The 57671-nt window shown below is 28.1% G+C and carries 55 protein-coding genes and 1 tRNA gene (1 of these 56 running past the window's edge); 15 read left to right on the top strand and 41 right to left on the bottom strand.

Annotated elements, in window-relative coordinates:
- The 4 genes from Q0H31_RS01895 to Q0H31_RS01880 all read left to right on the top strand — a co-directional run.
- Positions 1–868, top strand: the 3' portion of a protein-coding gene (locus Q0H31_RS01895; protein ID WP_295295418.1) for an alcohol acetyltransferase. Its footprint begins 254 nt before the window's first position; only the last 868 of its 1122 coding nucleotides appear in the window; its start codon lies off the left edge, out of view; the stop codon is at positions 866–868.
- Positions 869–872: 4 nt separating this feature from the next.
- Entirely contained in the window at positions 873–1529 is a 657-nt protein-coding gene (locus tag Q0H31_RS01890; RefSeq protein WP_288550631.1) for a DUF6320 domain-containing protein, read from the top strand.
- Positions 1530–1558: 29 nt separating this feature from the next.
- Positions 1559–2440, top strand: a complete 882-nt coding sequence (locus tag Q0H31_RS01885; RefSeq protein WP_013244209.1) for an alpha/beta hydrolase — start codon at positions 1559–1561, stop codon at positions 2438–2440.
- Between the two features lie 484 nt (positions 2441–2924).
- Positions 2925–4916 carry an ATP-dependent helicase gene (locus Q0H31_RS01880; protein ID WP_295295413.1) on the top strand — a complete coding sequence of 664 codons (1992 nt, stop codon included), beginning with the start codon at positions 2925–2927 and terminating at the stop codon, positions 4914–4916.
- Positions 4917–5352: 436 nt separating this feature from the next.
- On the opposite strand, the gene Q0H31_RS01875 is transcribed toward Q0H31_RS01880, so the two are convergent.
- The 4 genes from Q0H31_RS01875 to Q0H31_RS01860 form a co-directional block, all read right to left on the bottom strand.
- The gene (locus Q0H31_RS01875) at positions 5353–5865 is read right to left on the bottom strand and encodes a PaaI family thioesterase (protein WP_295295411.1); all 513 of its coding nucleotides are present in this window, start codon (positions 5863–5865) and stop codon (positions 5353–5355) included.
- 218 nt (positions 5866–6083) lie between these two features.
- Complete coding sequence (feoB, locus tag Q0H31_RS01870; protein WP_295295409.1) at positions 6084–8576, bottom strand: ferrous iron transport protein B; 2493 nt, start codon at positions 8574–8576, stop codon at positions 6084–6086.
- A 111-nt stretch (positions 8577–8687) separates the two neighbouring features.
- Entirely contained in the window at positions 8688–8975 is a 288-nt protein-coding gene (locus tag Q0H31_RS01865; RefSeq protein ID WP_295295408.1) for a DUF6506 family protein, read from the bottom strand.
- Positions 8976–9337: 362 nt separating this feature from the next.
- Positions 9338–10033, bottom strand: a complete 696-nt coding sequence (locus Q0H31_RS01860; protein WP_295295406.1) for a tetratricopeptide repeat protein — start codon at positions 10031–10033, stop codon at positions 9338–9340.
- A 945-nt stretch (positions 10034–10978) separates the two neighbouring features.
- On the opposite strand from Q0H31_RS01860, the gene Q0H31_RS01855 reads away from it, so the two are divergent.
- Positions 10979–12397, top strand: a complete 1419-nt coding sequence (locus Q0H31_RS01855) for a BspA family leucine-rich repeat surface protein (RefSeq protein WP_295295404.1) — start codon at positions 10979–10981, stop codon at positions 12395–12397.
- A complete protein-coding gene (locus tag Q0H31_RS01850; RefSeq protein WP_295295402.1) occupies positions 12384–14126 on the top strand; it encodes a BspA family leucine-rich repeat surface protein in 1743 nt (580 codons plus the stop codon). Before Q0H31_RS01855 ends, Q0H31_RS01850 begins: the two co-directional genes overlap by 14 nt.
- A gap of 455 nt (positions 14127–14581) precedes the next feature.
- Here Q0H31_RS01850 and pyrF read toward each other — a convergent pair whose 3' ends face one another.
- The 5 genes from pyrF to Q0H31_RS01825 all read right to left on the bottom strand — a co-directional run bounded on the left by pyrF (position 14582) and on the right by Q0H31_RS01825 (position 19415).
- Entirely contained in the window at positions 14582–15937 is a 1356-nt protein-coding gene (gene pyrF / locus Q0H31_RS01845; protein ID WP_295295401.1) for an orotidine-5'-phosphate decarboxylase, read from the bottom strand.
- Positions 15934–16851, bottom strand: a complete 918-nt coding sequence (locus tag Q0H31_RS01840; protein ID WP_295295400.1) for a dihydroorotate dehydrogenase — start codon at positions 16849–16851, stop codon at positions 15934–15936. The genes pyrF and Q0H31_RS01840 overlap by 4 nt, the downstream gene beginning before the upstream one ends.
- Positions 16844–17614, bottom strand: a complete 771-nt coding sequence (locus tag Q0H31_RS01835; RefSeq protein ID WP_295295398.1) for a dihydroorotate dehydrogenase electron transfer subunit — start codon at positions 17612–17614, stop codon at positions 16844–16846. The genes Q0H31_RS01840 and Q0H31_RS01835 overlap by 8 nt, the downstream gene beginning before the upstream one ends.
- Positions 17615–17638: 24 nt before the next feature.
- Positions 17639–18460, bottom strand: a complete 822-nt coding sequence (locus tag Q0H31_RS01830) for a DinB family protein (protein WP_295295396.1) — start codon at positions 18458–18460, stop codon at positions 17639–17641.
- A 235-nt stretch (positions 18461–18695) separates the two neighbouring features.
- A complete protein-coding gene (locus Q0H31_RS01825) occupies positions 18696–19415 on the bottom strand; it encodes an SDR family oxidoreductase (protein WP_295295394.1) in 720 nt (239 codons plus the stop codon).
- A gap of 125 nt (positions 19416–19540) precedes the next feature.
- On the opposite strand from Q0H31_RS01825, the gene Q0H31_RS01820 reads away from it, so the two are divergent.
- Positions 19541–19888 carry a helix-turn-helix domain-containing protein gene (locus Q0H31_RS01820; RefSeq protein ID WP_295295393.1) on the top strand — a complete coding sequence of 116 codons (348 nt, stop codon included), beginning with the start codon at positions 19541–19543 and terminating at the stop codon, positions 19886–19888.
- Here Q0H31_RS01820 and Q0H31_RS01815 read toward each other — a convergent pair.
- From Q0H31_RS01815 to Q0H31_RS01785, 7 genes are all read right to left on the bottom strand, one after another.
- Entirely contained in the window at positions 19883–20686 is an 804-nt protein-coding gene (locus Q0H31_RS01815; RefSeq protein ID WP_295295392.1) for a Cof-type HAD-IIB family hydrolase, read from the bottom strand. The genes Q0H31_RS01820 and Q0H31_RS01815 overlap by 6 nt on opposite strands.
- 104 nt (positions 20687–20790) lie before the next feature.
- On the bottom strand, positions 20791–24546 hold the full coding sequence (locus tag Q0H31_RS01810; protein WP_295295391.1) for a phosphoribosylformylglycinamidine synthase: 3756 nt from the start codon (positions 24544–24546) through the stop codon (positions 20791–20793).
- 90 nt (positions 24547–24636) lie between these two features.
- Complete coding sequence (locus tag Q0H31_RS01805) at positions 24637–25650, bottom strand: AAA family ATPase (RefSeq protein WP_295295390.1); 1014 nt, start codon at positions 25648–25650, stop codon at positions 24637–24639.
- Between the two features lie 19 nt (positions 25651–25669).
- Positions 25670–26368, bottom strand: coding sequence for a nicotinamide riboside transporter PnuC (gene pnuC / locus Q0H31_RS01800; RefSeq protein ID WP_295295389.1), 699 nt, complete (start codon positions 26366–26368; stop codon positions 25670–25672).
- Between the two features lie 180 nt (positions 26369–26548).
- On the bottom strand, positions 26549–27157 hold the full coding sequence (gene pcp, locus Q0H31_RS01795) for a pyroglutamyl-peptidase I (RefSeq protein WP_295295388.1): 609 nt from the start codon (positions 27155–27157) through the stop codon (positions 26549–26551).
- Between the two features lie 63 nt (positions 27158–27220).
- Positions 27221–28138 (bottom strand): DUF979 domain-containing protein, encoded by a 918-nt coding sequence (locus tag Q0H31_RS01790; protein ID WP_295295387.1) that lies wholly within the window; start codon positions 28136–28138, stop codon positions 27221–27223.
- A 29-nt stretch (positions 28139–28167) separates the two neighbouring features.
- The gene (locus tag Q0H31_RS01785; protein WP_295295385.1) at positions 28168–28851 is read right to left on the bottom strand and encodes a DUF969 domain-containing protein; all 684 of its coding nucleotides are present in this window, start codon (positions 28849–28851) and stop codon (positions 28168–28170) included.
- Between the two features lie 170 nt (positions 28852–29021).
- Here Q0H31_RS01785 and Q0H31_RS01780 point away from each other — a divergent pair, with 170 nt between their 5' ends.
- From Q0H31_RS01780 to purE, 3 genes are all read left to right on the top strand, one after another.
- Positions 29022–29405 (top strand): VOC family protein, encoded by a 384-nt coding sequence (locus Q0H31_RS01780; RefSeq protein WP_295295383.1) that lies wholly within the window; start codon positions 29022–29024, stop codon positions 29403–29405.
- A 22-nt stretch (positions 29406–29427) separates the two neighbouring features.
- Positions 29428–30177 carry an SDR family oxidoreductase gene (locus tag Q0H31_RS01775; protein ID WP_295295382.1) on the top strand — a complete coding sequence of 250 codons (750 nt, stop codon included), beginning with the start codon at positions 29428–29430 and terminating at the stop codon, positions 30175–30177.
- A gap of 432 nt (positions 30178–30609) precedes the next feature.
- Positions 30610–31092: a 5-(carboxyamino)imidazole ribonucleotide mutase gene (purE, locus tag Q0H31_RS01770; RefSeq protein ID WP_295295380.1), complete on the top strand. Its 483-nt coding sequence runs from the start codon at positions 30610–30612 to the stop codon at positions 31090–31092.
- A gap of 83 nt (positions 31093–31175) precedes the next feature.
- Here purE and Q0H31_RS01765 read toward each other — a convergent pair whose 3' ends face one another.
- Together Q0H31_RS01765 and Q0H31_RS01760 are read right to left on the bottom strand one after the other, a co-directional pair.
- Positions 31176–32855: a hypothetical protein gene (locus tag Q0H31_RS01765; RefSeq protein WP_295295378.1), complete on the bottom strand. Its 1680-nt coding sequence runs from the start codon at positions 32853–32855 to the stop codon at positions 31176–31178.
- Positions 32856–32878: 23 nt separating this feature from the next.
- Positions 32879–33499, bottom strand: a complete 621-nt coding sequence (locus Q0H31_RS01760) for a hypothetical protein (RefSeq protein ID WP_295295376.1) — start codon at positions 33497–33499, stop codon at positions 32879–32881.
- A gap of 280 nt (positions 33500–33779) precedes the next feature.
- On the opposite strand from Q0H31_RS01760, the gene Q0H31_RS01755 reads away from it, so the two are divergent.
- The 5 genes from Q0H31_RS01755 to purN all read left to right on the top strand — a co-directional run bounded on the left by Q0H31_RS01755 (position 33780) and on the right by purN (position 37799).
- A tRNA-Thr gene (locus Q0H31_RS01755) sits at positions 33780–33852 on the top strand.
- A 92-nt stretch (positions 33853–33944) separates the two neighbouring features.
- On the top strand, positions 33945–34982 hold the full coding sequence (locus Q0H31_RS01750; protein ID WP_295295374.1) for an N-acetylneuraminate synthase family protein: 1038 nt from the start codon (positions 33945–33947) through the stop codon (positions 34980–34982).
- A 126-nt stretch (positions 34983–35108) separates the two neighbouring features.
- Complete coding sequence (locus Q0H31_RS01745; RefSeq protein ID WP_295295373.1) at positions 35109–36002, top strand: hypothetical protein; 894 nt, start codon at positions 35109–35111, stop codon at positions 36000–36002.
- 232 nt (positions 36003–36234) lie between these two features.
- On the top strand, positions 36235–37245 hold the full coding sequence (gene purM, locus Q0H31_RS01740) for a phosphoribosylformylglycinamidine cyclo-ligase (RefSeq protein WP_295295371.1): 1011 nt from the start codon (positions 36235–36237) through the stop codon (positions 37243–37245).
- The gene (gene purN / locus Q0H31_RS01735) at positions 37233–37799 is read left to right on the top strand and encodes a phosphoribosylglycinamide formyltransferase (protein WP_295295369.1); all 567 of its coding nucleotides are present in this window, start codon (positions 37233–37235) and stop codon (positions 37797–37799) included. Before purM ends, purN begins: the two co-directional genes overlap by 13 nt.
- Positions 37800–38249: 450 nt before the next feature.
- On the opposite strand, the gene Q0H31_RS01730 is transcribed toward purN, so the two are convergent.
- From Q0H31_RS01730 to Q0H31_RS01620, 23 genes are all read right to left on the bottom strand, one after another.
- Positions 38250–39248, bottom strand: a complete 999-nt coding sequence (locus Q0H31_RS01730; RefSeq protein ID WP_295295367.1) for an Ldh family oxidoreductase — start codon at positions 39246–39248, stop codon at positions 38250–38252.
- 80 nt (positions 39249–39328) lie between these two features.
- Positions 39329–39559 (bottom strand): hypothetical protein, encoded by a 231-nt coding sequence (locus Q0H31_RS01725; RefSeq protein WP_295295366.1) that lies wholly within the window; start codon positions 39557–39559, stop codon positions 39329–39331.
- 35 nt (positions 39560–39594) lie between these two features.
- Positions 39595–39954, bottom strand: a complete 360-nt coding sequence (locus tag Q0H31_RS01720) for a hypothetical protein (protein WP_295295365.1) — start codon at positions 39952–39954, stop codon at positions 39595–39597.
- A gap of 726 nt (positions 39955–40680) precedes the next feature.
- Positions 40681–41712, bottom strand: coding sequence for an ABC transporter permease (locus Q0H31_RS01715; RefSeq protein ID WP_101504149.1), 1032 nt, complete (start codon positions 41710–41712; stop codon positions 40681–40683).
- A gap of 14 nt (positions 41713–41726) precedes the next feature.
- The gene (locus Q0H31_RS01710; RefSeq protein ID WP_219620202.1) at positions 41727–42716 is read right to left on the bottom strand and encodes an ABC transporter permease; all 990 of its coding nucleotides are present in this window, start codon (positions 42714–42716) and stop codon (positions 41727–41729) included.
- 46 nt (positions 42717–42762) lie between these two features.
- On the bottom strand, positions 42763–44265 hold the full coding sequence (locus tag Q0H31_RS01705) for a sugar ABC transporter ATP-binding protein (protein WP_101504151.1): 1503 nt from the start codon (positions 44263–44265) through the stop codon (positions 42763–42765).
- A 44-nt stretch (positions 44266–44309) separates the two neighbouring features.
- A complete protein-coding gene (locus Q0H31_RS01700) occupies positions 44310–45329 on the bottom strand; it encodes an autoinducer 2 ABC transporter substrate-binding protein (protein ID WP_295295362.1) in 1020 nt (339 codons plus the stop codon).
- Between the two features lie 44 nt (positions 45330–45373).
- Positions 45374–45844 carry a VOC family protein gene (locus tag Q0H31_RS01695; protein WP_101504153.1) on the bottom strand — a complete coding sequence of 157 codons (471 nt, stop codon included), beginning with the start codon at positions 45842–45844 and terminating at the stop codon, positions 45374–45376.
- Positions 45845–45875: 31 nt separating this feature from the next.
- On the bottom strand, positions 45876–46445 hold the full coding sequence (locus Q0H31_RS01690) for a hypothetical protein (RefSeq protein WP_295295360.1): 570 nt from the start codon (positions 46443–46445) through the stop codon (positions 45876–45878).
- Between the two features lie 171 nt (positions 46446–46616).
- Positions 46617–47825: an ROK family transcriptional regulator gene (locus Q0H31_RS01685; protein ID WP_295295359.1), complete on the bottom strand. Its 1209-nt coding sequence runs from the start codon at positions 47823–47825 to the stop codon at positions 46617–46619.
- Between the two features lie 257 nt (positions 47826–48082).
- A complete protein-coding gene (locus Q0H31_RS01680; RefSeq protein ID WP_295295358.1) occupies positions 48083–49453 on the bottom strand; it encodes a phage tail protein in 1371 nt (456 codons plus the stop codon).
- Positions 49454–49489: 36 nt separating this feature from the next.
- On the bottom strand, positions 49490–49759 hold the full coding sequence (locus tag Q0H31_RS01675) for a hypothetical protein (protein ID WP_295295356.1): 270 nt from the start codon (positions 49757–49759) through the stop codon (positions 49490–49492).
- Complete coding sequence (locus tag Q0H31_RS01670; RefSeq protein WP_295295354.1) at positions 49737–50300, bottom strand: phage capsid protein; 564 nt, start codon at positions 50298–50300, stop codon at positions 49737–49739. Before Q0H31_RS01670 ends, Q0H31_RS01675 begins: the two co-directional genes overlap by 23 nt.
- Positions 50301–50344: 44 nt before the next feature.
- A complete protein-coding gene (locus Q0H31_RS01665; RefSeq protein ID WP_295295353.1) occupies positions 50345–50722 on the bottom strand; it encodes a hypothetical protein in 378 nt (125 codons plus the stop codon).
- A 335-nt stretch (positions 50723–51057) separates the two neighbouring features.
- The gene (locus tag Q0H31_RS01660) at positions 51058–51357 is read right to left on the bottom strand and encodes a hypothetical protein (RefSeq protein ID WP_295295351.1); all 300 of its coding nucleotides are present in this window, start codon (positions 51355–51357) and stop codon (positions 51058–51060) included.
- Positions 51358–51464: 107 nt separating this feature from the next.
- A complete protein-coding gene (locus Q0H31_RS01655; protein ID WP_295295350.1) occupies positions 51465–52514 on the bottom strand; it encodes a phage capsid protein in 1050 nt (349 codons plus the stop codon).
- Between the two features lie 22 nt (positions 52515–52536).
- Positions 52537–52899, bottom strand: coding sequence for a phage capsid protein (locus tag Q0H31_RS01650; RefSeq protein WP_295295348.1), 363 nt, complete (start codon positions 52897–52899; stop codon positions 52537–52539).
- A 226-nt stretch (positions 52900–53125) separates the two neighbouring features.
- On the bottom strand, positions 53126–54016 hold the full coding sequence (locus Q0H31_RS01645; protein ID WP_295295346.1) for a phage capsid protein: 891 nt from the start codon (positions 54014–54016) through the stop codon (positions 53126–53128).
- 173 nt (positions 54017–54189) lie between these two features.
- Positions 54190–55401 (bottom strand): phage capsid protein, encoded by a 1212-nt coding sequence (locus Q0H31_RS01640; RefSeq protein WP_295295344.1) that lies wholly within the window; start codon positions 55399–55401, stop codon positions 54190–54192.
- A 642-nt stretch (positions 55402–56043) separates the two neighbouring features.
- Entirely contained in the window at positions 56044–56373 is a 330-nt protein-coding gene (locus Q0H31_RS01635; protein WP_288550303.1) for a hypothetical protein, read from the bottom strand.
- Entirely contained in the window at positions 56342–56554 is a 213-nt protein-coding gene (locus Q0H31_RS01630) for a hypothetical protein (protein WP_295295341.1), read from the bottom strand. Before Q0H31_RS01630 ends, Q0H31_RS01635 begins: the two co-directional genes overlap by 32 nt.
- 5 nt (positions 56555–56559) lie before the next feature.
- Positions 56560–57024: a hypothetical protein gene (locus tag Q0H31_RS01625; protein ID WP_295295340.1), complete on the bottom strand. Its 465-nt coding sequence runs from the start codon at positions 57022–57024 to the stop codon at positions 56560–56562.
- Positions 57025–57035: 11 nt separating this feature from the next.
- The gene (locus tag Q0H31_RS01620; protein ID WP_295295339.1) at positions 57036–57611 is read right to left on the bottom strand and encodes a glycoside hydrolase family 19 protein; all 576 of its coding nucleotides are present in this window, start codon (positions 57609–57611) and stop codon (positions 57036–57038) included.
- Positions 57612–57671: the final 60 nt, after the last annotated feature.

Here is a 57671-nt window from a genome sequence, read left to right as displayed (position 1 = left end):
AACATTATCAGGAAAACAAATTAACGACCCTAATGAAGATGTATTTAAAGACAGCATACATACAACTCGCGACTATGATGACAGTTTTAAAATGCACACACAAAATAAAAAGACAACAACAAAAGAAAAGAAAATTAAAAATGTTTATTTAATAAAAGGCAAACCATTAAAAATATACGGAAACAATGTTGTTCATGGAATTGTTAGTGTGGAAAATATTAAAAAAGAAAGCAAAAAATATAATGTTACTATCACAGCATATATTGTTTCGCTTTTAGCATATTCTATATATGAAGCTAAAATAAAAAATAGATTAGACGGTAAAAATATAGTGGTATGCATTCCTGTTAATTTAAGAACAATATTTCCATCAATATCTTTAAAAAACTTTTTTGGTGTAATTAATATAAAAATAAATACTTCTAATGAACTAACCTTTAATGATATTATAAAAATAGTTTCTAATGAAATGAAAGAAAAACTTCAAAAAGAAAAATTAGAAAACTTTATCTATCAAAACACAAAATTAGAAAACAATGTGTTAACAAAATTTATTCCATTATTTATAAAAAACTTTGTGGTGAATTTAGATTTTGAGCTATTTGAAGATAAATTAAAAACTCTCACATTATCAAACTTTGGAAATATTATTCTTCCACAAGACATGAAAGAATATATTAATCATTTTGAGGCTGTGGTTTATAATACAATAAATAGTCCATTAAATGTAGGCTTATGCAGTTTTGATGATAAATTATCTATTACATTCAATAGAACAATTATAGAAACAGATATTATAAAACACTTCTTTCAAAATATTTCAAAAGTTACAAAAACAGAAATTTATTCTAATGATTTTGGAGTGTAAAAAAATGCCTTATTGCAATAATTGTAAATTAGAAATAAAAGCAAACAAATGCCCATTATGTTTTAGTGAAGTAGAAAATAAAAATACATATAATGAAGAGTATCCTTCATATGATTGGTATTATAAAAAAATAAAAAAAGTTAATGCTAAAAAGATAGTTTCTTTAGTTGCTGTAAGTGCTATCATCATTATAATGCTTGTTAATATATCAACTTCTTCAAAATATAATTGGGCTATGATATCTATAGTGTCTGTTGCCTCTGCATATTTTACCTATATATGTTTTACAGCTTCAATATTTTATTTGAGGCAAAAATTATTAATAGAGTTTTTGATACTTCTTCCTTTAGTGATAATAATAGATATATTCAGCGGTTTTTATAAATGGTCTTTTAATTATGTGATGCCTTTTTTATCTCTTGGATTAAATGTTTCTATGCTCATAATAGCAATTATAGACCATAAATATTTTAATGAATATGTTTCTTATATAATTTCTGCTGCTTTTATATCTATATTAATGATTATTTTACCTCTATTTAATTTTCTATATTGGAGTAGTTTGGCTGCTTTTGGGTCTGGTATAATTGTTATTCTTACTATGATTATACTATTTAGAAATGAGTTTATTTTATCTTTGAAAAAAATTTTTAATGCATAAAAAAATATTATAAATATTAGGAGTTTTTTATGAATAATAAAATAAAAAAGACAAAAAAAAATAAAAACTTAATAAAAGAATATTTATCATATCCTGTAATGGCTATTAATTTTATTAAGGCAGATAAAAAAATTAAGCCAACTAAATTTAAATACGACAAGAACAAAAGACAATATATTTTATATTTCCCAGCACAATTAAAAGAAAATGAAAAGCCAAAAAAACAATTAATAGTATATATACATGGAGGCGGTTGGAGAGAGGGAAGTGCTGATTTATATAGATTCGTTGGAAGAAGATTTGCTAAAGAAGGTTTTAATGCAATATTATTAGGTTATAGATTAAGCAAAAAAGCTAAATACCCAGCTCAAATAGAAGATGTATTTAATGGATTTAATAAGGCACTTTCTATATTAAAAGAAAAAAATATAGATTATTCTGATATAGTTGTTGTAGGCTCATCTGCAGGTGCTCATTTGGGAGCTTTACTTGTTTATAATAAAGATATGCAAAAAAAGTATAATGTTGATATAAATAATTTTAAAGGATATATTTCATTAGGAGGTCCAACAGATTTAAATGTATGCACCAATGAAATTATCACACCTATGCTCAATCAGCTTTTTGAATGGAATTATAACAGAGATTTGGCAAACCCTTATAACTATATAGATGGAAGCGAAAAAAATAAAGTGTTATGCATACACTCAGGATTAGACCCTATTTGCGATGTACAAAACTCAATCAATTTTTCAAACAAAGTTAATAGCTTTAATGATGGCTTGGCTAAATGTATTGTATTTGAAAACAAAGAGATTTATCATAACAATTTAGTTAATGGAATATTTTTTGAGACTATGGACAGCAACAATATAATGGACGAAGTTTTTAAGTGGATTGAAACATTGTAATATATAAAATTATATTTTATCAATATTTATTTAATTTATAGTTCTTTTCCGCCTTACGCGGTACGGACTTCGTCAAAGTTTTTACCCTCCGGGTACGCTTTGCGAAAAGTGCAAGTGTTTTAGCTTTATAAATGTCATATTTTTATATATAAGGAATATGTATTAAATATAACGTAATACCTAAATCTGAGCTAAAAAATGCAGTTCTTCGCGAAGCGTATCCAAAGGATATAAGGTTCTTTTATACCAATACCGAAGGTACTTCCTTCGGTCGCACCAAGTAGGTGCCTATCGGCAAAAAAAGTGGGGGTGCTATCCTAAGGGCACGCTTCGCAGGGGCAAAGCCACCACAAACAATAAAATTTAAAAACCTAATAAATTTTAATATATACTATTTTCTAATCAATAAGCACTATGCTTGTATATATTTCGTTATAATATATAATAAATTTCCAACTTATAAATAAAGGTTTTTTTATTTTTTATGGCATTAATGTTAAATGAAGAGCAAAAAAAAGCTGTAGAGCATATTAACGGCCCCATGCTGGCATTGGCTGGAGCAGGAAGCGGTAAGACTAGAGTAATTACAGAGAGAATTGCATACTTAATAAAAAATGGAATAGAGCCTAATAATATACTTGCTGTTACTTTTACAAATAAAGCTGCTAATGAAATGCGTGAGAGAATAACTGCTTTGCTTAAAGAAAAACCTAAACAATTAGTAATTAGCTCTTTTCATTCTTTTTGCGTGAGGGTGCTTAAGCTTGATATAGACAGACTCGGATACAAAAAAAACTTTAGTATATACTCTTCTTCAGACAGCAGAACTCTTATAAGAAATATTTTAAGAGAGGTTAAAGTAAATACTCTTAATTATGATGAAAACCTTTTTGCTTGGTATATAGACAGATACAAAAATAATTTAATAAAGCCAAATGAAGTAGTGCCTCATGATGATTTGGAGAAGATTGCTAAAAGAGTTTATGAGGTTTATCAGAATTATTTGAAAGGCTATAATGCTGTTGATTTTAATGACCTTATTAATTTAACTATTGATTTATATATTCATTTTCCTGATGTGTTGGATAAGTATCAAGAGAGATTTAAATATATTATGGTTGATGAATATCAAGACACCAACTTAGCACAGTATAAACTCACAAGTCTTTTAGCTTCAAAATATAAAAATATAGTTGTTGTGGGTGATGATGACCAAAGTATATACGCTTTTAGAGGGGCTGATGTATCAAATATACTTTCTTTTGAAAACGAATATCCAGAAGCTAAAATAATCACATTAAACAAAAATTATAGAAGCACTAAAGCGATACTTGAAGCGGCACATGCTGTAATAAGCAATAATACACAAAGAAAGGCAAAAGAGGTTGTTGCTGTTAATGATGAAGGTATACCACCTGTTATTATGCCTTGCGAAGATGAAAGAGATGAAGCACAGTTTATAGCAGAGAATATTACACAAACTGCAATAAGCAAAAATTTAAACTACGAAAGTTTTGCTATACTTTTTAGAATGAACTCTCAGTCGCGTATTTTTGAAGAGGCTTTGAGGTTTAGAGGCATTCCATATACTGTAGTTGGTGCTTTTCAGTTTTATGAAAGAAAAGAGATTAAAGATATACTTGCTTATTTAAACTTGTTTGTTAATCCTGAAGATGAGGTTTCTCTTTTAAGAGTTATTAATATACCAAAAAGAGGAATTGGTGCCGTTGCAATTAATAATCTCAATGAAATAAGCATAAAAAACGGCGTGTCATTATATCAAACATTGCTTGACTATGAGAATATAGATGATATACCTCCAAAGGCAAAAACAGGCATAAAAGATTTCTTGGATATTATTCATCATTATAATGAAGTCTTTACAGTTGATAAAAACACATTAGAAAAACCAAAACTCTATGAAAACATTAATAAGTTTTTAGACACAATTGCATATCATAATGAAGTATTAAACTCAAGCGATACAAAAGAGCAGGGAAGCAAAAAGATAGAAAACATTGAATCTCTAATGAATGGTATAGCTGAATATGAGAAAGGAAATAAAAACGCCACTCTAAAAAATTATTTGGACAGAATACTTTTAATGAGCATAGAGGAAAATAATGAAGAAGAGAAAAAGAAAGGCGTAATGCTTATGAGTATACATGCTGCAAAGGGTTTAGAGTTTCCTTATGTTTATATATGCGGTATGGAAGACGGCATACTTCCGCATCATAAAAGTTCATCAGATAGAGAGATAGAAGAAGAGAGAAGACTTTGTTATGTTGCTATGACAAGAGCAAAAAAGCACCTCACATTAACATACTGCATGAAAAGAAAAAAGCAGGGAAGAGATGTGGAATGCACTCCGTCAATATTTTTGGAGGAAATGAGAAAAGGCCTCCCAGAAGATATGGCAATGGACGAAGAAGAGTTTTTCTCAAACCTCAAAGCAACATTGAAGAGAGATTCTTAAGCAATTTTATTATGTATTAAAGATTTTTAAGTATTTTGTTAAATACCATTATACTAATTAATAATTTATATTACATATAAATTATTATGGGTTACTATCATTTTTTACTTGTACTTTTTGCAACTTTTTGCTACGGGAAAAAGTTGAATAAAACCTTAAATTACAAAATTAATTTTTTTATTGTTATCGGGGGCTAGCCCCCGAACCCCTACTTCTTTTGTTGCCACAAAGAAGCAAAAAGGCTGCATTTTATCATCAATATCTTTTAATATAATCTAGTATTATTATTTGCACTTTTCACGAAGCGTACCCGAAGGGTAAAAACTTTTACGAAGTCCACACCGTGTAATACGAGAAAAAGAACAATATAAAAAATTATAAAATTATTAATATATCACAACAAACTTCTACACGTTTTATAATAATATAATTTAATTTATGGTATTGCTATAGTTTTAGGGTCTGTTTCCTTTTTCTCCACATACCAATCTTCTTCATTGTTTGGGTCCATTTCTGCTATCTGCTCTAAACTCATGCATATATAATTGCCTTTTGCTGTTACTGCTACTGTATCATCATTAAGAAGTATGTAGCCTTCTCCTTCATATATTCTGCCATTGCCGTAAGTTATTTTTCCAATTATTCTAATCTCTTCATTGATAGGTACAGGCTTTTTATATTTTGTTGTAAGTGTTGTTGTTACGCCCCATTTATCTTCCCCGGTGTATGGCATCATTGCTCTTCCTATAGTTTCATCTAATATAGCAGCAAGTATCCCGCCATGCACTCTTCCGGGGTATCCTTGATGATGGTCTTTAAAAGTTACCAAAGCACAAAGCGATTTATCTTCAAGCTCAAAAAACTCTGCCTTCAAACTTAAATCATTTTTAAATCCGCACACTAAACACATTCTTGAATTATTTTGTTTATTTAATACTTTTAATTCCATAAAAATCCCCCTTGGGCATAAATATAATTAAACATTATACATTAAAAACATAATTAACAATATACTAAACTAATTATGTTTTATCAATTTTTTATTATTTAAAAATATGATTAATATTTAATTAGAAACTCAATAAAATTATTATATAAAAATACAGATACCCAAGAATTAAACTCAGATATCTGTAATTCTAATAAAAATAGGTTATATTATGAAGTCTAGATAATTCCAGCTATTCTTCCAGCAATTTGGTAGAATGCGAAACTAACTATCCAAGCCACCGCTAAAGTATAAACAATTAAGAAAGGTATCCAAGCCTTCCCTATTTCAGAGCCTATAACTGCTATTGATGCAAAACAAGGGAAGTATAATAATACAAATAATAACAGAGCATAAGCTACTATTGGATTAAATACAGGGTCATTTCTTAATGCCTCTATTAAAGTAACTTCATCTTCTTCTATAGATTTTATCTGTGCTATTGTTGAAACAAATACTTCTTTTGCAGCTCCTCCTGCTATTAATGCAATGCTTATTCTCCAGTCAAAACCCAAAGGCTTCATTATAGGCTCTACAAATGTTCCCAACTTACCGGCAAAACTATGTCTTAAACCTTCAGAAGCTACAAGCCTATCATATTCAGCATTTAAAGCCTCTTCATCATTCACATCTATATTCTCTGATATTAATACAGTTTTTGCTCTATCCATTAACTCAGCAGATTCTTCTTCTGTAGGGTTATACTGAGGGAAAGTCATCAATGCCCATATTAAAACAGAAGCAGCAAATACATAAGTACCAGCTTTTTTTATGTACATCCAACCTCTATCAAACATATGTCTTAAAACAGTTTTTACACGAGGCACTCTATACGGAGGAAGCTCCATAACAAAAGGAGTTTCATCGCCTTTGAAAAATAATTTTCTTAATATAAATGCCACAATAAAAGCCATTACTACACCAATTATATATATGCTAAACATTACAGTAGGAGCCATTTTTGGAGAGAAGAAAGCTGCTGTAAATAATACATAAACAGGTATTCTCGCACCGCAGCTCATGAATGTAGTTATAAGTACAGTTACAATTCTGTCTTTTTTGTTTCTCAAAGTTCTTGCAGCCATAGTTGCAGGTATAGTACAGCCAAAACCTAAAAACATAGGTATAAATGATTGCCCATGAAGCCCAAACTTATGCATAACCTTATCCATTAAAAATGCAGCCCTTGCCATATAACCGCAGTCCTCAAGGAAAGATATTCCAACAAATAATATCAATACTAATGGGAAGAATGAAAGCACTGCACCAACGCCGCCTATCACACCATCAACCACTACAGACTGTAATAAGCTTCCTTCAGGTAAAAGATTGGACACAAAAGATGCTAATGCACCAATGCCCATCTCAATCCAGCCTTGAGGATATGCTCCGAGTGTGAAAGTAACTTTAAATATAAGCCATAATACCCCTAAAAATATTGGTATGCCAAGCCATTTGTTTAAAAATACTACATCGGCAGCATCTGTAAAATTAAATGCCTGTATATCATCTCTTTTTATAACTTCTTTTAAAGCACCTCTAATATATGAATACCTTTTATCTGCCATAATAGAGTCAGTTTTTGAGTTTTCTTTAGTCTCTAATCTTATAATTTCTTTGTTTATAGTCTCTATTACTTCTCCGCCGTTATTACATTCGCGTCTTACAGAGTGTATTGCTCTTTCATCTTTCTCTAATGCCTTTATAGCAAGCCATCTCTTATGAATGTCTGATATATCCCCATGCATAGAATCAACTATATTTTTTATAGATTCCTCAACATCAGCACCATATTCTAAAGCAGCTTCTCTATGCAATTTATTTCCAGATTCATAAATTTTTTCTATCTTGTCTAATATTAAAAGTACACTCTCATGTTTGTTTCCATGAACTTTCATTACAGGAAGTCTAAACAATTCTTCTAATTTAGCTTCATCTATATTTATGCCCTCATTTTCTGCATGCTCATACATATTAAGCACGCATAAAATAGGTATACCCAATTCTACTAACTGTAAAGTAAGATAAAGATTTCTCTCTAAATTTGTAGAGTCTATAACATTTATAATAAAATCAGGTTTTTCATTGAGAAGCACATCGCAAGCCACAACCTCATCTTGAGAATAAGCACTCAAACTATAAACCCCGGGTAAGTCTATCAAATCATAGGTGTATCCGTTGTATAGCATAGAGTGTTCTCTTTTTTCAACCGTTACACCGGGGTAGTTAGCAACCTTATAATTGGCACCAGTTAAAGCATTAAATATTGTTGTTTTACCGCAGTTAGGGTTTCCAGCAATTGCTACTTTTAATTTTGTGTTGTTTGAAGGAACTTTTAATTTTTTACTGATTTCTTCTTTGTCTTCTAAAAATAAATCACAGGTATTGTTTTTTTTCTCTTTTTTTACTTTGCCTGTTTTTATGTCAGCCATTTTCTTAATTTCAACATCTGCCTTAGAAACTTCAATTCCATTTGCCTCAGATTTTCTTAAAGATATTTCATAGTCCATAATATGAACTTGAATAGGGTCTCCAAGAGGTGCTTTTCTTACAATCCAGCCTTTAGCACCAGCAGTGAAACCCATCTCTATAATTCTCTGTCTTATCTCGCCCTGTGTTTCCACATTATCTACAACAAAACCTTCTTCTATGTCAAATTCTGTTAGTTTCATAAATAACTCCTTTAGTTAATTTTAATAATCTAATAAAGTGTTAGTATATTCTAACACATACAAAGAAATTGTCAATATAAGTTTGTATAAAAAGTATTAATAAATGAAAATTTAATGAGAAAAAAGCTTCTTATAAATATCGTCTTGCTCTTTTAGATGCACTACAAAACCAACTGCTATTTTGTTTTCAGTAGCCTCTATTATTTTTTTAGCCCCCTCTTCTCTAAAGCCTCCGCAAAGCTCTATGCAGTCAATTCCTTCTTTTTGAAGGTTTTTAGCTGTTTCAATAGCTTCTTCTATATTTGATATACCAATTATTTGAGATACTCCATTATGTATTGAAGCTTTATCTTTGCTGCTATCAAAAATCTTATCCATTATTAAATAAGCGAATTTCATTTTTATAAAACTCCGATATTATAATTTTATTATTTTAAAGGATATAAGATTAATAAATAAATTCAAGATTTAAAAAGCTTTTTTAAAATGTTCAACGCACGTTAAACTGATTTTTATATATTATTTAAATGATATTATCATCAAATTATTTATATTTAATTTTTAAACCGTGCGGTAAAGCGGTAAAAAATTTAAAAGATGCTTGGGTGGGATACAAAAATAATAATATAAACAAAAAAGAAAAATAATGCAAAAACAGCAGATAACACAGAAAGATTTGAGGGTGGGGAAATGTAATTAAATTTTATAATAAAAAATAAGTATGTAGTTATAAAATAGACACAACAATGAAATTCTTAATTTTATTTCAAGCCATATTTATCTTGAATCTCTTTTATATTTTCTCTAGCAGTATCATAGTTAGGGTCTAATTCCAAAGCCTTTTTATAATCTTTTAAAGCTTCATTGTACTCTCCTAAATTTTCTTTAGATACTCCTCTGTTATTATAAAAAGCTCCATTATTAGGGTTTAACTCTATAGCCTTATCATAGTCTTTAATAGCTTCTTCATATTTACCTAAAACATCTTTAACACTTCCTCTATTATAATAAGCATCACTATCATTAGGGTTTAATTCTATTACTTTATTAAAATCTTTAATAGCTTCTTCATATTGATCTAAATAATATTTAGCAAGTCCTCTGTTATTATAAGCATCACTATAATCAGAGTCTAACTCTATAGCTTTATCATAGTCTTTAATAGCTTCTTCATATTCACCTAAATAATCTTTAGCAAGCCCTCTGTTATTATAAGCATAAGTATAATTATGGTCTAACTCTATAGCTTTATTATAGTCTTTAATAGCTTCTTCATATTCACCTAAATCAGCTTTAACACTGCCTCTGTTATAATAAGCAGCACTATAATTATGGTCTAACTCTATAGCCTTATTATAATATACTATGGCTTCTTTATATTTTCCTTCAAGACAAAAAATATTTGCCTTATCAAAATAATATTTTGAATCCCTACTAGAATCATTAACAACTGACATAAAATTTCCTAATATAAATTTATTGAAATCATTATAATATAAAAAAAATTTAATACTATAATAATTAGCATAAAATATTACGCACGGTTAACTAAGCTCTCTATATAATAAAGATTAAAATTATAAATCTATCTATTTTAAATGTTATTTTGCGTGTGGTATGTGAATTTTAAATTTAAAAAACGCTTGGGTGGGGCACAAAAATAAGAGTATTAAACAAAAAATAAAATTAATAAAAAAAATAGCAGATAATGCAAAAATACTTGAGGGTGGGAAGTGTAATTTAAGTTTTAAAACTTTATTTACATACCCCGCCCTTTATTCTTTACAGTTTTTCCTGTAATGGGAGTTCTAATTATATTTATTGTTTAATTAGAAATTTTAGCACCCGCCCAATATTTTTTTAAATTTAAAACTTTACTCTACGCACAGCAAAAAAGAAAACCTATGCAAAAACATCAGATAACATAAAAAGCCTTGAGGGTGTGGAGTGTAATTTAAATTTTGAATATATAAAATAATATCTATATTTTGTATATACATAAAAAGTTATACTTTATTAAATGCAGTTCTTTTGGTTCTTTTATACCAATACCGAAGGCACTTCCTACGGTCGTACCGAGTAGGTCCTATCGGCAAAAGAACTGGGGTGCTGCACGGTGTGTACTTCGTTAAGGGCAAAGCCCTGCAAATACCTTAATATAAATAAATTATTTTTTATATTAGAATATGTTAAAAAATTTTATTGTTCTTCTTCCCGCAGCTCGCTGTGCGGACTTCGCAAAAGTTGCAAAAAGACAAATATTATAATTGAAATACCATACAATAATTAAACTTTATCATTGTATTAAAAATTTTATACAAAATTTATTTGTTATATAGTTTTAAAATTTAAAAATATATAAAAAAATATAGAATCATAAAAAACAGTAAGGAAACATAATAATGAAATACAAGCCTCAAACAAAAGATGAATTGATGGATTTGATAGAAAAAAAGACAAAATTTAATAAAATAGATACAAGCCTAATAACAGATATGTCAGGCTTATTTAAAGATTCTATGCTAAGAAATTTCAGCGGTATTGAAACTTGGGACACTTCTAATGTTAAAGATATGAGTTTTATGTTTTTCAGTGCTAAAAGCTTTAATCATGATATATCTAATTGGAATGTATCCAAAGTTAAGAATATGAGTAATATGTTCTGCCTTGCGGAGAAATTTAATCAGCTTTTAGATAAATGGGATGTTTCAAATGTTGAGGATATGTCTAGAATGTTTTATAATTGTAAAAAATTCAATCAGCCTTTAAATGATTGGAATGTATCTAAAGTCATTAATATGAAATGTATGTTTTGCGGTTGTAAACTTTTTAATCAGCCATTAAATAATTGGGACGTTTCTAATGTAAAAGATATGGAGTTTATGTTTTCTAAAGCTGAAAGTTTTAATCAGTCTTTGGACAAATGGAATACTTCTAATGTTCTTAGTATGATGTGTATGTTTTCTGCAGCTGTAAATTTCAATCAAACTTTAAATAATTGGGACACTTCTAATGTTGAAAATATGCAGAGTATGTTTGCAGGGGCTTATAATTTTAATCAGCCTCTTAATAATTGGAATGTAAGTAAAACAGAAAAAATGATTGGTATGTTTGAGGGAGCTAAAAGCTTTAATCAGGATATCAATAATTGGAATGTTTCAAACGTAAAAAATATGAGTAGTATGTTTTGCGGTGCTGAAAGTTTTAATCAGCCATTAGACAAATGGGATACCTCAAATGTAGTAAATATGAAATTTATGTTTTATAACGCTAAAAACTTTAATCAAAATATAAATACTTGGAATGTAGGTAATGTTATTAAAATGTATAGTATGTTTGAAAATGCTTATAATTTTAATCAACCGCTTGATAAATGGGATACTTCTAATGTTTTATATATGATCCGTATGTTTTTTAATGCTAAGAATTTTAATCAAGATATTGGAAACTGGAATGTTTTTAGTGCAATTAGTATGTCATATATGTTTAGCGGTGCTGAAAGTTTTAATCAGTCAATAGAAAATTGGACTATTAATAAATCTTGTTATATTAAAGATATTTTTTCAAGTTCTTATAATGATATAAAATCAATATTGAAAATTTATTTTATTGCTAAAGGTAATTATAAAAAACAATTGCTTTCTATGCTTGAAAACTGCGATATAAAAGAAGTGTATAAAGAAGTTTTGAAATATAATAAATTAAAAGATTTTATAAAGAAATTAGAAAATATTTATTATGAAGAATTAAAGGAATTGATTGAAAATAAAGAAAATATTTTAAAGGAATATAAAAAAGGACTAAACAATGAAAAAATATAAACCTCAGACAAAGGATGAATTAAAAGAATTAGTAAAAGATGAAAATATATATTTAGGCGATATTGATACAAGTTTAATTAATGATATGAGCAATATTTTTCATGAAAGTTCAAGGAAAAATTTTAAAGGCATAGAATGTTGGGACGTTTCAAATGTAGAAAATATGTCATATATGTTTTTTGATGCTGTTAATTTCAATAGTAATATAAATAATTGGAATGTTTCAAAAGTTACTAATATGTCAGGTATGTTTTCGAGTGCTAAAAAATTTAATCAGCCTTTAGATAAATGGGATGTTTCAAATGTTGAGGATATGTTTAGAATGTTTGATAATTGTAAAAAATTCAATCAGCCTTTGAATGGTTGGAATGTATCTAAAGTCATTAATATGGAATATATGTTTTGCGGTTGTGAACTTTTTAATCAGCCATTAGACAAATGGGATACTTCAAATGTAACAGATATGAGTTTTATGTTTTATAACGCTAAAAACTTTAATCAAAATATAAATACTTGGAATGTAAGTAAAACAGAAAAAATGATTGGTATGTTTGAGAATGCTTATAATTTTAATCAGCCTTTAAATAATTGGGATACTTCTAATGTTTTATATATGAACTATATGTTTTTTAATGCAAAAAGTTTTAATCAGGATATTGGAAGCTGGAATGTTTTTAGTGCAATTTATATGTCATATATGTTTAGCGGTGCTGAAAGTTTTAATAAATCTATAGAAAATTGGATTATTAATGAGGCTTGCTTTACCAATGATATTTTTTCTGGTGCTTCTTCTTTTAAGAATGTTAAATCTATATTAAATATTTATTTTTTATCTAAAGGAAATAATAGAAAAAAACTTTTAGCTATGCTTGAAAACTGCAATATAAAAGAAGTTTATAAAGAAGTTTTGAAATATAATAAATTTAAAGATTTTATAAAGAAACTTGAAAATACTTATTATGATGAATTAAATGAACTAATTGAAAATAAAGGGAGTATTATTTTAGAATATAAAAAATCTAAAAAAATAGAATTAAGGAATAGTGAAAAACATAAATCTAAAAATAAAATAGAATTATTAAAACTAATAAAAGAAAAAGTAAAATATGATAAAATAGATACTAGCTTAATAATTGATATGTCAGGATTATTTCAAAATTCAAAAGTTAAAAAATTTGACGGTATTGAAACTTGGGATACTTCAAATGTTAAAGATATGCATAATATGTTTAAAGGAGCTGTATATTTTAATCATAATATAGAAAATTGGAATGTATCTAATGTGAAATATATGAATTTTATGTTTTCACATTGTATTATTTTTAATAATGATTTAAGTAATTGGAATGTTAGTAATGTAGAAATTATGAGCTTTATGTTTGAAAGTGCATATTCTTTTAATCATGATATTTCTAAATGGAATATAAGCAAATTAAAATATGCAGATGCTATGTTTAGGTATGCAAAAAGTTTTAATCAGCCTTTAAATGATTGGAATATGAGTAATGCTGAATCTATAACCTCAATGTTTCAATGGGCTTCAAATTTCAATCAGCCTTTAGATAAATGGAATATGTCTAATATTAAATATATATCATTTTTATTTGATAACTGTATTAATTTCAATCAGGATTTAGAATCTTGGAAATTAGGAGAAAATGTTAATATGAAATATGCTTTTTCAAATTCGCCTATAGAAAGTAATCCTCCTTCTTGGTATAAAAGTTAAAAATAATTTATAGCGGATTGTAATATACTTTATAAATTGTATATACTAACAATTTTTAAGTTTGTCAATTTTTTTGTTGTTCTTTTTCCCGCAGCTCGCTGTGCGGACTTCGTCAAAAGAACCAAAAAGTGCAAGTGTTTTAGCTTTGTATATTTAGAATATATAAAATAATATCTATATTTTATATACATAATAAAATATTTTTATATATAAGTATAAATTTTATAAAAAACTAATAGGTGCTTTTGCAACTTTGGCGAAGTCTGCACAGCGACCGAAGGAAGTGCCTGTGGGTGCGAGCCACGGGAAAAGTTGATAAAAAATAAAATTTATTAAGTTTAGAATATTTATTGACGCACGGTTAGCCGATATTAGTTTTTTGTTTTATTGAAATTGTTAATAAAATTTATACTTTAAAATTCGGTTACCGTGCGGTGTTTTTTATAAAATTATTATCAAACATTCCAGTTTTCTGGGTCTTTATTCCACTCTAAAGCTTTCTTTAATTCTTCTTCGCTTATATATTTTTCATCTTTTGCTATTTCCATTAACGAAGAGAAATTAGAAAGAGAAGAGAATTTTATATTTGCTTCCTCAAAGTTCTTCTTAGCCTTTTCAAACTCATAAGAAAATATTGAAATAATTTCAAGACCAATAGCTCCTTCTGCCTTAGCTGCCTCAAATGCTTTTATAGAACTTCCGCCTGTAGAAATTAAATCTTCTATAAGTATTAATCTCTTGCCATTACAATCTGCACCTTCTATCTGTTTTCCTCTGCCATGTTCTTTTTTTTCTGCTCTAATATAACACATAGGTTTATCAAGTTCATATGCTATAAAAGATGCCCAAGGTATGCCAGCTGTTGCAGTGCCGGCTACTATATCAAAATCTTTTAATTTTAATATATTTACAAAAGATTCAACTATCACTTTTCTATATTCAGGGAAACCTATTACATATCTGTTATCGCAATATATAGGACTTTTTATTCCAGATACAAAAGTAAAAGGCTCTTTAACATTAAGTTTAACAGCTTGAGATGAAAGCAAAGCAACAGCAATTTTTTGAGCCTTGCTTTTTTTATTGTTTTCCATGCCCTCAGCAATCTCTTCTACAACCATTCTGCAAGCTTTAACTCTGTCTTCGCTTCTTGTGATAGGACGTCCAACTACAAGATAATCGCATCCGTTTTCTATAGCTTCTTTTGGCGTCATAATCCTTTCTTGGTCATCAACGCTAGCCCATTTAGGACGCACTCCCGGACACACTGTTCTAAATCTTTCCCCGCATTCTTTTTTGATGATAGCAGCCTCTCTCGGCGAGCATACAACTCCGTCAAGTCCAGCCTCTTTTCCTAGTTTCGCCCAATTAACAGCCAAATCTTTTAATGCTATATTTGAAGTGAACATATTCTTTACATCATTTTCTGAAAGACTAGTTAAAACTGTTACACCTATTATTAAGTTTTCTTTGTTTAGTTTTTTTATCTCCTCAACAGTTTTTTCCATCATCTTCTTTCCGCCGCTCGTATGCACATTAAACATAAACACATTCTGTTTAGCAGCAAAAAGTGAAGCCATAGCTGTTGTATTTGGTATATCATGAAATTTCAAATCTAAAAAAACTTTTTTATTTTTATTAGCCAAATACTCTATTATCTCGCCTTTAGTATATAAAAATAATTCAAGCCCCACTTTATAAAATACAGCCTCATCGCCAAGCTCATCTATTAAAGCTACTGCCTCAGACATAGAATTAAAATCTAATGCCACTATAAGTCTGTCTTTTGGATTGTTATCTGCTATCATCATAAATGTGCTACTCCTATTAAATCTTTTATATTGTTTATATTATTTTCTTCAAGATAATTGTTTATTTGTTTTATTATTTCTATAGGGAGTGTTGGATTAGAAAATATACCAGAGCCTATAGAAACTATTGATGCTCCAGCCATTATAAACTCTAAAGCATCTTCATATTTTTGAATGCCTCCCATTCCAACTATAGGTATATTAATAGCCTTGTAAACCTGATAAACCATTCTCAAAGCAATGGGCATTATAGCAGCACCTGAAAGCCCTCCAAAAATATTGCCTAATAATGGTTTTTTTGTTTTTATATCTATCTTCATAGCTAAAAAAGTATTGACTAAAGAAACACTATCCGCACCAGCATACTCTACAGATTTTGCAATACTCACAATATCAGTAACATTCGGAGATAATTTTACTATTAAAGGCTTTTTCGTTAATACTTTTTTTACTTCTTTTGTAGTTTTCTCAGCACTTTCACAGCTTGCCCCAAAAGCCATGCCTCCATTTTTTACATTAGGGCAAGATATATTAAGCTCTATAAAATCAACTCTATCTATCTCATTAGCAATCTCTGCCACTTTAACATACTCTTCTAATGTGCTTCCATTTATATTTAAAATAATAGGTGTTGAGTATTTTATGTTTTTTATAATCTCATCTCTAAAATATTCTATTCCGGGATTTTCTAAGCCTATACAATTAATCATGCCGCTTGGTGTTTCTGCAATGCGAACCCCACTGTTGCCGTCTCTCTTATTTAATGTTATACCCTTTAAGTTTACAGCACCAAGTTCATTAACGTCAAAATAATCATTATATTCTTCACCAAAACCAAAACAGCCAGATGAAGTTATCACTGGGGTTTTTAATTCTTTACCTAAAAAATTAATATTAAGTCTGTTATTATTCATTTTTAATCCATAAATATTTAGCGTCAAATATAGGTCCGTCAGAGCAGGCCTTTTTTAATACTACAGTTTTATTGTCATAACTAACTTCAACATTGCATCCCAAACAAGCATTAACTCCGCAAGCCATTCTCCTCTCAAGAGAAGCATAGCATAATATGTTGTTTGCTAATGCTATTTTTATTATTCCATTCATCATAATCGTAGGGCCGCAAGTGTATATTATATCAAACTTTTCTTTTTTTATTATTTCGTTTGTCTTCTCTACAGCATTACATTTATCACCAACAGAACCGTCATCTGTAACTATATGTAAGCTAATATTATCAGTATTAAATCTCTCCATTATATTGAGGGCGTCTTTATTTGCTGCCCCCATTACAAGAGTGATGTTATTATTATTGTTTACTAATTTTTCTATTAATAGCTTTATAGGAGCAATACCCATTCCGCCTGCCGCTATAAGTACTTTTTTATTATTAATATTGGTATCAAAACCATTACCCAAAGGTCCTTGTATATTAACTTTTTCTTTTAAGTTAGATAAATATTTTGTGCCTTCGCCTTTTACCTGATAATAAAACTCTACCATATCATTAGAAACATAATGAACACTTATAGGTCTTCTTAAATATGTGCTGCTTTTTAGCATAAAAAATTGACCAGCCTTAATATGCTTGAAAGCCTCTTTTGATTTTACTTTGAGAATATATTTATCCTCTGCTATTTTTTTGTTTTCTACTATCTCACAATCTTCTAAAAACATAATCTTATACAACCGCTAATAAAATTAAATTATAGTAATTAAATTAGAATAATCATTTACATACCCCATCATATCAAGCATAGCAGATATTTCTCCTCTATGATGAGTATTATGATTTAATTCATGCATTATTATATGATAGATTGGCTTTTTTACTGTGTCGTCAGCGAAATCTATTTTTATTATTACATTATAATCATCTATACTATTTATTATATCTATTATTATATCATCTAATTTTTTTCTTGTGTCAAATAAAGTGTCTAAATTGGCATCTATTGGTTTATTGAATAAAAAATTATCATTAAGGTATGTTAATATCTCTTCATTTGCTATTATTTTTTTGCTTGAATACTTTCTTAAAATAGAAAAGAAATATATATCTGTTTTTATAATATGAGTGAAAGTATTTATTAATGATTTAAAATAGCTTCTTGTTTCTTTGTATAAATCTGATTCATTAATTTTTTGTATATCTCTAAAAATATTTATAAGCATTCTATTTGCTTTTCTATTATATTCTGCCATAAGAGTAAGAACTCTTTGTGATGTGATTGTTTTATAAGTTATGATATTTTCTTTTTTATCTGATGTTTTTTTATTAGCTTTTTTGTACTCTTTTTTTATTTCTGAAAACTCTTTTTTTAATTCTAATAAATTATCATATATTAATTTTTTCTCTTCTCTTAATTTTTTTAATTTTTTATTTTTTAATTCTTTTAGATTTTTATTTAGATTGTTTATAATACTTGATTTTAATATCTCTATCTCTTCTGACTTTTTATTTAACCTATTTAATTCTGAGTTTATTTTTTTTTCTAATAAATTGATTTTATGGTCTATCATAAACGATTCCTTTTTGCTATAGTGAAAACAGCAATTAACTAATAGTAATAGAGAAATTTATTTTTGTCAAATATTATTATGCAGTTTTTAAATATTATTAAAGTTTTGTTTTACGGCACAAAATATTTAGTTTTTATATATATAAGTTTTTTTAGATAAGTTTATATTAATAAAAAAATTTTATTTGTAAATTAAAAAGCCATAGTTTAAAAAATATACTATGGCTTAATTTTTATCAGTCTATTTGTTTTGTTTTTGCTATAACTAATTCTCTTACGCATATATCTTGAGGCATATTATAAGCGAATTCTATACAATTAACTATATCAGAAGCATTTAAACCATTTCCTATACTTTTTTTCCATTCAATATAATCAGCTTTTATATTTTCATCTGTTGTATGTTCTAAAAGATGAGTTTCCACAACTCCGGGTGCTAACACTATAACCCTTACATTTTTATCAGCCACTTCTTCTCTAATACTTTCAGTTATAGCATGCACAGCAAATTTGCTTCCGCAATATACTCCATGATTTTTAAATGTTTTTCTTCCTGCTATTGAACTTATATTTATAATAGTGCCTTCATTTCTTTTTATCATATCTGGAAGTATTATATTTGTAGTTGTTAATATTCCGTTTATATTAACATCTATCATATTTTTCCATTCTTCATAGCTTTGTTTATCAATATTTCCAAGAAGCATTACTCCGGCACAGTTTACAAGCAAATCAGTTTTTCCATATTTATCTTCAGCCATTTTTATTCCTGCTCTTACTTCTTCTAAATTTGTAACATCTGCTTTTACACTTATTGAATCTTTTAAATTTAAACTTTCCATTATTTCTTTACGTCTTGATATTAAAAGCGTAGGATGTCCATTTGCTGAGAATTTTTTTGCTGTTTCCATTCCTATTCCAGAACTAGCACCAGTAATAACTACTAATTTTTTCATAACGAAAAACTCCTTTATAAAAAATCATTATGCCTTATAATATATTAATAAATTTGTTAAACAAGAACGGAAATAATTGTTATTAAGTAACATTTATTTCACTATCAATTAATTAGGATAATTATATGAAAAAAATAAAAGTAGCATCAGAAATAGGAGTTACACTTTATATGATAGGAGGTAAATACAAACCTCTTATACTAAATTATCTTATAGAAAATAAAACAAAAAGATTTAATGAAATGCTTAGATATATGAAACCTATATCTCAAAGAACTTTAACTAATCAGCTTAGAGAATTAGAAGAAGATGGGCTTATAAACAGAAAAGTGTATGCAGAAGTTCCTCCAAAAGTAGAATATATTATAACCAAAAAAGGCAAATCACTATCAAAAATATTAGAAGCTATGTGTGAATGGGGAGAGAAAAATATTGACGAAAGATTTGAAATTACTAACCCTCAATGTTTATAATTCAAAAATATCTTTCAAAAACTTACCCACTCCTTCTTCATTGTTTGAAAGAGCAATATAATCCGCTTTTTGTTTTAATTCATCTTCGGCATTATACATAGCAACACCAACACCCGCATATTCAATCATCTCTATATCATTAAAATTATCTCCGAAAGCTACAATATTATCAAAACTTATTCCTTTATTATCGCAAATCCATTTTAAAGCATTACCCTTACTTACACCTTTACACATTACCTCTAAAAGAGTATCACCTGAAAAACAACAATTAACATCTAAATTGGAATCTATATCTATTTTTAATTTATTTAAAGTTTCTCTCTCTCCAAAAATAATTATTTTATCAAATTTATAATATTTAATATTTTCTATACCAACAGTAATTTCTCTTGTCTTTTCAATTTGTATATATGACTTAATATAAAAATCATCTCTTGATACTGTATATTGTAAATCATTAAAAAAATGCACACATACATCATATTTTTCAGCTAATTTAATAACAATTTTTGAAATATCCTCTTCAAGACTTTTTCTGTATAGAATTTTACCATTATTATCTACAATATTAGAGCCGTTCATAATAATAGAATAATTATTATTTCCTAAAACATCATTATACTTTTTTACTCCGTCAAACCCTCTTCCGCTTGATAATATAAGTTCTATTTTATAATCATTAATAAGTTTATTTAGTATTTCTTTAGTGTAATTTCCTATTTCTTTTTTATCATTAAGCAAAGTGCCGTCTAAATCGCAAGCTATTAATTTTATTTTTTCTTTTGAAATATTCATTATATATCCTAAAATATAAATTTGTAAAAATAATTTTATCTTTATGATTCAAAAATATTGTTCAAAAACTTTTCATTCTATTTTCTTTATTTGAAAGATATTTTTTACTTAAAATAATTCACACCATTTTCAAATATGTTGTAAATATCTTTTGTGATGATATTTTTGTATAGATTGTTTCCGTATCTTTCACTATGCCCCATCTTACCAAAAACTTTTCCATCTTCTGAAAGTATGCCCTCAATAGCATAAGCAGAACCATTAGGATTAAATCTAAACTCATTAGTAGGCTTTGATTCAAAGTTTACATACTGAGTAGCAACCTGACCTTTTTTTATTAACTCTTTTATTATATCGTCATCTGCAAAGAATCTTCCTTCGCCATGAGAAACAGGAACAACTAACTCGCTTCCTAAAGGTATGTTATATAGCCAAGGAGAATTGTTTGACACTACCTTTGTTGTTACCATTTGAGAAATATGCCTGCCTATTTTATTGAATGTAAGAGTAGGAGATTTCTCTGTAATGTTTCCTATTTTTCCATAAGGAAGAAGCCCTGATTTTATTAATGCCTGAAAACCGTTACATATACCCAAAACAAGCCCATCACGTTCTAACAGTTTATGTATAGAAGTTTTTATTTTTTCATTTGTAAGTATTGCAGAAATAAACTTTCCAGAACCGTCAGGCTCATCTGCCGCACTGAAACCTCCGGGTATCATAAATATCTGTGAATTATCTATTTTTTTAGACATCTCTTCGATTGATTCTTTTATATATTCCAGCTTTATATTTCTAAATACAAAAATATCAGTGTTTGCTCCAGCATCAGAGAAAGCTTTTTGAGTGTCATATTCGCAGTTAGTTCCTAAGAATGCCGCTATTAAAACATTAGGATTAGCAGTTTTATTTTTGCATATAAATGGTGCTTCTCTTTTGTATTCGGCTAACTTGTAAGTTTCTATATCTTCATAAGTTTTATAAGGGAATACTGATGATAATTTATCAAGCCATAATTTTTCTGCCTCTTCTAAATCCACTATTTCACCGCATACTTTTATTTTGTATTCATTAATAGTTTTGCCTATGAGTATAGCATTTTTATAATTTAACTCTTCTTTAGTTTCTACTATAAATGAAGCAGGCATTAAATTAAAGAAATAAAGCTCATCTTTTATATCAACGCCTATTCTATTACCGAAAGACATTTTTGTTAGAGCTTCAGCAATGCCTCCGAATTTGATAGTGTAAGCTGATAATATTTTTTTGTCTTTTATATTTTTATGTATGAAGTCAAAATTCTCTTTTATTTCGGCAACATTAGGCATATAGTTATCAAGCATATTATGCTTTATTAAATACACATAATTATTAGCAGATTTGAACTCTGGAGATATAACATCTCTGCTGTCAACAGTTGATACTGCAAATGATATCAAAGTTGAAGGCACTGATATATTATTAAAAGTACCGCTCATAGAGTCTTTTCCGCCTATAGCAGGTATATCAAATTCAGTCTGAGCATATATTGTGCCGAGCAATGCAGAATAAACTTTACCCCATTTTTTAGCATCGCTTCCTAATTTCTCAAAATACTCTTGGAATGATAATCTTATCTTTTTGTAATCAGCACCAATAGAAACAAGTTTTGACATTGATTCTATTACAGAGTATATTCCTCCATGAAACTCTGACCATTTCATTATAGAAGGATTATAACCCCAAGATATAGCTGAAGCCGTATTTATTTGTTTTGCATTGTTATCAAATATTGGTATTTTTTGAATGCTTACATCGCTTGGAGTCATTTGATACTTTCCGCCGAAAGGCATAAGTACAGTTGTTGCTCCTATTGATGAGTCAAACATTTCTATAAGACCCTTTTGAGAAGCAATATTTAAATCTTCTGCCATATTAAACCAATGCGATGTTAAAGAGCATGCATTTTTTGTGTTAAATGGATTATTGTCAAAGTTAATGTCTTTAAGTATAGCATTAGTCTCTTGTTTAGCTCCGTTAGTGTCTAAAAATTTACGGCTTATATCTACAATCTTTTTGCCTTTCAAATACATTACAAGTCTGTTAGTGTTTGTTATAACAGCAACTTTTGTAGCTTCAATATTTTCTTTGTTTGCAAGTTTTATAAAATTATCTGCATCCTTACTTTCAACAACAACAGCCATTCTCTCTTGTGATTCTGATATTGCAAGTTCAGTGCCATTTAATCCTAAATATTTAACAGGCAACACATCAAGGTTAATGTCAATTCCATCTGATAATTCACCAATAGCAACAGAAACACCGCCCGCACCGAAATCATTACATTTCTTTATTAATTTTGTAACCTCTTTATTTCTGAAAAGTCTTTGAATCTTTCTCTCTTCTGGTGCATTACCTTTCTGTACTTCGGCACCGCAAAGTCTTAATGATGTATCAGTGTGGCTTTTTGATGAACCAGTAGCTCCTCCGCATCCGTCTCTTCCTGTTCTTCCGCCAAGCACAATAACTATATCTCCTGCTTTTGGCTTTTCTCTGCGTACATAATCCACAGGAACAGCTCCCACAACAGCACCTACTTCAAGCCTCTTTGCTTTATATCCTTCATCATATATCTCATTAACTAAACAAGTTGTAAGCCCTATTTGGTTACCATAAGAAGAATATCCTGCTGCTGCAGTTGTAGTAATTTTCTTTTGAGGAAGTTTTCCTGCTAAAGTGTCTTCCAATTTCTCTAACGGATTAGCACTTCCTGTAACCCTTATTGCCTGATATACATAGCTTCTTCCAGAAAGCGGGTCTCTTATAGCTCCGCCCAAACATGTAGAAGCACCCCCAAAAGGTTCAATCTCTGTAGGGTGATTATGAGTTTCGTTTTTAAACATCAATAAATATTTTTCTATTTTGTTTTTTCCATTCTCATCAACAGCATCAACATCTATGTAAATAGAGCATGCATTTATCTCATCAGAAATCTCTAAATCTTCAAGCTTTCCTTTCTTTTTTATGTATTTTGCTGATACTGTTGCCATGTCCATTAAATTAATATCTCTTTTACTGTCAACATCTTCACCGTAAAGCTCCTTTCTCATGCTGTAATATCTGTTAATGACATTAAGTATCACTTCTGAAAAATTGCTCTTATCATTTTCTAATTTCACATCATTAATCTTTGTCATAAATGTAGTATGCCTGCAATGGTCAGACCAATATGTATCAAGAACTTTTATTTCTGTTTCTGTTGGGTTTCTTTTCTCTTCATTTTTGAAATAATTCTGCACAAACTCTATATCTTTATAGGTCATTGCCAAATCAAGATTATCTCTATATTTATGAAGTTCATCTATATTTAAATTAATAAAGTTTTCTACGTCTTTAATATCATCAGCTTTTTGATGTGACTCTATTTCTAATTTGCTTAAATCTTTTTCTCTGCTTTCTACAGGGTTAATATAGAACTTTTTTATTTTCTCTATTACAGTATCATCTATATTACCTATATTTCCGTCAAAAACTATCACCTTCCCGCTTACTATAGTTACTTCTTCTATATCATTATAAATAAGCTTCAAACACTGCAATGCAGAATCAGCCCTCTGGTCAAATTGTCCGGGCAAATATTCAACTGCAAAATGTTTTAAACTCTCAAAGTCTTTTTGTTCAACTATCCTATCTGTAGGAGGCTCTGAAAATATTACATTAATAGAATTAGCTAATTTACTTTCATCTATATTAAAAATGTCATAAACGTTAAGAAGTCTTACACTGCTTTTAATTTGAAAATTCTCTTTTAATTGACTTTCTAATCTCTTAGCCTCTAAATCAAAGCCTTCTTTTTTCTCTATAAAGATACGATAGTTCATTGAATATACCTCATTGTTATTTAAAATTGAGTTTTTATATTAATAGATTATATATTATATCATTAGTTTTATAAAGATATTTTTATTATATTAAAAGTGTTTTTGAAGAACACTATCTACAATAGAAACAGCTTCTTTAAATCTTTTTTGATAATCTCCGCTTATAGAATAATATTTTATATTCATATTGTTAAGTATATCTTTTATTTTATTACTATATTTTATTCTGTCATTTTTTATAACTTCGCTTCTGTCACCGTCTTGAACAAAATCAACATCAGGCTCTAAAAATAATATAGCATCATATTTGTTTATATGTATAATTGCCTTTGCAAGTCTTTCATTATCAATAATATTTTCATCTTCCAAAAAATGCATATAAAAGTTTGTAATTATTGCATCAGTATCTACAAATAATATTTTATTGCTATGCTCTATTGCTTTTATTTCATTTAATTTATGAGTAAGAAGTATCTCTGTAAAATCTTCTGAAAGCATAAGCAAATCAGTTCCAGACTTTTCTGATAACTCTCTTCCTGCCTCTTCTATATAATTGGTATTATAATAATTTGCTAAATTAATTGTGAGAGTTGACTTTCCTGTGCTTTCGCTTCCTAAAAGCAAAACCTTTTTTGTATAATATGGCTTTACTATATTAGGCAAATAATCCCAATACTTATAAACATTCTCTCTAATCTTTGAAGAGCTTATTTCATCTCTTTCTATAAATATTAACTCTGAATCTTTATAATATCTTGTATAAAAAGAATCTTTATTTTTATAATCATCTCCGCAAAATACTGCGTCAATTTTTTTGCCTATAGCATTTTTTATCTTTACAGAATCCTCTTCCCATAAATCTTCAGTATATTCTTCTTTTGTGTTTGCATTATCTTCTATAAATATAATCTTTACATTTCCAATATGCTTTGTTAATTGATAAAGCCAACGGTATCTTACTTTTTTGTCAATTTCATTTCTATTATTTCCAACAGCTAAAACAATATAAAGCTTTTTACATTGATTAGCAGCTTCTATTATGCATCTTACATGCCCAAGATGAAGAGGATTAAAAGAACCGCCGTACATTCCTATATTATACATAAAGCCTCCGAATTATTTTTTAGTTTATCTGCTGATTTTTATTATTTGACTCTCTATACCACTTAACAAACATAAACACCGCATTAACTAAATAAACACTCCACATAAGCAAAGTAGCTATATTGTCCCCCCCGCTTGCAAAATTAATATACCATATAGAAATATTTAAAATGTTTACTAATATCCACATTATCCATTGTTCAGTACATCTTTTTACGCATAGTATTTGTGCAGTTACGGCAAACACTGTACTTGCACTATCAACAAAAGGAAGAGAACCTCCTAATTTTTTTAGTATAAACCCATAAATAAATATTGATATAAAAGAAAAACCAAATATTATAATTTTATATTTATTATTTAATTTTGTTTTTATTACCTCTTGATTTTCATTATTCATATTTCTGCTCCATAGCACAAAACCAACTATGTTCATAGGTATATAGTAGAATACATTGAGCATAAACTCACCATAGTATTTTGCACTAAAAGCTATAATAGAATAAAGAATAGTATTAATCATTCCAAACACATACGAAGATAATTTTCCTTTTCCCGTAAGTATAACACATAATATACCGCTTATTGATGATACTATTCCAATAATATTTTCCTTCCAATATATAGAAAGCGATAATATTATACTGCATGCTATTATAATCCATATCACTTCTATAGCTTTCCAATTTTGAAGTTCATTTTTGATAATTTTTTTCATATAAATTCTTTAGAAAAACAGATTTTTGTTTATTATATTATTATTTTATACAAAATCAATATAAATTTATTTTTATAAAAATAGATTTGAAAATATTAATTTTTAAGAATGACTTGCCTGCAAAAATAAATAAAAATAATTATTAATATATTTTCCAGCAAGTCATATTACAATTTTTTATTAATTATTATTTACTGTAGTTTTTATAACTGTTTCAAGAGCTTTTACTATCATTTCTTTTGGCATATAGGCTGTATTAGGCTTATCAAGTATTTGCTCTATTATATAAGGAACATGTATAAATCCGCCTTTGATATTTAAATTATTTTTATTTATATAATATAACAAAGAATACATTATATGATTGCATACAAAAGTCCCCGCTGTGTTTGATACTGCTGCTGGTATAGGGATATTTTTTAATTCATCTCTAATAGCTTTTATAGGAAGTGTAGAAAAATAAGCATTTTCACCGTCACTGAATATTGATTCATCTATAGGCTGATTTCCTTCATTGTCTTTTATTCTTGCATCATCTATATTTATAGCTACTCTTTCTAATGATATCTCATATCTTCCGCCTGCTTGACCTACGCATATAACTACATCAGGTTTAAGATTTTTTATATTTTCAAAAAGTTTTTCTGCAGATTTTTTAAATACTGTTGGAAGCTGTAATTTTATTATTTCATTGCCTTCTATGTTGTTCGGCAAGCTATTAACTGCCTCCCATGAAGGATTAACTTTTTCTTTATCAAATGGGTCAAATCCTGTTATTAATACTTTCATTTTATTAGCTCCTTTTATAAAAATAGTTTTAACAATTTTAATAATTTCTTTAATAATAATTTTTTATCTAAAAGCAAATAAATACATTATAGTTGTGTTTATTACAAGAAGTATTAAAGCTACTGGTATTTGTTCTAATATAACGCCGTTCTTATTTTCCATTTCCAATATAGAAGCAGGTATCATATTAAAATTGGCAGCCATAGGTGTCATTAATGTGCCGCAAAAACCTGCAGTTAAACCTAAAGCAGAAACAATATTCGGATCTCCTCCCAAACCAATAACAAAAGGTATTCCTATTCCAGCAGTTATTACAGCGAAAGCAGCAAAGGCATTTCCCATCACTATAGTAAATACAGCCATAGATACGCAATAACCAATAACCCCAAAAAGTTTATTATCTGCAGGTATAACGCCTTTCATTATATTTGCTACTATCTCACCAACTCCAGCCTCTGCAAATAATCCTCCTAATGAAGCTAATAACTGCGGAAGTATAACGCTTGGCCCCATCTGCTGAAGCATTCTTGATGATTCATAAGGAACAGTTGAAGCTTTTTCTTTTGTAATTATAATACATAAAATTAATGATGTCATTGCTCCTATACCTAAGCCTATTAATCCGCCTAATTTTGTAAATTGTGCAACCAAAAATGCTATTAAGCCTATTGATATAGCTGGTATAAAAAGTAAGTTTTTAAATAGCTTTTCTTTTTCCTCTCTGTATGCATCAGACACAGGTTGTAAAGATTGTAATGACACATTTTTTGTAGCAGTTAATAATGCTAACACTATCAAAAGAATCCCCACAACAAACGAAGGAATAACTTTACCAAAAATAAATATAAACCCCAATATTATCCAAAATAATGCACTTCCTATTCTTTTTTTATTTTCTTTGTTTTTATATGCATATATACCGCATACTAATATTATGATTCCAGAAATTATATATAAAACTTCTAAAAGATTATTTACCATAAATTATATTCTCCATAAAATTATACTCATTAATTTTTATTTTCTTTTAATGAATCTATTAATTTTTTTAATTTCAAATCAAATAAATAATTTCTTATTACAGAAACTATCATAGCAACTATTGCCATTGGTATGCTTGAAATAGCTATAGAATATGCATCTACATTCTTTATTCCTAATTCTTGCAAAGTGCTTAACACTAACAGTACCCCAGCAGATGCTATAAAAACATTCTGCCCAAAAAAGTTTCCATAGTTTTCAACGCTGTTTGATATTGCCTTCACTTTCTCATCTAATTGCTTATCATAAATACCGTATTTCTCTAAAGCACCCCTTGCCATAGGGTAAATTAAAGGTCTTATAAAATTAACATGCCCTCCTATTCTAAGAGATAATGCTGATGCAATAGTTCTTATAATTACATAAAGACTTAATATCTTGCCGCAAGTAGCCCCTCTTATACCCATAATACATTTTGTAGCTCTTTCTCTTAAGCCATTTCTCTCTAATATGCCTATAGTAGCTAAAGTTAAAACTAATAATGTGGCAAATCTGTTAGCAACAAATGCATTGCCCAAAAATGATAATATTTCAATAATGCCCATTCCAGAAACAATACCTGTTATTATTCCAGCAAGTAAAACTATGCTTATAGTATCTAACTTCAAAGCAAAGCCTACTATTATAACTAATATGCCTATAAGTTTAATCATAAGATAACTCCATAACCTATTATATGTAATATTATTATTGGTCTAATATATAATATTTAAATAATAATTGTAACTGTTAATTTATGTTTTTTTATTATTTTTGAATATTTATTTTTATAGTTTATAATTATTAATGTTATAATATTATAAAAATGTTATGAGGTTATAAAATGAAAATATCTCATGTTGCCGTTTGGATAAAAGATTTGGAGAACATTAAAAACTTTTATATTAAATATTTTAACTGTAAATGCAATGATAAATACGTTAATGAAAAAAAAGGTTTTGAATCATACTTTCTCACATTTGAAGATAATTGCAGATTAGAAATTATGACTAGAAAAGATATAAAAGAAAGAAATACTAATGATGAAATATACGGTTTTGCTCATATATCAATATCAGTGGGAAGCAAAGAAAAAGTTGATAGCCTTACAAAAGAATTAGAACAAGACGGTTTTAAAATTGCATCATATCCAAGAACCACAGGCGATGGATATTATGAGAGTGTTGTGCTTGACAGTGAAAACAATAGAATAGAAATAACTATATAAATAAATTTAGAGGTTATAAAAAATGAAAAATAAAGTTTGCGTTATAACAGGTGCTTCAAATGGCATAGGAAAAGAAATAGCATTGCATTTTGCTAAAAATAATTGCGACATAGCTTTTATTGATAAAGATAAAGAAAATGGATTAAAATTAGCAGAAGAAATAAAAAAACTTAAAAGAGAATGCCTATTTATTAATGATAATATAGACAATGAAAAAACAATTAATAACTTTACAAATGAAATAATAAAAAAGTACGGCAATGTTGACTATTTAATAAATAATGCATGCTATTCAAACAAGGGCTTATTAAGTAATTGCAGCTATGATGACTTTTTAGAAATTTTTAAAGTATCAGTTGCATCAGCATATCAAATAACAAAAAACTTAATAAACAACTTTAATAAAAATGCCTGCATCATAAATATAGCTTCCACAAGAGCTTTTATGTCTCAGAAAGATAGTGAAAGCTACAGTGCTTCAAAGGGTGCTATTATAGCCCTCACTCATTCTATGGCTATTAGCTTATCCCATAAAGTACGCGTAAACTCAATTAGCCCCGGTTGGATAAATACTTCTAATGAATCTAACTTTAGCAAAGAAGATATACTTCAGCACCCATCTGCCAAAATAGGAGAAGTGTCAGATATAGCAGCTACTGCTTGGTTTATTTGTAATAACAATTTTATAAATGCTCAAAATATTACAGTAGACGGCGGTATGACAAAGCTAATGATATATCATAATGATGAAAATTGGACTCTAAGTATTTAATAACTTAAAAATTTTATTTACACTCCCCACCCTATAGACTTTTTATATTCACTGTTATTTTTAAATTGTTTTTACTTTTTGTTTAATACTCTAATTTTAGCCCCACCCAAGCTTTTTTTTAAAATTGAAAATTCATTCACCGCACGGTAAGCAAAATGAAAAATATAAATTATATTGGAATTAAAATTTAAATTATATTTCTAAATATTTTCACCGTGCGGGATAATAAATTTGTCAATATAATAAAATCTTGGGCGGGTGTGCTTTTTTTAATTTAGCATTCTAAAAAATTAAAGCTATAATGTTTTAATTAATACAAAAAACTTAATAGGGCGGGATATGTAATCGGATTTTATTAATATATAATTAATTTGCAATAAAAACATTTTTTATTATAATTATTTGAAAATAAATTTATTTGTAGGAGTATGTATGAAAGTAGCAATTATTTTTGGAAGCAAAAGCGATATCGATAAAATGAAAAATGCCGCTTTATGTTTGAAAGAGTTTGGCATAGAATATAAAGCTTTTATATTATCTGCTCATAGAGTTCCTGAATACCTTGAAAAAACTATTAAAGAGATAGAAAAAGAAAACTTTGAGGTAATCATTGCCGGTGCAGGTCTTGCTGCTCATCTGCCGGGAGTTATAGCTTCTAAAACTATACTTCCTGTAATAGGTGTTCCAATAAGTGCAAGTGTGCTTGATGGAATGGACGCTTTACTTTCTATAGTTCAAATGCCAAAACCTATAACCGTTGCTACTGTTGGTATAAATAACTCTTATAATGCCGGTATGCTTGCTGTTGAAATGTTATCATTAAAATATGATAGCATAAAAAATAAGTTGATAGAATATAGAAAAAAGATGAAGGAAGATTTTATTTCTGAGAATGAAGTAGATTTTGATTTTTAATAAAAAATTAATTATTAAAATTATTAAATAAAAAAGGTCATGCTTATATAAATGCATGACCTTTTATTTTTTAGAGTTTATCTTTACTCTTGTGTTTGAGTATTATTATTATTATTTTGCTGTCTTAACTGCATAACCTCATCATAAGTCAAATACTCTAAATCAGGATTATAATCACCGCTTCTCTCTTCACCATTAAGGCTAGGTATTATTAATCTTTGACCAGGAAGTATTAAATCAGGGTTATCAGGGTCTCTGAGTATATTTCTATTAGCTTCGTATATTCTGTACCATTCAATAGGGTTATTATATATGTAGCTGTATCCTGCAATTCTCCATAAAGCATCAGTTAAAGGCACTCTTCTTACTACAACATAATATTGAGGTAAAACAGTAACTTTTCCTTCTGTGTTCACTTCTTGACCAGTAGTAGCATCAATTATTTGACCAGTTTCATTTCCGCCCATATCTCCCGGTATCACTTGTCCGTCAATAGGACCTCTCTCTTCTATAGCATTCATAGCTAAATTAGCTTCCTGCATTTTTTGATCAGCCAAAGTATAATCATTATTGTTTAGAGCATCTTCAGCTTCTTGAATAGTTTTAGATAGATTTTGTTCTTCTTCGCTGTCTTTTGTTAGATATCCTTCGCTTATAAGTCTATCTCTTCTTGCTTTTAATTGCTCTAAATTTTTAATAGCTTCTTCTTTTTTCACCTGACCAACATTAGCAACTATATCGTCCATAGTTTTAGAAGCTTCTAAAGCTTTATCACTTGCAGTTTGAGGAGTATTTTCTAAAGCATTATTAGCATCAGTTAAAAGTTTTGACACATTTTTATCATTATCATCACCTTTAGCTATCACTTGCTCATTAACCAAATTATTATATTTATTTTGTGCATCTTCTATATCTTTTTTAGCTTTTGCTATTGCATCTGCTTTAGCTTTGGCCTCTGCTTCAGCCTTTGCCTTAGCAGCGGCAGCAGCTTCTGCTTTTGCTTTAGCCTCTGCTTCAGCTTTTGCCTTAGCTTCTGCAGCAGCTTTTGCCTTAGCATCTGCTATAGCTTTATTGATACCAGCTAATGCAGCTGATACATTCTGCTGAACACTTGCAAAGTTATCATTAGTAAGTGCTTCATCAGCTTTAGTTAAAGCACCTGTTATATTTTTATCATTAGCATCGCCTGCTTTTACACTCTTACCTAATTCTGCCTGATATTTGCTTCTTGCATCATTAATAGATTTTGAAGCTATTGCTCTCTCTCTATTAAGATAACCCTCTTTTACACTGTTAGCAGACTCTAAAGCATTATTGAAAGAATTAAATACTGTTGTAAATGTGTTTGAAGAAGCGGTAAACTCTTCATCTGTAGGAGGAGTTTGAGGTTCTGGAGGAAGAGTATTTACAGCATTATTACCCTCTTCAAAAAATTTAAGAGCCTCTTCATATTTTGCTTTAAATTCATTATCAGTAGAAGCACCTAATTGCTCTATTTCGTTAATAGTATTGCTTGCATCATTTTTTGCTTTTGCTATTCTTAAGCTCATTAATCTATAAAATAATGATACGGTAGTTTTATCTATAGAATCAGAAGCCTCTTGAGATTTATCATAAGACTTTTGATATTCTCCGTCATTTTGCAAAGTCTCAGCTTCTCCAGTAATCCTAGCAGCATCATCATAAGTTTGAGCCGGTAATACGCTAAAACTAAAAGAGATTAAAGCTATATAAGCTACGATTTTTTTTATTAAAGTACTCATTTTATTTTATACTCCTTATAATATTAGCTTTGTTGCTCTTGCTCTAAAGTTTCAAGCTCTTTTACCATAGCTTCAAGTTCAGCTAAACGCTCTTTTACTTTAGTTAAAGCTTCATCACTTTTATCAAATTGTTCTTTTGTTTTATTATATAAAGCTAAATAAGCTTCTTTTGCTGTATAAAGTTTATCTACTAATACTCTATAATCTTTAGTTTCAGCAGTATACATAGCGTTTGCTTCATTGTATATTGTTTCAGCCTGAGCATATTCTTCACCATACATAACATTAGCTTTAATTTGACTAGCATTAGTATAATTTTCATCAGTTTGTTTTTTCAGTATCTCAGAATAAGGCGGCAAACCTTTATCTAAAACTAAATTATAATTAGTTTCAGCTGTAAGAAGTAATTCTTTAGCCTTCTCTGCCTCATCTTTATTTTCTGCCTTCATAATGATATCAGCTTCTGCATAGCCTTTCTCAGCAATATCATAATCATTTTGAGCAAAAGTTTTAATTTCGGTATACTTGTTTACAGTTTCTCTTAAAGCAGTAACTCTCTCATAATCTTTTGTAGGAAGACCTCCGCAAGACATAACAAAGAAAGATAATGCTATTATTAGAGCTTTTTTCCCATTTAAACTCATATTAATACAATTCCTCCTATTTTTTAATTATGTAAAAAAATATATAAAAAATAATATGTTAACAACATTATCGCTTAAATAATTAAAAAGTCAAGCTATTTTAATTATTATAGAATGCATACAATAAAATTTATAATAATACTAAAATCTACTATTATTATAAATTGTTTAAAGATAAAAAAGTAAAATTAATTAAGTTATAAATTGTTAAAAATATTAAATGTTTTTCAAACAGCTATTGCATTTTTTTTATTATATAGTATAATGGTGAAATCATTTCGCTGGTGTAGCTCAATTGGCAGAGCAGCTGATTTGTAATCAGCCGGTTGCGGGTTCAAGTCCCATCACCAGCTCATTTTTTTTTAACCCACCTTCTTTTTTATATTAATAAATCAATTTTTCTTTTCGATAATTAATTTATAATATATTCTTGGGATACACTATTATGGCAAACCTTAAATTGAAAGACTTAATTAAAAAAAATAATTTCTTTGTAATCGCAGAATCAGGTTCTAATCATGAAGGTTCTATAGATGATGCTCTTAAATTAATTAGAGAGGCTTCTAAAGCTGGAGCTAATGCTGTAAAATTTCAAAGCTTTACTTCAAAAACTCTATTTGCACAAAAAGAATATACTAAAATACTTAAAATGCCGGAAAATGCATTAGATAATGTTGATGATATAGTATTAAAAAAAGAATGGTATGAAACTCTATATAAAGAGGCCAATAAAAATAAAATCATTTTAATGAGCACTCCTTTTTCTGTTGAGGCTGTAGATGATATGAATAAATATGTTCCTATATACAAAATAGCTTCTTGTGATATAGATAATATTCCTCTTCTAAGAAAAATTGCTTCTACTAAAAAACCTGTGATACTTTCTACTGGTTTGGCCACAAATAAAGATATAAAAAATGCATTAAATATTTTAAAAAATAATGAGGTGGCTTTGCTTCATTGTTCTGTTGAATATCCTACGCCTTTAGAGAATGCGAGGTTAAATAGAATAGTTGTTATGAATAAACTTTTCAAAAAAAATATTATAGGCTATTCTGACCATACTATAGGTATAGATGCTCCTATTATAGCATATACTCTTGGAGCTAAAATCATAGAAAAGCATTTTACAATTACTCCGGAAAAAAAATCAGGCGACCATATAATAAGTTTGGATACCAATTCCATGAAAGAGATGATTTCTAAATTAAAAGATACCAATAAAATGCTTGGCGGAAATGATGCTTTAAAGACCGAGAAGAAAATGAGTAAACAAGAGAATAAAGAGCTTGTTTATGCTAAGAGGGGTATATATCTTAATCATAGCATGCTTAAAAATGAAGTGATAACAGAAAAAGATTTAGTAACTTTAAGACCATGTGTGGGAATACCTGCTAAAGATTATGATAAAGTTGTTGGAAAAAAATTAAAAATTGATAAGAAATCTTTTACTGCATTAAATCATAAAGATTTAAAAAAATAGCAATTAATGTGATTTATTTTCTATAAATAAATTTAAAAACAGCAATAAAGTAAACATAACTTATTTGATTTAATTCTTCAATATAGTATAATAAACTACAATAATAAAAATTTGGAGAATGAAAAAATGAAAAAATTGCTAGCAATATTTTTGTTCATATCTATGAGTATTGCCCTTTATGGTTATGAAACTATACCTTATATGTTTAATGATGTAGTGCCTTACGGCGTATCTCCTGATGAAGTAAATCAAATACTTATGTCTAATAGTTTTATAACAGCAGAAGGACAGGCTGTAAGTGGTACTTTTTATATATCTTCATATCCTGATCCTGATTTAGCTTGGTATAATCCTCAAACTTTAAAATGGGTTAATATAAAATTTACTACTAATGATATGGCTGATTTATTTAAGAGAGATTTAAGCCTTTTATATTTTAATTACACATTAGATGATGAGTTTAAATGTATGACTATAACTGCTGAAAATTTATCTGATGACAGCACTTTAGCAGGAAAAAACACTAAATGGGTTTATAAATTCTTCTTCCATAATGATAAATTATTTGCTGTAAGTTCTTTATATCAAGGAGATGGTGCTTTAGAACAATATAAGCAAAGAAACCCTGATAATGAATATGCAAATCCCGGATTTGTTATGTCTTCAGGTTTATTCAACAGAACTTTAGATGGATTTAAAACAAAATACGGCGGATTTAATAACAGCCTTATAAAAACTTTAGATGATTTTGCTTCTATGTATTATGGAAATTATATCAATAAACAAGCTGATACTTCTTTATCTGTATTCTATGCTAAATATGCTATGAAAAATATTAACTTCGTTGCTTCTTATGTTGATAACTATAGAATGAGACCTATCTATTATAGATTCCAAAACAAAATTTATGAAGATGTAAATGATATAGCTGATGTTCCTGTTGGAATACCACCTGAAATAAAAAAATTAAATAAAAACAACAATAATAACCAACAGGCTGCTGCTGAAAATAATCAGTGATATTAATAATTTATAATATTTGAGAGAGGCTAATAATAGTCTCTCTTTTTTTATATATACTTAAAAATAATTGTATTATATAATTTTTTAGTTAGAGAAGCTATTTATAATTAGTAAAAGTTGATTTTTAATATAGTAAAATTGTATTAATTTAAAAAATTATACTTGTACTATAAATATTTTTTGTTATACTTAAAAGCATCTTAACTCCCATATATAAAGGAATAATTTTATGTCTGTTTCTTATGAAGAAAGCGGTGTAAGCAGAGAAGAAGGCTACAAAGCTGTATCTCTTATGAAAGAAGTAGTTGCTAAAACTATGAATAATAATGTATTAAACAATATTGGAAGTTTTGGAGCTATGTATGAACTTGGTAAATACAATAACCCTGTTTTGGTATCTGGAACAGATGGCGTTGGCACTAAATTAGAAATTGCTTTAACTATAAAAAAATATGATACTGTTGGAATTGATGCTGTGGCTATGTGTGTTAATGATGTGCTTTGTCATGGGGCTAAACCTATTTTCTTTTTAGATTATCTTGCATGCGGAAAACTTAACAGTGAAACTGCTGCTCTAATAGTAAAAGGAATAGCAGATGGATGTTATGAGGCTGGTGCTGCTTTGATTGGAGGAGAAACTGCTGAGATGCCAGGTTTTTACAAAGAAGGAGACTATGATATTGCTGGTTTTTGTGTGGGGGTTGTTGAAAAAGACAATATTATAGACGGAAGTAAAGTTAAAGAAGATGATGTTATATTAGGTATAGCTTCTTCTGGTTTTCACAGTAATGGTTTTTCTCTTATAAGAAAATTGGTAAGAGATTATAATGCTACATTTGAAGACAAAAAAATTGGAGAAGTGCTTCTTACTCCCACAAGAATATATGTTAAATCTATACTAAAATTATTAGAAAAATATAATATTAAAGGTATGGCTCATATTACAGGGGGAGGATTAATAGAAAATGTTCCAAGAGCTTTCAAAAAAGATTATAAGGCTGTAATAAATAAAAATAGTTTTAATACAGCTGAAATATTTAAGTATATTCAGTATCTTGGAAACATAAAAGAAGAAGAGATGTATAATACTTTTAATATGGGTATTGGTTTTGTAATTATTGTTGATAAGAATGAAAAAGACAGTATTATAAATGAATTAAAAGAAATGAAAGAAACTGTTTATGAAATTGGACACATAGAAAAAAATAATGGAGACGGTAACGGAATATGTTTAATATAGCAGTATTGATTTCTGGAGGCGGAAGCAATTTAAAGTCATTAATAGATAATCAAAAAGAGTATTATAAAATAAATGTAGTAATTGCTGATAGAGATTGCGGAGGGCTAAATATTGCTAAAAATGCAAATATAGATGCCGTTTTAATAGACAGAAAAGAATATAAAGAAAAGTTATCACAAAAAATAGATGAAGAACTTAAAAAATATGATATTGATTTGATAGTTCTTGCTGGTTATTTATCTATAGTAGACAGTAATTTTATATCTAAATGGGAAAATAAGATAATAAATATTCACCCATCACTTTTGCCAAAATATGGCGGCAAGGGAATGTATGGAATAAAAGTTCATGAAGCAGTTATAAAAAACAAAGAGAAAGAATCCGGATGCACAGTGCATTATGTAACAGACATGGTAGACGGAGGCGACATCATAATGCAAAATAAAGTGAATGTATTAGAAGATGATACTCCTGAGATACTTCAAAAAAGAGTATTGGTAGAAGAACATAAAATACTCCCAGCAACCGTTATAAAATTAGCTTCTGAGAAATAATTGTTTTTTTGTTCAACTTTTTCCCGCGTACGAGCTGTACCACCTTGCCGCACGGTAATGCTATGCTTTAATTATAACTTCTTACACGTGCGGGGGAATACTTTTATACAATTAAATTATAACAAATAAATAAAAGAATTAAAAATTTTTGGTATATATTAAATAAATAAAAGTAATACCTAAATCTGAGCTAAAAAATGCAGTCTTTTTGCTTCTTTGGGCCACCAAAAGAAGTGGGGGTACGGGGGCTAGCCCCCGAATATAATAGAATTTTAAAAAAAATTATGAACTTAAAAAATATTTAGAATACATTAATTTTATCAATTTTTTTATTGTTCTTTTTCCCGCGTACGAGCTGTACCACCTTGCCGCACGATAATGCTATGCTTTAATTATAACTTCTTAGACGTGCGGGGGAATGTCTTTTAATATACAATTAAATTTCTAGAGTCAATCTCCAAAAACATATTTATAAACTTTCTCAGATAATGGTATGCCGTTTTTTAAGTAATCTCTATAACAAGCTTCTTTTCTCTCGCCCGGTATTGTTATAGGCTTATTCTTATCTAATGGAGGCTCTTTTCTTATATCATCTATAAATGATTGAACAGTATCCAAATAATCTTCATTATACACAAAAGGATCAACTACAAGCATAAATGTTGACAAATCTCTTTTTTTATCCATATCTCCATACATCTTAACTAAGTTATTACAATAAACATTTCCAATCAAAAGACCAGTAAAAGCCTCTATCATAGTCATAATAACATACCCCTTAGCTCCGCCAAAAGGTACAACATATTTTATTTTTTTAGGGTCATCTGTAGGATTGCCATTCTCATCAACTCCCCAATTATTTGGTATAGTTTCATTGTTATCACGTGCTGTAAATATTCTGCCAAGCGAAACTTCACTAGTGGCCATATCCCCAAGTAAAAAATCTTTCGTAGCAGGAAAACCATAACTTATAGGGTTAGTTCCAAAAAAACAACTCTTTCCTCCATAAGGTATTACGCAAGGGTCTGTATTAACCATTATTAAAGATACTTTCTTGCTATCTATAGCCATTTTATTATAATAACCTAAAGAACCGCAATGACTGTTATTCTTTATACCTATTACAGCAATACCTTGTTTGTCTGACGTTTCTATTGCCCACTCTGTAGCTCTTTTCATAGCAATATGTCCAAAACCTCCATCTGCATCCATTAATGCAAATGAAGGCTTTTTTGCTTCTATATTAAAATTTGATTTTAAATTTATTCCTCCAGATTTTATTCTGTTTATATAATGCTCAAGCCTTATAACTCCATGGGAGTGAATACCCCTCACATCCGCATAACATAAAACATCAGCAACAATTTCCGCATCACCCTCATTAACATCTGCTAATCTTAATTTTTTTATTACAGCTTCTTTTAAATCTTTAAAACTAACATTTATCATAACTTTAATTCCTGCATAATTTTTTATATATAGTATTAAAGTTTACATAATATTTTGTTAATGTCAATACTATTTTTTTACTATTTTATTAAACTTCTAAACTTATAAATAGCATAATTAAGCCCAAGCCTCAAATAATCATCTTCATCATACTTAGTTAAAACATACCTGCCGCTTATTATCTGATACCAAGCCTCAGCTATTATCTTTCCCCAAAAATTAAAAGCAGTATATAAACTCAAAATTCCGTCTTCCAAATAACAAAAATCATTATTCTTTATATCTCTATTATTAAAAGCATAAGTAACCAAATTATTAATTTCGGCTTGCTCTATAGAAGTTATCTTTATAAAGCTCGCCTCTCTAACAAAAAACTTTTTATCACCTGTGCAAACTCATTAATATCTTTTGTGCTCCATTTATCAAGTAAGCTTGTAGCTAACTCATCATTAATCCTCACATCAAGCCAAACAAATATATCATCTTCTGTGTTATTGTTTTCTTTAGCCTTTACATAATCAAGATTCTCTCTAAAAGTTGGTCTGTTAATGCTTATAATGTCTTCATCATTAAACTTACTTCCCAAAGTAGAACGGCTATATATTTTAACTGGCATAAACTCATCATTATCAGCCTCTTTATAAACCGTTTCCTCTACAATGTATCTATTAAAAAACTCTTTGCATTTAAAAATATTTTTTTGCATTTAATATACTCCTTTTATAAATAATAAAATATATTTGAATATAAAATAAACTATATATTTAAATTAAAAAATAGCCTTTTGCTTCTTTGTGGCAATACCGAAGGCACTTCCTGCGGTCGCAAAAGAAGTGGGGTGTGTACCATACTGGCACGCTTCGCAGGGGGCTAGTCCCCACAAATAATGAAAAAATTAAATTTTGACAAACTGTAAATTTATGATATCATTATAAGTAAGTATGAAGAAATTTTTATTAATACTTATATTTTATAGTATTACATTATATTCATATAATAATTTCTTTTTTCCTTTAAATAACTATTATACAAATAATTTTAATAATAATTTATATTTTAATAACTATTTTCAAAGCTATTTTAAAAACATATATAACGATTTATTTCTTTATCAAAATAATATTACATCAAGTATTTATTATAACTCTTCTTTAATATCAAAAAATTATTTTGACTTTGAGTACAAACCCAATAAGCAATATTACGAATATTCAAATAGCACATTTTTATCAAATATGATAATGAAAGAAAAAGACAAATATAACTCATTTTTTAAAACTAAAAATTAATTATCATTAAAAAATTTATGCTATACAAATTTTTATTATATTTTTTATACATCACATCATAAATTAATTTTATAAAAAAATAAAAAAGCCTTATAAATTAATATAAGGCTTAAAAATAAATAATTAATTTAAGAATAAAATGTTTATATAGTTTTATTACTGAAACTAGATTTTATTTTAACTATGATAAAACTAGAAACTTCTTTTACTATTAAGATTATTATTATAATTGCTCCCCACATAGCTGTTATCATAAACGGATCTAAACGCATTAAATTTAATCCTGTAGATATAAATTGTAATATTATAGAAGCTAATACCATACCTGATAATTTACCAAATCCTCCATTAGGATCAACTCCTCCAAGAAAACTTGCTAATACAGCTACTAAAAGATATGACTCAGCATAGTTTGCTTTTACAGAATTCATTTGACCTATTAAAACCAAAGAAGCAAATGAAGCAAAACAAGCTGATAATATATATTCTATAATGATAACTTTAGATATATTAACATTAGAAAACTTACTTGCCTTAGTATTAGCACCAGTTAAATATAATTGTTTACCATAAGAAGAACGATTCAATATAAAGTGTGTTATAATAATTACAATAATAAACAGTATAATAGCCACAGGAATATTAAATATTTTTCCATTACCTATAAATACAAGTTCATTTGGAAATCCAGATATAGTATATCCTTTCGTAAGTACCAAATTAACACCTTGTAATAATGTCATAGTTCCTAAAGTAACTAAAATAGCAGGTATATTAAATTGTGTTATAAGAAAACCATTAACAATACCAATAATTATACTTGTGATAAATCCACATATTATTGCTATAAAAATGAAAAATATATTAGATTCTTGCATATTTCCATTAGTAAGTGCATTTAATACTAAATATATTATAACACCATTCAAATTCATATTTGCAATAATAGATAAATTAATACCACCAGAAAGTTCAGATATCATCATTCCTATAGCAAGAAATCCTATAATAGGAAGCTGATATGCCATAGCATACATATTATTAAAAGATAAGAATTTATTACCATTAGCTATTACCATTAATATATATACTAATATGAGTGTTATAACAAGAGAAAACTGTTCTCCCTTTCTCATTCTTTTTATGAAAGAAGATATTTTATCAAAGTCAGCCATTATTTCCCCCGATATTAATTTTCAACATTTACACGAACTATAGAATTTCTAGCTTTTATTTCTTGTAAAGCATTAACAAGTATACTAATAACTATTATTGCCCCTATAAATACATTATACCAATATGATGATATTTGTAAAAGAGTAAGGCTATTACTTAATATAGCAAAAAGAAGGACACCTAACATAGTACCCATAACAGAACCCTTTCCTCCAGTAATTGAAGCACCACCTAAAACTACTGCCGCAATAACTTGCATTTCTGTACCAACTATAGAATTAGGTATTACAGTTTGAACTATGGAAACATGTACTATAGAACCTATTGCTGCTATAGCTGCTGATAAACCATAAACAAATAATGTAGTTTTTAATATACTTACCCCAATTCTTTTTGCTGCCACACTATTACATCCTATTAAATATACACTTCGTCCTAAAATAGTGTATTTTAATATAAAAAATAAAGCCAAAGCCATAATAAACCATAATACAGTAACTAAACTAATTCCTACATTTATTCCTATTTCATTTGTTATTGTAAATAGTTTTGCATCTGCAAATGTCCAGAAATATGGAGGAACTTCGTATAATAATTTACCCTTTGTAACTACATACAATATTCCGTAAAATAAATTTTGTGTAGCTATAGTTATAATTATAGCAGGCATTTTATAATGATAAATTAAAAATCCATTGAATAAACCTAATATCACTCCGAAAACTATTGCTAATAAAAAAGCTATGTATATATTACCTGAAATATAATTCAATAATACATACACAACAACATATTGTACAACTTGAGCAATAGCTGTAAAAGATACATCAACCCCACCACTGATTATTACAAGTAATGTTCCTAAAGCAAAAATTCCTAAAACTGTATATGATTTTAATATATTAGATATATTTTCATAATTTAAAAAATTAGGAGTTAAAGAAGATATTACTATTACAAGTACAAAAATAATTATAGCAAGAACAACTTCTCTTTTTTTCATAAAATTTAAAATACTATACATGAAACAACACCCTTTTATTTATTAATCACATACTACGTTTTTGTTCATCTAACATAGCTTGTATATCACTTTCATTTACACTTCCTCTATCGAATATTTTATATATTCTTCCATTACGCATTATAATTATGCGATTACTATATGAAACTATTTCTTTTATTTCATCAGAAATTAAAATAACACCCATTCCATTATTTTTAGAGAATAATTTAATAGTTTCAAAAATACCCGCTTTAGCTCCTATATCTATACCTACAGTAGGACCATCTAAAATTAATATTTTAGGATTTTCATCAAGCCATTTACCTATAACTATTTTCTGCTGGTTTCCTCCTGAAAGTTCTGAAACTTTATTATCTCCAGATTCTGTTTTAATGGATAATTCTTTAATCCAAAAATTTGTTATTTTATTAATAAACGAATTCTCTAAAAAACCAAACTTATTTTTTACTTTTTCTAGATTTACTATAACCATATTATCCTTTATTGGATAATTCATTATTAAACCTTCTGTAAGTCTATCTTCTGGAACATAAGCTATTTTTGCCCTAACAGCATCTTGTATATTATTAATTTTACATTCTTTTCCATCTACATAAATCTTACCACTATCAGCTTTAGATACACCAAATAATGATAATGCCAACTCAGTTCTTCCAGAACCTAATAGTCCTATTATTCCTAATATTTCACCTTTTCTTAAATTGAAACTTATATCCTTATAATTATTTTTTTTACATAAAGAATCAACTTCTAATATAATAGGAGCATCTTTATCTAAATCATTAACCCCTGTATATATAGTTGATTGACCAACCATAAATCTTTCTATTTCTTCTACAGAAATATCTGACATTAAAGCAGATGCTACCAATTTACCATCTCTTAAGCATATTACTCTATCACAAAGCTCAAATACCTCATCAAGTTTATGGCTTATAAAAATAACGGATATTCCATTTTGCTTTAATTTATTTACTATTTTAAATAATTGATTTACTTCCACTCTTGTAAGAGCTGTTGTAGGCTCATCTAAAATAATTAATTTAGAATTATTATTAAGAGCACGTGCTATAGCTATAAGTTGTTGAGAAGCTAAAGGAAGCTCCTCAACTATAGCATTAACATCTATATTAACTTCTAAGTCTTCTAATATAGATTTAGCAGCGTTAATTTTATTTTTTAGAAACGAAAATTTAGCTCCGTCTCCTATCATTCTTGGCAGACATATATTTTCCAAAACTGTTAAAGTAGGAAATAATGATATATCCTGATATATAACACTAATACCATGTTTAATTCCAGAAAGAGGACCATAAGAAACCATTTTTTTACCATTTATTTCTATAGTACCGCTATCTGCCTCTAAAACACCCGCTAATATTTTTATTAATGTAGATTTTCCACTTCCATTAGCTCCACATAAAGCAAGTGCTTCTCCTTTCTTTAACTCAAATGAAACATCATCTAATGCTTTAAGAGCATTAAAGCTTTTAGATATATGTTGAATTTTTATAAAATCTTCCATTATATACTATGCCTGCCTAAAGAATAATTTAACAATATAAACTATTAGAAATTATAATTATCTGCATTTTCAGCTGTAATTACTAATGGTCTATTGAACAATACATTTTTTCCATTAATAGTAGGTACACCTAAATTAGGTATTTCAAGACCTTGTTTTATTTCATCTCTTTTACCGTCTAATATCATTTTTGCTAAATAAACCATAGCATAAGAAGCTTCTCCTGGACTCCACATAATAGAAGAAGTTACTGATTTATCTTTCAAAAATGGAGCTATTTCTTTAGGAGTTGTTGTTCCTAAAATTGTGATTTTACCTTGCATTGATTTTTCTCTTAATGCTTGTCCTGCACCAGGAGCACCTTGACTTCCAAATGCTAATATTCCTTTTAAATTAGGATATACAGTTAAAAGTTCTAAAGTTTTTTGTCTTGCTGCATTTCTATCTTCAGAAACAGGGAATTTATCTCCAACCATTTTTAAATTAGGGTATTTTGCTTTAGCATAAGCGATAGCTGCATCTGCCCATATGTTATGTGCAGGAACAGTTAAAGAACCAACATAAATTGCATATTCGCCACTATCTCCAACAACTGCAACTAATTCATCAATAAATCTTTCACCAAATTTAACATTATCTATCATCTCTACATCATAATCAGCACCTTCTTGATCTGGAGATTCATGAGTTAAAACAAGTATATTTTTTTCTTGTGCTCTTTTGAAAGCAGGTACGCAAGAAGCAGAATTATTTGGAACAACTAGAATAGCACTAACACCCTGATTAACTGCATCTTCTATTATTCTAACCTGTTGTGCCTCATCTGCTGATGAAGGTGCTTGCATATATGTTTCTATACCAAAATCTTTAGCAGCTTTTATAGCACCATTCTCATAATCTTCAAACCATGCTGAACGCAATTTAGGAACAGTTACCATGGTATATTTTCCATCTGCAGGTGTAGAAGTATTTGCAGTAGAATCATTTGTAGTTGCTGTTTCATTATTATTACCACATGAAACTATAAATAATAAAACAATAAAAGTAAATATAAATTTTTTCATTTTTATTCTCCTAAATTTATTTTTTATTTATTTTTTATCTAAATTTATGACGGATATTTATACAAAGGTGGTGGAATACTTCCTGCATTTCCTATTTCTAATGTAATTCCAACATTATCTGTAGATTCTAAATAATAAAACTCATCTTCACCTATCCTTCCACTCTGAATTACCTCATATCCTTTTTCTTTATATTCCTTAATTGCTTTAGCACAATCTTTATAATAAAGTTTTATATGCTGCAAACCTTCTCCATGCTTTTCTAAAAATTCATTATATATACTATATCCATCTAAAGGCTGCATCAATTCATATTGAATACCTTCAGACCATGTAACTGCTAAGGCATATCTCTGAGTATTTGGTTTGCCTCTATACATAGAATCTTGTATATTATGAGGACCATACTCATATACATCCCAAGGACCAATACCAAAATCATTATATAAATGATCCATAGCTTTTTTAATATCTGATACAACCTGTGCTATTTGACAAATTTGTCCATCTCTCATAAGAAATTCCTCCTTTTTTTAATATAATTAATTAAGCAAAAGCAGTTGGTATACCTTCAAGATTTGTATGCCTTTTATGCATTTTGCTTATATCTATATTATTTCTTTCTATTAGCATCATAACAATTATATCAACAAATAAAAACATGGATTGTTCAAGTAAAGATGCCATTGGCTGTATAGATTTTACTTCCTTTTCTCCACCAAAAATTTGTCCAGGAACAAAAACTGAAAAATCTGCTAATTTACCATGCTCATTTTCTGGATGGGCTGTCAAAACCCCTATTCTAGCACCAGCTTCTTTGGCACATTTTATAACATTTAATTCTACATTTGTTACGGCACATATATCAAGAAGTAAATCGCCTTTACCTATAGCAGGTGTAGTAGTATCATAAACTACATAAGTATCAAATCCCATATGTTTTAATCTCATAGCAAAAGCTCTAACAGAAAGTTGCATACGACCCATAGCATATAATTGAATAGTTTTAGCTTTTTCTATTTCTGATAATAAAACTTCTATTTCTTCCTTTTTTACAAGATTCAATACTGTGCTATTTTCTTGAATTACTTTTTTTACTAGTTCTTTATATTCCATATAAAACACCTATTTATTTATTATATTAATTAATTAACTTAATTAAATTAATCAATATAATAAATAGTATATTCAAAAAAAGTTACTTGTCAATTTTTTATATAAAATAAAAGTTAATGAACTATATATTGATTTTTACATAGAATTATTATTAAATAATAATAAATATAATTATTTTTTGATTAAATTACCTGTTTTTAAAATAGATTCGACAGCTACAATACTAGCACCTATCAAAACTTCATCTTCAGCAAAATTTCCTAGTCTTATATCCAATTTCTTATATAAATCAGGTATGATCCTTTTACTAACATTAGATTTTAATACATTAAGAAAATCATCTCCAAAATTAACCATTTCATCACCTATGATTATTACATCAGGGTTTACCATATTAACTAAATTAACTATACCAACACTGAAATATTCTATATTTTTATTTACTTCTTTTACTGTTAAATCATCTTTATTTTTATATGCTTCTACAATATCAGAAAAAGTAAAATCAATACTCAAACTAGATTTAGCACCAAGCTCTAAAGCATTTTTTATTCTTCTAGAAAGTGCTATCGTAGAACAATAATTTTCAAGACAACCCCTGCTTCCACATGCACATAATGGTCCATTAAAATCTATGCTAGTATGACCTATTTCTCCAAATGTTCCTGTAGAGCCTCTTAATAATTTACCATCTACTATAACACCAACACCTATTCCATGACCTGCTATAACATAAGCTAAAGTTTTATTTACATTATTATATTTATTCATATACCAACAAGCCATAACACCAGCCTTAGCATCATGCTCTAAAAACACTGGTATATGAAATATATTATTAAAATAATCCTCTACTAAAACTTGCTCCCAACCTGGAAATTCATTTACTGTAATTATTCCTGTAGTTCTAATAAAAGGACCTGGAAGAGAGATTCCTATAGCAATTATATTATCATTAGAATATTCATTAAGTATACCATGAACAGATGTTTCAATTATTTTAAGTGTATTATTCACACCATCATTAACATTAAATTTGTATTCTCTAACAAGATAGCTTTTGCCTGCTATATCAAATAACCCAACTGTAATATATCTTCTGGTAAGTCGCACACCTATAAATTTATAATTATCACTATTAAGACTTATAGCTATAGACCTTCTGCCCTTGATTCCATTTTTTGGACCTATTTCAGAAACTAAACCTATCTTTATAAAATCATTAATAATATTAGTTATTGTAGCTTGTTTTAAACCAGATAACTTTGATAATTCTACCCTAGAACATATTCCTAATTGCATCAATAGTTTAATAATAAGATAGCGATTCATTTCTTGCATATCATTATAATTAATACTCTGTTTCAATTTGCCTAGCATTCTATTTATTACCTTCTTACTTATTATCAACTAATTTATTATTAATTGATAGTAAGTATAAACAAAACTTTTTTTTAGTCAATAATATATAAATATGTTTTTATATTAAAATATAAAAATAATAGATATTTAAATTATTTTATTATAAAAAATATAATTAAAACCTAATAACAAATTAATATTATAACAATTTTATTTATTAGATATTTATTATAATTATAAAAAATTATTTAATATATTTAAAAATAAAATATATATTAAAATAATTCAACTCTATCTGTGAATGCTATTAAATAGTTATTTTTCATTTCAATAGAATCTTCTGAAGCTTTAAAATTGTTTAATGAAACAGAAATATCTTTAGACTCAATAGTAGGAAAGGAAGGAATTCCAGAAACATCTGCACTCACAAATATAAATGGATAATCTTTGCCTCTAAATTTTGTTTTGCTGTATATTACAAATGACTGCCTATCACCATTTAAAATACGATTATAAAAAAGCTCTTTTGACTGAGTATTAAAAACTGCATTGCCAGAAAAAGTTAAAGTAAATTTGTTGTTTGGGAAATTATATCTCTTTGCTGATACATTAAATTTCTCTTCTTTAGTACATTCAAAAGCAATAGCAATATCAGAAACAGAAGTAGCCTCTGTGCCGTTAATAAAAAGTTTTGTTGGATATTTTGAAGTTTGAGCCATTACAACATCTCTCTCTTCTGCTCTCTCTTCTTTTAGAATACTGTCTTTATCTAAAGTGTGTTCACCTGATGCCCATAATGAAGAAGTTATTTGTGTTAATGCTTTATTAGCAAAATTAAAACTCATTGATTTGCTTTCACAGCCTATATACTGAATGCCTTCAATATTTTTTGATGAGTCAGATAATGCTAAGTTATAATACTGAGTCTCTCCAAATCTTGGCGAAATTATATTTACAAATCTTGGATATAGTTTTTTTGCCTCTTCGCTAAATACTCCGCTCTCTATAAATCCAACTCTCTTAAAGCTAATTAAATAATTATTTTCTTCAAACTCTTTTAAAAAATTACTAAAATCTATTTTGTCATTTTTATCACCTGTAATTAAAAATGCCTTTATATTTTTTATCTTGTTTATAGCATCAATTAATTCCTGCTGAGTCATAGAATCATATATATCAATAAAATCACTATAAAAACCATTTTCATCTTCTCTAATAATCTCAAGCATAGTGATAGTATTTTCATTTTTATGAATCTTAACAGAAAAATCACTAAAACAATTAATGCAAATAATGTTTCCTGTACTTTCTTTTGTATCCACATTAGCCCATATCAAACTCATATAATAAGCATTAGAGTTTACAAAAGCCCCAAAAGAAATATCTCCCGCATAAGTTGTAGCTCCTAAATATGATTCTGATGAAGGAGAGCCTATATAATCTTTTGTTAAGCTCTCTGTAGCAGGGGTAAGTCCAACAGAAGAAGGATAAATTAAATATTTTCCTTTAACATCATCGCTTGTAAAATCTACTCTCTCATCTCTATTACTTGTCTTAGCAATTCTCACTTTATATGAAGAGCCGTTTATAATATTTAACCCCTCTTCATCTTTCATTAAATTTCCTTTTATATCAAATATACTCATATAATGAACCTTTTATAATTTTAGTTAAAATTTTTTTTATGCAGTTGCCTCAAGCACAAAAGTTTCTAATATATCTCTGTCCTCAACTGTTATAGTGCCTTGCTTGGTGTTATAGCCTTCTAAACTCACCTCATATTGGATAGTGTCACCTGTTTTATATGCATCAAAATATTTATCTTCTCCATCTATCCTTATAACAGCATTTGAAGGAGTAGAAACAACCTTTACTTTATAAACATTGCCCCTTAAACTTAAATAATCTTTTACCTTTTGATTAACTCTTTCAATATTTATGAAAAACTTCATCTTCATAACTCCCAGTCATTATTTTAAAATTTATATAAAGAGAAAAACTTACTCCCCTAATAGATGAGAAATCATTAAACTGTCTTTTACTATTTTCCACATCAAAAGTAGGAGAATCCCATTTAATAATAGGAGATAATGCAATTCTCTCGCCTTCATCATTTAATTTTGATACCCAATAACGTGAAGCCTGATTCAAAGCAATAGGTATCATTGTGTATGCTAAAAAAGATTCTCCAGCCTTAAGCTCTTTATAAACTTCTGCCTTTAAACATATATCATCAGTAAAACCTGCACTATCTCCTATATATGAACTTCCACCTTTGCTCTCACCTTCAGATATAGTAGCCCATAAAAAAGATTTGCTCATAGACTTAATATTGCCCAAACTAAAACAGTCAATTTTTAATTTGTCATCTAAAAGTTTATTAAGCTCCCCATCACCTTTAACTTTATTTCCAGCAAAATTTATATAATCATCTGCCATAAAGTTCATAAAATTATCTAAAACATATAAAATGCTATTTTTGAAATGTATCATATATATAAAACCCTATTTAAAAATTTTTAAAAATAAAAAAATAATTAAGGCTTTTTTATGTCCCCATCAAGCCTCACACTCTCATAAGATAAATCGCCAGAAATAAATGCTGACAAATCTTTTATAGCAAGTTCTTTTAGCCTCAAACTTTCATTTCTTATAAAGTTTATTAAATCACTGTTTGATACAAAATTAACAGTGAGAAGCCTTGCCACTTCATAGCATACATAATTTTTTATAGCTATATATGGAAGCTTATTTTCTTCAGTAGGTTCTGTATAGTTCATATTAAGAATTGTCTTTCTAAATTGTAGAGTATAGTTTTTTAATTGGCTTTCAATAAAATCTAAATCCATATTATCATAGTCAAACATTGTAAATATGCTTTTAAAATAATTTAAATCTGGTTCATATATATACATTTATATTTTTCCTTTTGTTACTATTTTATATACTGAAAATTTTACATTTTATCAAAAATTATTTTTTACTTTAATTGTTCGCGGGGACTAGCCCCCCTGCAAAGCGTACCCGTAGGGTGGCACCCCCACTTCTTTTGGTGACCCAAAGAAGCAAAAAGACTGCATTTTTAGCTAAAATAAAGATATTATTTAATACATATTCCTAAATATAGAACTAAAATATTTGCACTTTCGCAAAGCGTGCCCGAAGGGCGAAAACTTTTTGCGGCGGGAAAAAGTTGATAACACTTTTATAAAATATAAAAATTAACAAAACACAATCTTTTCAATATATACTAAGCTTCAAGCGACTTTATCTTTTCTTTTAAACTTCTATTTTCCTCTTTCAAATAATTTATCACATCATTAGGCTTCATCTTCTCACGTACAAGCTCCTCTGCCTCTTCTTTGCTTATTATTACAAAAGAATCTGTAAGAGAAATATTTAAATCACTTTCTATTAAAACCTTGCACCTTCTCTCATGAACATCTCTAAAAAAATATCCCACCTTAGAAACAACATAATCATTAGCCTTAATATCTTTATGAACTATACTAGCATCTACAAAATGAAGTAAAGACTTTTTATTATTCATTATCTCTCCCAAAAAACATATATATAAAAAAACAAGAGAAGAAAAATAATTTTCCTCTCTTGAATAAAAATAAATATTTAATAAAGAACTTTTAAAACATCATTAAATTAAGCATCTGCTAATTTCAAATCTATCTTACAGAAGCCATAAGGGTTAGAAGCTACTGTGCATCTTTTTGTTCTGCTTCTCCATAAATTGTTGCCCAATATATCAACTTCTCTTATATCATGATTTAAATATACAACCTCTTTTATAGAAGCCATATCCAAAATATTAGATGAAGTGGTAAACATATAAATAGAAGAGCCTGTCCATATATCTGTAAGGTTTTCTAATTGATACTTCTGTTCAACTTCATGGTCATCAGCAACTCTAAAAGCAGTACCTACAACTGTTATACCGCTTGTTACAGCATTAAATATATCTGGCTTAAATGCTTTATATTTGCCGTCATTAGAATTACCTATCATAGATACGTAATTAGAAAATAATCTAAATAATCCCTGAAGCTTCACATAAACATCTATAGGTATCACTATATAAAGTTTCTGCCCATTGTTTTGCACTTCCATCTGGTCATTAAACAAATTGCCGCCTACAGCATAATTTAAATATTTTGCCAAATCTATAAAAGAACTAAAGAAATTATCAATATCAGTTTCTGTCCAAGAGCTTATGGCCTTAGCACTTAAATCTACTGTATTAGAACTTCCATACAAAGAAGCATCTGTTACTTTTGCTGCTAAATTTCTCTCTCTCAAAAGCCCAAGCCTAGATACTAACTTTTGTGCTATATAATTTAATATCTCTTCTCCTGCTTTTTTCTCATCTTTAGAATAAAGTTCATTAATCTCTTCTATTCTGTTTATGTCTATGCCGATATAATATTCTTCAGGCTCCATCTTAAAAACTCTTGATTCATGTCTTGGATAATCATTAAATATATTAAGCCCGCCCAAAGAAGTTCCGCCGTACATGTTCTTTAGATTAAAAGCAGTGTTGTCTAAATCTCCTCCTATAGCACCCTGAGAAACTCCTACAAAAATCTCTGGTATATATTTACTTACAAAGTTTGTTTGCCCCATATATTTTGGAAGCTCTTGATTGATTATAGGAAAAAGTTTATTTTGTATACTTTGAAAATTTGGTACGCTCATTATTACTCCTTATAATAAATTATTAAATAGTTTTTAAAAGTATTTCTATATGAGAATTGGCATTGCCTCCGCGAATAACTACGCCAACCCCATTGCCGTCTAATGACTTTTTAAATCCATCAACAGAAGGCACAACTATATCACCTGCAACTAAACTCTCTGCCGCAACGCAATTAACATTCCCAGTGTAACACACAGATATGCAATTAGACTTAAGTCCGAAATCCACATAATTATATGCATCTTCTAAGGCAACCCCAACAAAGGTAAAGCCTTCTTCATACAAGGCATAAACTCCTCTTCCATCTTTATTTTTAATGGATACAGGGAATCCTCTCTTTGGTAATTTATCTTCATCATTACCTATGCCAGATTTTATTATCATAGCAACTCCTAATATTATTTATTTTTTTAGTAATTATTAGACTTATTTCAAAATCAAATTAATAAATATTTACACTATTTTTTATTCTGGTATTTTCTATTTATAACTGGGGCTTTGCCCCAGACCCCAGTTCTTTTGGTGACCCAAAGAACCAAAAAGACTACAATTTTATTGCTAAAATTATGCAAATAATTCTGTCAACTAGTTTTGAGAAAAATCTATTTAATTATTTAAACATCCTTGAAATCTCTTCATACTTGTTTTTACCCATAGCTGATAAACTAACTCTCTCATAACCTCCTACTCCTATAGGTACTAAATCATCTCTTACTATAGACATTATTTCTTCTTTGCTTAAACCAGCCTTGAAAAGTTTTTTAGCCTTCACATAAGTATCACTCTCAGACTTTGAAGAGCATCTTACTGCATTCTGACTTTCTGCATATTCATTACACCAATCTCCATAAGTGATAGCAGATAAATTTGATTTTGAGAAACTCTTTTCAGCAATCTTAAACTTCTCTAAAAGTAAATCTATTATCATGTTTTGAAATACTTCATCATTTCTAAATATATTCAAAAACTCTTCTTTTGCTTTTTCTCTTGTTGCCTCATCATTAAGCTTATTTAAAATGTTTTTTATATTATTTATATACTCTTCATTAACTTCAATAACCCCGCTCGCACATAATAAATCAACACTCTTACTTGCAGGATATTCAACAGCAGCAATAGCCTTAATCTCACAATTCTCCCAATAAATAAACTCATCATCTTCTTTAACTTTTTTTCCAACCATCTCTATAGAAGGATAAAATGATTTTTTCTCAGTGATAGTTTCATCAAACCATTCTATAGTGGCATATATTCCAACAGCTTCATTATCTTTTTCTAACTTCAATACCTTACCAATAGCAGTTCTCTCTTCCTCCTCTTTATGACCCATATAAACAAACACTTCAACATTCTTCTTTTCAAATGAAGATATAATCTCCTCTATATTCTTCTCAGTAATCTTATTGGTTTTAGTTTCTGAGAAAGTGTTTTTGGAGACAGCAATATATTGTTTAAAACTATCTCCAAGAATTTTATATTTTTTTACTTTGTTTTCTTGCATATGGAATTCTCCTTTTTTATAGTTTTATAATTTTGTAGTTTTGATAATTGTTATAGTTCTTATAATTTTTATAATTTTGATTCAATTTTTTAATAAAGAAAATAAAAAAGAGATTAAGCAAAAAAACTAATCTCTTTAATAATGTTTATGAAAATACAAAGATTTATGAATTATCAATCTTTATCTATTGAATGCCTAATCCTAAAATAATCGCATTCTCCTAATAGCCTTAAACTCTTAAAATTCAAATCAAAATATCTCTTCATAAAGCTATCATTTATATTATTAATAATGCCTTCCACAATATCGCTTGCCATAAGTAATGCATTTGCTTGAGTAAGGTCTGCTAAATTTTTCGTTGCTCCTTTATTCAAACCTAATGCTTTAATGTCTACTCCCTTGTTTTTAAAAAGTGTAGAAAGCATGCTATCTCTAAAGCTATACCATTCATTAGCATCTATACTCTCAATCTTCTCTATCTTTCCATATTTTGAAATAAATATTCCGCCACCATTATTGACAAAATTTCTTATCTCCCTCTCAACCTCTTTTCTCTTACTATCATTAAGCTCGCAATTTGACACAAAATTAAAACTATGCTCACCTATATTTTTTAAGTTTCTATTAAAACTATTGTCCATAGATTCCAACACCTGCCAAAGCGAATAAGCACTATACAAAAAAGGCTTTCCTATTACATCGCCTGTAATATCTCCATAAGTAGAATAACCTGCTATTGCCAAATCAAAATTTATATTTGTAACGGTAGAATTATTTTTATTTATTACGCTAATAGATTCAATCTCATCAATATCTTCTTTTGAAAAATTAAAGCTATTTATAGAAGAAACATCATAAAACTTAAAACCTCTTAAACCATCAAGCTTGCCCTTAAATCCATAATTTTTTGCAGACAAAACTTCTAATTTCGGAGTAAAAAAACAAAAACCATAAACCAAAGAATTATAAGCAGCATTAACTATTAAACTCTTAAGCCCTCCAGCTCTTTTAAATTGTTTGTCTATAAAATTATAAGCATTTCTTACCTTTGCACTATCAAAATATTCATCTGTCTTTTCTAATTCATAATGAAAAGAATTAAAAATACCCCTATAAAATTGAAGTATGGGCTCTAAATAAATAGAGTTCTCCATTCTTTTACAAGTTAAAGCCCATTTGCTTGGAAAAGAAAAATCATCACCAAAATCCCCTCTATTAGAGTGCAAATCTGGAACTCCATTATAATAATTATTTGTAGATATTTTATTTAGCTCTTCATTTAGTTTTTCTATCTCTAAAGTTTTATCTTTTAATTTTGTATCATAGCTCTCTATTATTTTCTCTATTACGGTTTGATTGTTTTGAGTTTCATTATTCTCAAGCATTTTTTTATTCTCCGTTTTTTAATACTTTATAATATATATAAAAAATATAAGTGATTATAAGTAAATATTCACCGCACGCTAAACAAAATAAAAAATATTGATAAAACGAAAATTATAATTTTTATTATAAATAAAATATTTCTAACCGTGCGGAAAGTGTATGCAAAACAAATAAAAGCTTGGGCGGGAGTTAACATTTCTAAAAAAACAATAAAAATAATTTAAACTAAAATTTCAAAATATGCTATAAAAAATAAAGGGCGGGGTATGTAAATAAAGTTTTAAAATTTAATTACACTTGCCCACCCTATATACTTTTTATGCTATCTGTAATTTCTATAATATTTTTATTTTTAATTTTATACTGATATTTTTACTACCCACCCAAATCTTATTTTTAAATTTAATCTTCATCTGCCGCCCAATTAGTTTGAATTGCTATAATAAAAATAATTGCTTCCCACTTGTATATTGTACCAGTTTTGCCAATGGGAAATTTTTATAGTGGCATCTTTATAGCTTTTTAATAAATCCTTTTTTGTTTTAACATCTTTTATAATATATATTGATGGAGGAGGCGTTAAATCACAAACATTATTACTCACACTGCTGCAAGATAAAAAAAATAAATTAATCAATAAACTAATTAAAAGAACTATAAAAATCTTTCTTAATTGTATCAACAATATATTTAGTTTCATTATCTAAAACCTCATTAGTCATTTTATTAATAAGCATTGTACTGTTTGAAAAACTTTTTATTACATCAATTTGCTTTTCTTTAAATATTAAATCTTTATATAAAAAAGAATTGCTGTTATTAAGAGACTCTATTTCTATTTTTAAGTTATTTATCTTTTTATTTTTACTTTGCAAACTTAAATTTAAAAATAAAATATAAGAGCAAACAATTAGTACAAACAAAATTATATAAGTATTTTTATTTGTTAGAATCTTTATTACTGTTATCACCTTTAATATTCCTTATTATCAAACTCAAATCTACACCATACATCACAGAAGAACATCCTAGCATAAATATTATTATGCCGATTATAAAAGTAATAAATTTTGTAATGAGACTTAATTTCTTTCCTATGCCTTTTGAAGAAAATATTTCATCTACTTTTTTATTAAAATTTTTACTGTTCATTACTATCACCCTAACTTATTTGCAAAAAATACTATGCTTCCTATAATTGTACTAAGTGCAACTATTACAGCACCAAGACCTATTATTATATTTTTTATTTTTACTATACTTTTTGTTGTAATGCTGTCTTGTAATGCAGATTTTATTTCTTTAATGTCTGTTTTAGTTGAAGATATTTCTTCTTCTATAAAACGTCTTGTATTTTGGTGCCCTTTTAATATGTATTCTAATTCCCCTAATTTAAACTTTATATTATTAATATCCTTATGTATGTCTTTTAAGTTTTCTTTATTTTCATTCATATCTCTATTAAAACATTCAAGCATATTAATAAGCCCATTTCCATTTGGAGTGCCGTTATTATTTATACCTACTATTGTTTCTATTTGAGTTAATCTATTTTCAAAATTATTTTTTTTATTATAGTTTTTATTATAATTAAATATTTTTTTATCCAAATTATTATTCATAAAAAGCCTTTTTATAAATTTTCTATTTTTCTGTATCTTTTAATCCTATCTTCCAAACCATTGTAACCGCCATTAATTTTTTTAGTTACCTTTCTTATATCATCAATACCCAAAAGCCCTCTATTTACCCAGTAACAGCAAGCAACATTAACAGCAACATTTCTCTCTAAAAGCCAATCAGGATTATTAACCAAATCAATATTAAGAAGATTCCCATAATGTATATAATTGCTTTTTCCTGTAAGCTGTATTATTCCTCTTCCTCTGTATTTGTATCCCTCATCAAAATTATTCCCAAGCCTTCCACCGTATACTCTATTTGCAAGAGTCTCATCTCCTTTAGATAAAATATCTTTTGCCTCTTCAAGGGTTTTAAAATATTTTGTAAAAACTTTTATTAAAACTTCTGGTTTATATTTGAAACTCTCCTCAAGCCTTTTATAGTTATAGCTTTCATGACTCGTTTGAGCTAAAAACATTTTTATATCTTTTTCTTTTGTTATGTTGTATGCAAGTAGATATTTTTTTAATATATTCTCCCAAGAATAATCTATATTAAGAGCAGCTAAATATTGTTTAGGAGCCATACATATTGCACGTTTTTTAGTTTAAAAAAAGCAGGTATTCCTTATAATTTAATTAACTAA

The organism is uncultured Brachyspira sp. (genome assembly GCF_934747485.1).
In the GTDB taxonomy this organism is placed as follows: Bacteria; Spirochaetota; Brachyspiria; order Brachyspirales; family Brachyspiraceae; genus Brachyspira.
The sequence above is the reverse complement of the archived record's forward strand: the minus strand, read 5'-3'. Positions and strand labels throughout refer to the sequence as shown.

Excerpts from the sequence above, each read along its gene's own strand:
- Q0H31_RS01890 (WP_288550631.1), top strand. The coding sequence starts at position 873 with ATGCCTTATTGCAATAATTGTAAATTAGAAATAAAAGCAAACAAATGC.
- Q0H31_RS01885 (WP_013244209.1), top strand. The coding sequence starts at position 1,559 with ATGAATAATAAAATAAAAAAGACAAAAAAAAATAAAAACTTAATAAAA.
- Q0H31_RS01880 (WP_295295413.1), top strand. The coding sequence starts at position 2,925 with ATGGCATTAATGTTAAATGAAGAGCAAAAAAAAGCTGTAGAGCATATT.
- Q0H31_RS01875 (WP_295295411.1), bottom strand. The coding sequence starts at position 5,865 with ATGGAATTAAAAGTATTAAATAAACAAAATAATTCAAGAATGTGTTTA.
- feoB (WP_295295409.1), bottom strand. The coding sequence starts at position 8,576 with ATGAAACTAACAGAATTTGACATAGAAGAAGGTTTTGTTGTAGATAAT.
- Q0H31_RS01865 (WP_295295408.1), bottom strand. The coding sequence starts at position 8,975 with ATGAAATTCGCTTATTTAATAATGGATAAGATTTTTGATAGCAGCAAA.
- Q0H31_RS01860 (WP_295295406.1), bottom strand. The coding sequence starts at position 10,033 with ATGTCAGTTGTTAATGATTCTAGTAGGGATTCAAAATATTATTTTGAT.
- Q0H31_RS01855 (WP_295295404.1), top strand. The coding sequence starts at position 10,979 with ATGAAATACAAGCCTCAAACAAAAGATGAATTGATGGATTTGATAGAA.
- Q0H31_RS01850 (WP_295295402.1), top strand. The coding sequence starts at position 12,384 with ATGAAAAAATATAAACCTCAGACAAAGGATGAATTAAAAGAATTAGTA.
- pyrF (WP_295295401.1), bottom strand. The coding sequence starts at position 15,937 with ATGATGATAGCAGATAACAATCCAAAAGACAGACTTATAGTGGCATTA.
- Q0H31_RS01840 (WP_295295400.1), bottom strand. The coding sequence starts at position 16,851 with ATGAATAATAACAGACTTAATATTAATTTTTTAGGTAAAGAATTAAAA.
- Q0H31_RS01835 (WP_295295398.1), bottom strand. The coding sequence starts at position 17,614 with ATGTTTTTAGAAGATTGTGAGATAGTAGAAAACAAAAAAATAGCAGAG.
- Q0H31_RS01830 (WP_295295396.1), bottom strand. The coding sequence starts at position 18,460 with ATGATAGACCATAAAATCAATTTATTAGAAAAAAAAATAAACTCAGAA.
- Q0H31_RS01825 (WP_295295394.1), bottom strand. The coding sequence starts at position 19,415 with ATGAAAAAATTAGTAGTTATTACTGGTGCTAGTTCTGGAATAGGAATG.
- Q0H31_RS01820 (WP_295295393.1), top strand. The coding sequence starts at position 19,541 with ATGAAAAAAATAAAAGTAGCATCAGAAATAGGAGTTACACTTTATATG.
- Q0H31_RS01815 (WP_295295392.1), bottom strand. The coding sequence starts at position 20,686 with ATGAATATTTCAAAAGAAAAAATAAAATTAATAGCTTGCGATTTAGAC.
- Q0H31_RS01810 (WP_295295391.1), bottom strand. The coding sequence starts at position 24,546 with ATGAACTATCGTATCTTTATAGAGAAAAAAGAAGGCTTTGATTTAGAG.
- Q0H31_RS01805 (WP_295295390.1), bottom strand. The coding sequence starts at position 25,650 with ATGTATAATATAGGAATGTACGGCGGTTCTTTTAATCCTCTTCATCTT.
- pnuC (WP_295295389.1), bottom strand. The coding sequence starts at position 26,368 with ATGAAAAAAATTATCAAAAATGAACTTCAAAATTGGAAAGCTATAGAA.
- pcp (WP_295295388.1), bottom strand. The coding sequence starts at position 27,157 with ATGAAAGTATTAATAACAGGATTTGACCCATTTGATAAAGAAAAAGTT.
- Q0H31_RS01790 (WP_295295387.1), bottom strand. The coding sequence starts at position 28,138 with ATGGTAAATAATCTTTTAGAAGTTTTATATATAATTTCTGGAATCATA.
- Q0H31_RS01785 (WP_295295385.1), bottom strand. The coding sequence starts at position 28,851 with ATGATTAAACTTATAGGCATATTAGTTATAATAGTAGGCTTTGCTTTG.
- Q0H31_RS01780 (WP_295295383.1), top strand. The coding sequence starts at position 29,022 with ATGAAAATATCTCATGTTGCCGTTTGGATAAAAGATTTGGAGAACATT.
- Q0H31_RS01775 (WP_295295382.1), top strand. The coding sequence starts at position 29,428 with ATGAAAAATAAAGTTTGCGTTATAACAGGTGCTTCAAATGGCATAGGA.
- purE (WP_295295380.1), top strand. The coding sequence starts at position 30,610 with ATGAAAGTAGCAATTATTTTTGGAAGCAAAAGCGATATCGATAAAATG.
- Q0H31_RS01765 (WP_295295378.1), bottom strand. The coding sequence starts at position 32,855 with ATGAGTACTTTAATAAAAAAAATCGTAGCTTATATAGCTTTAATCTCT.
- Q0H31_RS01760 (WP_295295376.1), bottom strand. The coding sequence starts at position 33,499 with ATGAGTTTAAATGGGAAAAAAGCTCTAATAATAGCATTATCTTTCTTT.
- Q0H31_RS01750 (WP_295295374.1), top strand. The coding sequence starts at position 33,945 with ATGGCAAACCTTAAATTGAAAGACTTAATTAAAAAAAATAATTTCTTT.
- Q0H31_RS01745 (WP_295295373.1), top strand. The coding sequence starts at position 35,109 with ATGAAAAAATTGCTAGCAATATTTTTGTTCATATCTATGAGTATTGCC.
- purM (WP_295295371.1), top strand. The coding sequence starts at position 36,235 with ATGTCTGTTTCTTATGAAGAAAGCGGTGTAAGCAGAGAAGAAGGCTAC.
- purN (WP_295295369.1), top strand. The coding sequence starts at position 37,233 with ATGTTTAATATAGCAGTATTGATTTCTGGAGGCGGAAGCAATTTAAAG.
- Q0H31_RS01730 (WP_295295367.1), bottom strand. The coding sequence starts at position 39,248 with ATGATAAATGTTAGTTTTAAAGATTTAAAAGAAGCTGTAATAAAAAAA.
- Q0H31_RS01720 (WP_295295365.1), bottom strand. The coding sequence starts at position 39,954 with ATGCAAAAAAATATTTTTAAATGCAAAGAGTTTTTTAATAGATACATT.
- Q0H31_RS01715 (WP_101504149.1), bottom strand. The coding sequence starts at position 41,712 with ATGGCTGACTTTGATAAAATATCTTCTTTCATAAAAAGAATGAGAAAG.
- Q0H31_RS01710 (WP_219620202.1), bottom strand. The coding sequence starts at position 42,716 with ATGAAAAAAAGAGAAGTTGTTCTTGCTATAATTATTTTTGTACTTGTA.
- Q0H31_RS01705 (WP_101504151.1), bottom strand. The coding sequence starts at position 44,265 with ATGGAAGATTTTATAAAAATTCAACATATATCTAAAAGCTTTAATGCT.
- Q0H31_RS01700 (WP_295295362.1), bottom strand. The coding sequence starts at position 45,329 with ATGAAAAAATTTATATTTACTTTTATTGTTTTATTATTTATAGTTTCA.
- Q0H31_RS01695 (WP_101504153.1), bottom strand. The coding sequence starts at position 45,844 with ATGAGAGATGGACAAATTTGTCAAATAGCACAGGTTGTATCAGATATT.
- Q0H31_RS01690 (WP_295295360.1), bottom strand. The coding sequence starts at position 46,445 with ATGGAATATAAAGAACTAGTAAAAAAAGTAATTCAAGAAAATAGCACA.
- Q0H31_RS01685 (WP_295295359.1), bottom strand. The coding sequence starts at position 47,825 with ATGCTAGGCAAATTGAAACAGAGTATTAATTATAATGATATGCAAGAA.
- Q0H31_RS01680 (WP_295295358.1), bottom strand. The coding sequence starts at position 49,453 with ATGAGTATATTTGATATAAAAGGAAATTTAATGAAAGATGAAGAGGGG.
- Q0H31_RS01675 (WP_295295356.1), bottom strand. The coding sequence starts at position 49,759 with ATGAAGTTTTTCATAAATATTGAAAGAGTTAATCAAAAGGTAAAAGAT.
- Q0H31_RS01670 (WP_295295354.1), bottom strand. The coding sequence starts at position 50,300 with ATGATACATTTCAAAAATAGCATTTTATATGTTTTAGATAATTTTATG.
- Q0H31_RS01665 (WP_295295353.1), bottom strand. The coding sequence starts at position 50,722 with ATGTATATATATGAACCAGATTTAAATTATTTTAAAAGCATATTTACA.
- Q0H31_RS01660 (WP_295295351.1), bottom strand. The coding sequence starts at position 51,357 with ATGAATAATAAAAAGTCTTTACTTCATTTTGTAGATGCTAGTATAGTT.
- Q0H31_RS01655 (WP_295295350.1), bottom strand. The coding sequence starts at position 52,514 with ATGAGCGTACCAAATTTTCAAAGTATACAAAATAAACTTTTTCCTATA.
- Q0H31_RS01650 (WP_295295348.1), bottom strand. The coding sequence starts at position 52,899 with ATGATAATAAAATCTGGCATAGGTAATGATGAAGATAAATTACCAAAG.
- Q0H31_RS01645 (WP_295295346.1), bottom strand. The coding sequence starts at position 54,016 with ATGCAAGAAAACAAAGTAAAAAAATATAAAATTCTTGGAGATAGTTTT.
- Q0H31_RS01640 (WP_295295344.1), bottom strand. The coding sequence starts at position 55,401 with ATGCTTGAGAATAATGAAACTCAAAACAATCAAACCGTAATAGAGAAA.
- Q0H31_RS01630 (WP_295295341.1), bottom strand. The coding sequence starts at position 56,554 with ATGAACAGTAAAAATTTTAATAAAAAAGTAGATGAAATATTTTCTTCA.
- Q0H31_RS01625 (WP_295295340.1), bottom strand. The coding sequence starts at position 57,024 with ATGAATAATAATTTGGATAAAAAAATATTTAATTATAATAAAAACTAT.
- Q0H31_RS01620 (WP_295295339.1), bottom strand. The coding sequence starts at position 57,611 with ATGGCTCCTAAACAATATTTAGCTGCTCTTAATATAGATTATTCTTGG.